The 56,616-nt window shown below is 61.0% G+C and carries 55 protein-coding genes and 3 pseudogenes (2 of these 58 running past the window's edge); 30 read left to right on the top strand and 28 right to left on the bottom strand.

Annotated features, from left to right (window positions below):
• Positions 1–905 carry the 5' portion of a heat-inducible transcriptional repressor HrcA gene (hrcA, locus tag NHAM_RS00760; RefSeq protein ID WP_011508759.1) on the bottom strand. 184 nt of this gene lie to the left of the window's left edge, so 905 of the gene's 1,089 nt are visible here — the first part of the coding sequence; its start codon is at positions 903–905; its stop codon lies off the left edge, out of view.
• Between the two features lie 180 nt (positions 906–1,085).
• Between hrcA and rph the strand changes: the two genes are divergently transcribed.
• The 3 genes from rph to hemW all read left to right on the top strand — a co-directional run bounded on the left by rph (position 1,086) and on the right by hemW (position 3,730).
• Positions 1,086–1,799 (top strand): ribonuclease PH, encoded by a 714-nt coding sequence (rph, locus tag NHAM_RS00755; protein WP_011508758.1) that lies wholly within the window; start codon positions 1,086–1,088, stop codon positions 1,797–1,799.
• Between the two features lie 148 nt (positions 1,800–1,947).
• Positions 1,948–2,583, top strand: a complete 636-nt coding sequence (rdgB, locus tag NHAM_RS00750; RefSeq protein WP_011508757.1) for an RdgB/HAM1 family non-canonical purine NTP pyrophosphatase — start codon at positions 1,948–1,950, stop codon at positions 2,581–2,583.
• The gene (gene hemW / locus NHAM_RS00745) at positions 2,570–3,730 is read left to right on the top strand and encodes a radical SAM family heme chaperone HemW (RefSeq protein WP_011508756.1); all 1,161 of its coding nucleotides are present in this window, start codon (positions 2,570–2,572) and stop codon (positions 3,728–3,730) included. Before rdgB ends, hemW begins: the two co-directional genes overlap by 14 nt.
• A gap of 15 nt (positions 3,731–3,745) precedes the next feature.
• On the opposite strand, the gene NHAM_RS00740 is transcribed toward hemW, so the two are convergent.
• Positions 3,746–4,957, bottom strand: coding sequence for a penicillin-binding protein activator (locus tag NHAM_RS00740; RefSeq protein WP_011508755.1), 1,212 nt, complete (start codon positions 4,955–4,957; stop codon positions 3,746–3,748).
• Between the two features lie 288 nt (positions 4,958–5,245).
• Here NHAM_RS00740 and rsmI point away from each other — a divergent pair, with 288 nt between their 5' ends.
• The 8 genes and pseudogenes from rsmI to NHAM_RS27865 all read left to right on the top strand — a co-directional run bounded on the left by rsmI (position 5,246) and on the right by NHAM_RS27865 (position 12,983).
• Positions 5,246–6,190 carry a 16S rRNA (cytidine(1402)-2'-O)-methyltransferase gene (gene rsmI / locus NHAM_RS00735; RefSeq protein ID WP_011508754.1) on the top strand — a complete coding sequence of 315 codons (945 nt, stop codon included), beginning with the start codon at positions 5,246–5,248 and terminating at the stop codon, positions 6,188–6,190.
• Entirely contained in the window at positions 6,187–6,594 is a 408-nt protein-coding gene (locus NHAM_RS00730) for a YraN family protein (protein ID WP_011508753.1), read from the top strand. The genes rsmI and NHAM_RS00730 overlap by 4 nt, the downstream gene beginning before the upstream one ends.
• Positions 6,595–6,643: 49 nt before the next feature.
• Positions 6,644–7,585 carry a glutathione synthase gene (gene gshB, locus NHAM_RS00725; protein ID WP_011508752.1) on the top strand — a complete coding sequence of 314 codons (942 nt, stop codon included), beginning with the start codon at positions 6,644–6,646 and terminating at the stop codon, positions 7,583–7,585.
• A 99-nt stretch (positions 7,586–7,684) separates the two neighbouring features.
• A pseudogene (locus NHAM_RS00720) lies at positions 7,685–8,326 on the top strand (magnesium chelatase domain-containing protein); the annotation flags it as partial.
• Between the two features lie 57 nt (positions 8,327–8,383).
• Positions 8,384–10,066, top strand: a complete 1,683-nt coding sequence (locus NHAM_RS00715) for a recombinase family protein (protein WP_245269966.1) — start codon at positions 8,384–8,386, stop codon at positions 10,064–10,066.
• Between the two features lie 162 nt (positions 10,067–10,228).
• Positions 10,229–11,131: a DUF5677 domain-containing protein gene (locus NHAM_RS27405; RefSeq protein ID WP_011508749.1), complete on the top strand. Its 903-nt coding sequence runs from the start codon at positions 10,229–10,231 to the stop codon at positions 11,129–11,131.
• A gap of 57 nt (positions 11,132–11,188) precedes the next feature.
• Complete coding sequence (locus NHAM_RS00705; protein ID WP_011508748.1) at positions 11,189–11,776, top strand: hypothetical protein; 588 nt, start codon at positions 11,189–11,191, stop codon at positions 11,774–11,776.
• Between the two features lie 10 nt (positions 11,777–11,786).
• A complete protein-coding gene (locus NHAM_RS27865; protein ID WP_011508747.1) occupies positions 11,787–12,983 on the top strand; it encodes a hypothetical protein in 1,197 nt (398 codons plus the stop codon).
• A 105-nt stretch (positions 12,984–13,088) separates the two neighbouring features.
• On the opposite strand, the gene NHAM_RS26285 is transcribed toward NHAM_RS27865, so the two are convergent.
• From NHAM_RS26285 to NHAM_RS26270, 4 genes are all read right to left on the bottom strand, one after another.
• Positions 13,089–13,409 carry a hypothetical protein gene (locus tag NHAM_RS26285; protein ID WP_157043489.1) on the bottom strand — a complete coding sequence of 107 codons (321 nt, stop codon included), beginning with the start codon at positions 13,407–13,409 and terminating at the stop codon, positions 13,089–13,091.
• A 459-nt stretch (positions 13,410–13,868) separates the two neighbouring features.
• Entirely contained in the window at positions 13,869–14,219 is a 351-nt protein-coding gene (locus NHAM_RS26280) for a hypothetical protein (RefSeq protein WP_157043488.1), read from the bottom strand.
• Positions 14,220–14,582: 363 nt separating this feature from the next.
• The gene (locus NHAM_RS26275) at positions 14,583–14,771 is read right to left on the bottom strand and encodes a hypothetical protein (protein ID WP_157043487.1); all 189 of its coding nucleotides are present in this window, start codon (positions 14,769–14,771) and stop codon (positions 14,583–14,585) included.
• A gap of 583 nt (positions 14,772–15,354) precedes the next feature.
• Positions 15,355–15,522, bottom strand: coding sequence for a hypothetical protein (locus NHAM_RS26270; RefSeq protein WP_157043486.1), 168 nt, complete (start codon positions 15,520–15,522; stop codon positions 15,355–15,357).
• Between the two features lie 337 nt (positions 15,523–15,859).
• On the opposite strand from NHAM_RS26270, the gene NHAM_RS29175 reads away from it, so the two are divergent.
• The 5 genes and pseudogenes from NHAM_RS29175 (at position 15,860) to NHAM_RS00670 (ending at position 19,297) form a co-directional block, all read left to right on the top strand.
• A complete protein-coding gene (locus NHAM_RS29175; protein WP_011508744.1) occupies positions 15,860–16,222 on the top strand; it encodes a plasmid mobilization protein in 363 nt (120 codons plus the stop codon).
• Positions 16,219–16,602, top strand: a pseudogene (locus tag NHAM_RS29170) (relaxase/mobilization nuclease domain-containing protein); the annotation flags it as partial. The gene NHAM_RS29175 and the pseudogene NHAM_RS29170, both read left to right, overlap by 4 nt.
• A 204-nt stretch (positions 16,603–16,806) precedes the next feature.
• The gene (locus tag NHAM_RS00680) at positions 16,807–18,513 is read left to right on the top strand and encodes an LPD7 domain-containing protein (RefSeq protein ID WP_245269964.1); all 1,707 of its coding nucleotides are present in this window, start codon (positions 16,807–16,809) and stop codon (positions 18,511–18,513) included.
• Positions 18,513–18,851, top strand: coding sequence for a hypothetical protein (locus NHAM_RS00675; RefSeq protein WP_011508742.1), 339 nt, complete (start codon positions 18,513–18,515; stop codon positions 18,849–18,851). Before NHAM_RS00680 ends, NHAM_RS00675 begins: the two co-directional genes overlap by 1 nt.
• Positions 18,848–19,297, top strand: a complete 450-nt coding sequence (locus NHAM_RS00670; protein ID WP_011508741.1) for a hypothetical protein — start codon at positions 18,848–18,850, stop codon at positions 19,295–19,297. The genes NHAM_RS00675 and NHAM_RS00670 overlap by 4 nt, the downstream gene beginning before the upstream one ends.
• Positions 19,298–19,775: 478 nt before the next feature.
• Here NHAM_RS00670 and NHAM_RS23800 read toward each other — a convergent pair whose 3' ends face one another.
• From NHAM_RS23800 to NHAM_RS00655, 4 genes are all read right to left on the bottom strand, one after another.
• Complete coding sequence (locus NHAM_RS23800) at positions 19,776–20,378, bottom strand: hypothetical protein (RefSeq protein WP_049769272.1); 603 nt, start codon at positions 20,376–20,378, stop codon at positions 19,776–19,778.
• 26 nt (positions 20,379–20,404) lie between these two features.
• Positions 20,405–21,031 carry a hypothetical protein gene (locus NHAM_RS26265; RefSeq protein ID WP_157043485.1) on the bottom strand — a complete coding sequence of 209 codons (627 nt, stop codon included), beginning with the start codon at positions 21,029–21,031 and terminating at the stop codon, positions 20,405–20,407.
• 199 nt (positions 21,032–21,230) lie between these two features.
• A complete protein-coding gene (locus NHAM_RS00660) occupies positions 21,231–22,262 on the bottom strand; it encodes an IS110 family transposase (protein WP_011508717.1) in 1,032 nt (343 codons plus the stop codon).
• Positions 22,263–22,296: 34 nt separating this feature from the next.
• Positions 22,297–22,878, bottom strand: a complete 582-nt coding sequence (locus tag NHAM_RS00655; RefSeq protein ID WP_041357514.1) for a hypothetical protein — start codon at positions 22,876–22,878, stop codon at positions 22,297–22,299.
• A gap of 310 nt (positions 22,879–23,188) precedes the next feature.
• Here NHAM_RS00655 and NHAM_RS00650 point away from each other — a divergent pair.
• Positions 23,189–24,097 (top strand): annotated as a pseudogene (locus NHAM_RS00650) (YifB family Mg chelatase-like AAA ATPase); the annotation flags it as partial.
• A gap of 348 nt (positions 24,098–24,445) precedes the next feature.
• Complete coding sequence (locus NHAM_RS00645) at positions 24,446–26,701, top strand: ATP-binding protein (RefSeq protein ID WP_041358554.1); 2,256 nt, start codon at positions 24,446–24,448, stop codon at positions 26,699–26,701.
• Between the two features lie 65 nt (positions 26,702–26,766).
• On the opposite strand, the gene coaA is transcribed toward NHAM_RS00645, so the two are convergent.
• From coaA to hisB, 7 genes are all read right to left on the bottom strand, one after another.
• A complete protein-coding gene (gene coaA / locus NHAM_RS00640; protein WP_011508736.1) occupies positions 26,767–27,723 on the bottom strand; it encodes a type I pantothenate kinase in 957 nt (318 codons plus the stop codon).
• 14 nt (positions 27,724–27,737) lie between these two features.
• The gene (locus tag NHAM_RS00635) at positions 27,738–28,061 is read right to left on the bottom strand and encodes a phosphoribosyl-ATP diphosphatase (RefSeq protein ID WP_011508735.1); all 324 of its coding nucleotides are present in this window, start codon (positions 28,059–28,061) and stop codon (positions 27,738–27,740) included.
• An 81-nt stretch (positions 28,062–28,142) separates the two neighbouring features.
• The gene (gene hisF / locus NHAM_RS00630) at positions 28,143–28,919 is read right to left on the bottom strand and encodes an imidazole glycerol phosphate synthase subunit HisF (protein ID WP_011508734.1); all 777 of its coding nucleotides are present in this window, start codon (positions 28,917–28,919) and stop codon (positions 28,143–28,145) included.
• 15 nt (positions 28,920–28,934) lie between these two features.
• Positions 28,935–29,684: a 1-(5-phosphoribosyl)-5-[(5-phosphoribosylamino)methylideneamino]imidazole-4-carboxamide isomerase gene (hisA, locus tag NHAM_RS00625; RefSeq protein WP_198136976.1), complete on the bottom strand. Its 750-nt coding sequence runs from the start codon at positions 29,682–29,684 to the stop codon at positions 28,935–28,937.
• Positions 29,672–30,322: an imidazole glycerol phosphate synthase subunit HisH gene (gene hisH / locus NHAM_RS00620; RefSeq protein ID WP_011508732.1), complete on the bottom strand. Its 651-nt coding sequence runs from the start codon at positions 30,320–30,322 to the stop codon at positions 29,672–29,674. Before hisH ends, hisA begins: the two co-directional genes overlap by 13 nt.
• A complete protein-coding gene (locus NHAM_RS00615) occupies positions 30,319–30,834 on the bottom strand; it encodes a DUF2628 domain-containing protein (RefSeq protein WP_011508731.1) in 516 nt (171 codons plus the stop codon). Before NHAM_RS00615 ends, hisH begins: the two co-directional genes overlap by 4 nt.
• 26 nt (positions 30,835–30,860) lie before the next feature.
• The gene (gene hisB / locus NHAM_RS00610; RefSeq protein WP_011508730.1) at positions 30,861–31,454 is read right to left on the bottom strand and encodes an imidazoleglycerol-phosphate dehydratase HisB; all 594 of its coding nucleotides are present in this window, start codon (positions 31,452–31,454) and stop codon (positions 30,861–30,863) included.
• Positions 31,455–31,722: 268 nt separating this feature from the next.
• Here hisB and hslV point away from each other — a divergent pair, with 268 nt between their 5' ends.
• Together hslV and hslU are read left to right on the top strand one after the other, a co-directional pair.
• Positions 31,723–32,277: an ATP-dependent protease subunit HslV gene (hslV, locus tag NHAM_RS00605; RefSeq protein ID WP_011508729.1), complete on the top strand. Its 555-nt coding sequence runs from the start codon at positions 31,723–31,725 to the stop codon at positions 32,275–32,277.
• A gap of 82 nt (positions 32,278–32,359) precedes the next feature.
• Positions 32,360–33,661 (top strand): ATP-dependent protease ATPase subunit HslU, encoded by a 1,302-nt coding sequence (gene hslU, locus NHAM_RS00600; protein ID WP_011508728.1) that lies wholly within the window; start codon positions 32,360–32,362, stop codon positions 33,659–33,661.
• A 115-nt stretch (positions 33,662–33,776) separates the two neighbouring features.
• Here the strand turns inward: hslU and NHAM_RS00595 are convergent, their stop codons facing one another.
• The 3 genes from NHAM_RS00595 to NHAM_RS00585 are packed head-to-tail and all read right to left on the bottom strand — an operon-like array spanning position 33,777 to position 36,581.
• Complete coding sequence (locus tag NHAM_RS00595) at positions 33,777–34,367, bottom strand: Smr/MutS family protein (protein ID WP_011508727.1); 591 nt, start codon at positions 34,365–34,367, stop codon at positions 33,777–33,779.
• Positions 34,364–35,953, bottom strand: a complete 1,590-nt coding sequence (gene mltA / locus NHAM_RS00590; protein WP_081434924.1) for a murein transglycosylase A — start codon at positions 35,951–35,953, stop codon at positions 34,364–34,366. The genes NHAM_RS00595 and mltA overlap by 4 nt, the downstream gene beginning before the upstream one ends.
• Positions 35,877–36,581 carry a Tim44/TimA family putative adaptor protein gene (locus tag NHAM_RS00585; protein ID WP_011508725.1) on the bottom strand — a complete coding sequence of 235 codons (705 nt, stop codon included), beginning with the start codon at positions 36,579–36,581 and terminating at the stop codon, positions 35,877–35,879. Before NHAM_RS00585 ends, mltA begins: the two co-directional genes overlap by 77 nt.
• A 452-nt stretch (positions 36,582–37,033) precedes the next feature.
• Here NHAM_RS00585 and secB point away from each other — a divergent pair, with 452 nt between their 5' ends.
• Positions 37,034–37,513 carry a protein-export chaperone SecB gene (gene secB / locus NHAM_RS00580; RefSeq protein WP_011508724.1) on the top strand — a complete coding sequence of 160 codons (480 nt, stop codon included), beginning with the start codon at positions 37,034–37,036 and terminating at the stop codon, positions 37,511–37,513.
• Between the two features lie 99 nt (positions 37,514–37,612).
• On the opposite strand, the gene dnaQ is transcribed toward secB, so the two are convergent.
• The 4 genes from dnaQ to NHAM_RS00560 are packed head-to-tail and all read right to left on the bottom strand — an operon-like array spanning position 37,613 to position 40,431.
• Positions 37,613–38,332 (bottom strand): DNA polymerase III subunit epsilon, encoded by a 720-nt coding sequence (dnaQ, locus tag NHAM_RS00575; RefSeq protein ID WP_011508723.1) that lies wholly within the window; start codon positions 38,330–38,332, stop codon positions 37,613–37,615.
• Between the two features lie 22 nt (positions 38,333–38,354).
• Complete coding sequence (gene coaE / locus NHAM_RS00570; RefSeq protein WP_011508722.1) at positions 38,355–38,954, bottom strand: dephospho-CoA kinase; 600 nt, start codon at positions 38,952–38,954, stop codon at positions 38,355–38,357.
• 16 nt (positions 38,955–38,970) lie between these two features.
• Complete coding sequence (locus tag NHAM_RS00565; protein ID WP_011508721.1) at positions 38,971–39,579, bottom strand: Maf family protein; 609 nt, start codon at positions 39,577–39,579, stop codon at positions 38,971–38,973.
• 9 nt (positions 39,580–39,588) lie between these two features.
• On the bottom strand, positions 39,589–40,431 hold the full coding sequence (locus NHAM_RS00560; RefSeq protein WP_011508720.1) for a pyruvate, water dikinase regulatory protein: 843 nt from the start codon (positions 40,429–40,431) through the stop codon (positions 39,589–39,591).
• A 462-nt stretch (positions 40,432–40,893) separates the two neighbouring features.
• On the opposite strand from NHAM_RS00560, the gene hemJ reads away from it, so the two are divergent.
• Complete coding sequence (hemJ, locus tag NHAM_RS00555; protein WP_011508719.1) at positions 40,894–41,313, top strand: protoporphyrinogen oxidase HemJ; 420 nt, start codon at positions 40,894–40,896, stop codon at positions 41,311–41,313.
• A 202-nt stretch (positions 41,314–41,515) separates the two neighbouring features.
• Here hemJ and NHAM_RS00550 read toward each other — a convergent pair whose 3' ends face one another.
• Positions 41,516–42,739, bottom strand: a complete 1,224-nt coding sequence (locus NHAM_RS00550) for an IS256-like element ISNha9 family transposase (protein WP_011508718.1) — start codon at positions 42,737–42,739, stop codon at positions 41,516–41,518.
• Positions 42,740–43,017: 278 nt separating this feature from the next.
• Here NHAM_RS00550 and NHAM_RS00545 point away from each other — a divergent pair, with 278 nt between their 5' ends.
• Together NHAM_RS00545 and rho are read left to right on the top strand one after the other, a co-directional pair.
• Positions 43,018–44,049, top strand: coding sequence for an IS110 family transposase (locus NHAM_RS00545; protein ID WP_011508717.1), 1,032 nt, complete (start codon positions 43,018–43,020; stop codon positions 44,047–44,049).
• A 311-nt stretch (positions 44,050–44,360) separates the two neighbouring features.
• Positions 44,361–45,626: a transcription termination factor Rho gene (gene rho / locus NHAM_RS00540; RefSeq protein WP_011508716.1), complete on the top strand. Its 1,266-nt coding sequence runs from the start codon at positions 44,361–44,363 to the stop codon at positions 45,624–45,626.
• A 192-nt stretch (positions 45,627–45,818) separates the two neighbouring features.
• Here rho and NHAM_RS00535 read toward each other — a convergent pair whose 3' ends face one another.
• A complete protein-coding gene (locus tag NHAM_RS00535) occupies positions 45,819–47,867 on the bottom strand; it encodes a thioredoxin domain-containing protein (RefSeq protein WP_011508715.1) in 2,049 nt (682 codons plus the stop codon).
• 113 nt (positions 47,868–47,980) lie between these two features.
• Between NHAM_RS00535 and mnmE the strand changes: the two genes are divergently transcribed.
• The 6 genes from mnmE (at position 47,981) to NHAM_RS00505 (ending at position 54,919) form a co-directional block, all read left to right on the top strand.
• On the top strand, positions 47,981–49,354 hold the full coding sequence (gene mnmE, locus NHAM_RS00530) for a tRNA uridine-5-carboxymethylaminomethyl(34) synthesis GTPase MnmE (RefSeq protein WP_011508714.1): 1,374 nt from the start codon (positions 47,981–47,983) through the stop codon (positions 49,352–49,354).
• 173 nt (positions 49,355–49,527) lie between these two features.
• Positions 49,528–51,402, top strand: a complete 1,875-nt coding sequence (mnmG, locus tag NHAM_RS00525) for a tRNA uridine-5-carboxymethylaminomethyl(34) synthesis enzyme MnmG (protein ID WP_011508713.1) — start codon at positions 49,528–49,530, stop codon at positions 51,400–51,402.
• A gap of 561 nt (positions 51,403–51,963) precedes the next feature.
• Positions 51,964–52,662: a 16S rRNA (guanine(527)-N(7))-methyltransferase RsmG gene (rsmG, locus tag NHAM_RS00520; RefSeq protein ID WP_049769395.1), complete on the top strand. Its 699-nt coding sequence runs from the start codon at positions 51,964–51,966 to the stop codon at positions 52,660–52,662.
• Positions 52,659–53,519, top strand: coding sequence for a ParA family protein (locus NHAM_RS00515; protein ID WP_011508711.1), 861 nt, complete (start codon positions 52,659–52,661; stop codon positions 53,517–53,519). The genes rsmG and NHAM_RS00515 overlap by 4 nt, the downstream gene beginning before the upstream one ends.
• 179 nt (positions 53,520–53,698) lie before the next feature.
• Positions 53,699–54,583: a ParB/RepB/Spo0J family partition protein gene (locus NHAM_RS00510; RefSeq protein WP_011508710.1), complete on the top strand. Its 885-nt coding sequence runs from the start codon at positions 53,699–53,701 to the stop codon at positions 54,581–54,583.
• Between the two features lie 48 nt (positions 54,584–54,631).
• On the top strand, positions 54,632–54,919 hold the full coding sequence (locus NHAM_RS00505; RefSeq protein ID WP_011508709.1) for a GIY-YIG nuclease family protein: 288 nt from the start codon (positions 54,632–54,634) through the stop codon (positions 54,917–54,919).
• A 207-nt stretch (positions 54,920–55,126) separates the two neighbouring features.
• On the opposite strand, the gene holA is transcribed toward NHAM_RS00505, so the two are convergent.
• Both holA and lptE read right to left on the bottom strand, forming a co-directional pair.
• Positions 55,127–56,155 (bottom strand): DNA polymerase III subunit delta, encoded by a 1,029-nt coding sequence (gene holA / locus NHAM_RS00500; RefSeq protein ID WP_011508708.1) that lies wholly within the window; start codon positions 56,153–56,155, stop codon positions 55,127–55,129.
• 11 nt (positions 56,156–56,166) lie between these two features.
• Positions 56,167–56,616: the 3' portion of an LPS assembly lipoprotein LptE gene (gene lptE / locus NHAM_RS00495; protein WP_011508707.1), read on the bottom strand. It continues 135 nt past the right edge of the window; only the last 450 of its 585 coding nucleotides appear in the window; the start codon falls outside the window, past its right edge; it ends in the stop codon at positions 56,167–56,169.

Here is a 56,616-nt window from a genome sequence, read left to right as displayed (position 1 = left end):
ATGAAGATGCGGACGCCATCGGCGCGTTCGGCGCGGCCGAGTAAGTCGATCACGCCGCGTTTGGTTTCGAGGTCGTCGAACAGCAGCCGCACCCGCTCGAGATCCTCCAGCGCGTGCAGGTCCTCCAGCAGATTGGCGTGGCCGCGCACGATCAGTTGCCGATCGTCGCTGTCGCCGCCCGACCAGCTCGCAATCCCGGCCGCGATGACCTTCTGGGTGAGCTGATCGAGTTCCGCCTTGCTCTGCGTCAGCGCCGTCTCGAGCTCGAGGCGCGCCTCGGCGAGCGTCCGCCCGCGGATTCGCGCATTCAGGAAATTCGACGCTTCGGTCAGCGCCGATGCCGGGACGCCGGACGGCAGCGTCAGCACACGGTTCTCGACCTGTCCGTCTTCGGCAACGAGCACTACGAGCGCCTTCTCCGGCTCCAGCCTGACAAATTCGATATGCTTCAAGCGCACGTTGGATTTGGCCGTCAGAACCACCGCCGCGGCCCGGGTCAATCCCGACAGCCGTGTCAAGGCTTGGTCCAGCGCGGCCTCGACCGATTGCGCCTTGCCGACCGACGCGAGCTGGGTCTGGATCGACTGGCGCTCCGTCTCGGTCAGGTCGCCGACCTGCATCAAGGCATCGACAAAGAACCGCAGGCCGAACTCAGTCGGCAAGCGCCCGGCGGAGGTATGCGGCGCATAAATCAGCCCGAGCTGTTCGAGGTCCGACATCACATTGCGAACCGACGCCGGCGAGAGCGGCATCGTGATCAGGCGGGAAATGTTGCGCGAGCCCACGGGCTCACCCGTCGCAAGATAGCTCTCGACGATCTGACGAAAAATGTCGCGCGATCGCTCGTTCAGCTGGGCCAACCCGGTGTTCGGTGCAATCAGACCAATCGGATCGTGATGGACCAACGAAATCTCCCGCGCATGATTATGGTTACGCTTGACAACCAAGCCTAATTTGTCGCTCCGGCGCACCGGTTACAAGCAGCCTTTGCGGCAATCGCTGTTTCCAGCCCTTGCCGCTGCGGCTCCCCGCCCCTAAAAGCACCGCAAGACAACGATTTTCATGAAATGGCTGGAGGATTTCCCATGCGACCTAGCCGTCGTGCACCGGATGAACTGCGCGCCGTGTCGCTGGAACGTGGCGTCGTCAAATACGCCGAGGGTTCCTGCATGGTGAAATTCGGCGACACCCACGTGCTGGTGACCGCGACCCTGGAGGAGCGGCTGCCGCCGTGGCTCAAGGGCCAGGGCCGCGGCTGGGTCACGGCCGAATACGGAATGCTGCCGCGCGCCACGCTGGAGCGGACGCGGCGCGAGGCCTCCGCCGGCAAGCAGGGCGGCCGTACCGTCGAAATCCAGCGCCTGATCGGCCGCTCGTTGCGCGCCGCAGTCGACCTCGAGGCGCTGGGCGAGCGCCAGATCACGGTGGATTGCGATGTGATTCAGGCCGACGGCGGCACCCGCACCGCGTCGATCACCGGCGCGTGGGTCGCGCTGGCCGACTGCATCGGCTGGATGAAGGCCCGCAACATGATCAAGACCAGCGTGCTTCGCGACAACGTCGCGGCGGTCTCATGCGGCATCTACAACGGCACGCCCGTCCTCGATCTGGACTATGCGGAGGATTCAGAAGCCGACACCGACGCCAATTTCGTCATGACCGGCGACGGACGCATCATCGAGGTGCAGGGAACCGCCGAGAAGACACCGTTCTCGCAGGATGAATTTCTCGCGCTGCTGGCGCTCGCGAAAAAAGGGGTCGCGCGGCTGGTGGATTTGCAGAAAATGGCGGTGGCGTGATTCGTCCCGTGCGCGTTTTGCCCGCAGGACTCTCCTCCTATAGCGTTTTGACGCGAAGCGGGTACCGGTTCGCGTCAAAACGCGTCAAAACAAGAAGCTGGAGCCCGACTTTGATTCCACCAAAGTCGGAATGGCTCTAGGATCGGCCATGCATCGTCGAATCGCCGGCAAGCTCGTGATCGCCACCCACAATCCCGGCAAGCTCGCCGAGATGCGCGAGTTGCTCGCGCCGTACGGCATCGAGGCGGTCTCCGCAGGCGAACTCGGTCTCGGCGAGCCTGAGGAAACCGGCGACGATTTCCGCGCCAATGCCACGATCAAGGCCGTCGCCGCAGCCCGGAGCGCAAAGCTTCCAGCCTTTGCCGACGATTCCGGTCTGGTCGTCGATGCGCTCGACGGCGCACCGGGCATCTACTCCGCGCGCTGGGCCGGCGAGACCAAGGATTTTTCCGCAGCGATGACCCGGATCGAGCGGCTGTTGCAGGAGCGCGGCGCGACGACTGCGGAGAAGCGCAAGGCTCACTTCGTCTCGGCGCTGTGCGTCGCGTGGCCGGACGGCCATCTCGAGGAAGTCGAAGCGCGCGTGCACGGCACGCTGGTCTGGCCGCCGCGCGGCACGGCCGGGTTTGGCTATGATCCGGCGTTCCAGCCGGACGGGCACACGCGCACCTTCGGCGAGATGACCAGCATTGAGAAGCACGGGCTTCCACCGCGCGGCCTTGGCCTGTCGCATCGCGCCCGAGCGTTCGTGAAGCTGGCGGAGATGTCTCTTGACCAGCGCTGATCCGACCACTGCGTTCGGCGTCTACGTGCACTGGCCGTTTTGCCTGTCGAAATGCCCGTATTGCGATTTCAACAGTCATGTGCGCCACGCGCCGATCGATGAAGAGCGCTTTGTTCGCGCCTTCACACGCGAAATCGAGACCACCGCCGCCCGCTCGCCCGGCCGCGAAGTGTCCTCGATTTTCCTCGGCGGCGGTACGCCGTCATTAATGCAGCCGCAGACCGTCGGCGCCATCCTCGAGGCGATCGGAAAGAATTGGCGCGTCGCCGATAACGCCGAGATCACGCTGGAGGCTAATCCGACCAGCGTCGAGGCCACCCGGTTCCGCGGCTATCGCGCTGCGGGCGTCAATCGCGTCTCGCTCGGCGTGCAGGCGCTCGACGACGCTTCGCTAAAGGCACTTGGACGCCTGCACACCGCGCGCGAGGCGCTGGATGCGGTGGCGATCGCGCGCTCGGTCTTTGATCGTTATTCCTTCGATCTGATCTACGCGCGCCCCGATCAGACGCCGGCGATGTGGAGCGAGGAATTGCAGCGCGCGATCTCCGAAGCCGCAGAGCATCTGTCGCTCTATCAATTGACCATCGAACAAGGTACGCCGTTTTTCGGCCTGCACGCGGCCGGCAAACTCAAGACACCCGATGAGGCGATCTCGCGCGCTTTGTATGACGTCACGCAGGAGATCTGCGCGCGTCATGGCTTGCCCGCCTACGAGATTTCGAATCACGCGCGGCCCGGCGCGGAATGCCGGCACAACCTGGTTTACTGGCGCGGCCAGGAATATGCAGGCATCGGCCCCGGGGCACACGGTCGCCTCGACATCGACGGCGACAGGCATGCCATCGCCACCGAAAAGCGGCCCGAGGCCTGGCTCATGCGGGTCGAGGCTATTGGTAACGGGATCGTCGCCGACGATCTCCTGAATAGCGAAGAGCGTGCCGACGAGTTCCTGCTGATGGGACTGCGCTTGCGCGAGGGCATTGATCCGCAGCGCTATGCGGCACTGTCGGGCCGGCTCCTCGATCCGCGACGAATCGCAATCCTGCGCGAGGAAGGCGCGATCGCGATCAGCCCCGATGGCCGCTTGCGGGTCACGCAGGATGGCTTTCCCGTCCTTGACGCCGTGGTGGCTGATCTCGCCGCCTGATGTCGCGGCTGCATATCAGGCGCCGAAACTCTTTGGCGAGCCGGCGATCGGCTCGCCGCCGCCCGATGCGACACGCATGACGGCAAGGCCGCGCTGGTTGGTGCCGTCGGAACGGAATCGAAACAACCCGTCGATGCCGGCGAAGCCCGACGGATTGGTCAGCGTCTCCGCCGCGAAGCGCTGCGCACCCTGGGTTCGCGCAAGAGCCGCCACCAGTGCGACGGCATCATAAGCAAGGGTTGCCGTGCGCACCGGCTCACCGCCGTATTTGGCACGGTAGCGGCCTGCGAAGCTGCGGAAGCCGGAGGGGTCGGGAGCGGCATAGAGACCGCCTTGCAGCGCCGCGCTGGCGAATACGCGAGGATTGTCCCACAGCCCCGTTCCAAGAAGCTGGACATTGCGCAGATTGGCACCTGCCGCCGTGAGCGCGTCGGCAACCGAAACCACCGCATCGCCGTCATCGGCGATGAGCAGCGCATCAGCCGAGCGAAGCGACTGCGCCACCTTCCGCGCCGCGCCGGCACGATCGGCGCCATATTTCTCGAATGCGACGATGCGCCCGCCGCGCCGGCCGACCGTCTGCTTGAAGGCGGCTTCAACGACATTGCCATAGGCATTTTCGGGCACCATCGCGGCAAACGAGCGTTTTCCCGTGCTCACGGCATATTCGACGATCCGGTTCACGTCCGATTCAGGGAGAAAGCTCAGAAGATAGACGCCCCGGCCCGCAACGCTCGAATCGGTCGAGAACGCGATTACCGAAGTGCCGCGCGTCCGGGCCGCCTGAGCGACCGCCGGAACCGACGCTGCGAACAACGGACCGAGAATGACTTCTGCGCCTTCGTCAAGGGCCTGTTGCGCTCCCTGCTGCGCGCCTTGCGCCGAGCCGGCATCGTCCTTGATCAGCAGCTGGATGTTCGGGTTCTGAAACTCCGACAGTGCCATTTCAGCCGCATTCTTCATCGACTGCGCCGCAATGCTCGCATTGCCTGCAGCCGACAGCGGGAGAACCAGTCCGACCTTGACCTGGCCCGTTCCGATGGTAACGGCCTGCTGAGCCGGCCCGGACGGCGCCGGCTGCGAGGAAGAACCGGTCAGCGTTTGCTGGATACCCGAGCAGGCACCGAGCAAGGGCGCTCCAACGACAAAACCCAACACCGCTCGACGGGTCGCGCCCGGACGCTCAGGTTTCGGTTTGAACGGGTCCGTCATTCTTATCCTTGCCATGGACTCATCCGATGGGTCCCGAGCGTAATCTCCGAAGGGAATCAGGCATAGCGCTGACGAATAGTTAACCGAACAAAAGGATTGTGTCCGCCTCGACTTTAGCACCGTCCCCATCCTTGGGGGCCATGGAACCGGCTGACATCGCGCTGCAAAAACGTAAAGCAGGGTTCCCTTTTGCGCAATTCCGGCTTTGATGAGATCAAAGTACCACTCCAGCCTTTGTTTGACGTGTTTTCTTGACGCGAACCGGTACCCACTTCGCTCGAAAACGCTATAGAGTATCGCGGTATGCGCGCAAAATCCGCCTCTCTGAAACCGGACACCGAAACTCCCGGCATCCGAACCTTTTCCATCGCGGGTCATCAACTGGTTGCCCCCAGGGCCATGCCGGGTCTTCATCTGGTCGCCACGCCGATCGGCAACCTCGGTGACATCACCCTGCGCGCGTTGGAGACGCTTGCCGGCGTCGATATCATTGCCTGCGAGGACACCCGCATCACCCGTCGCCTGACCGACCGCTTCTCGATCACGGGTGTGCTCAAGCCTTACCACGACCATAACGCTTCGACGGCCCGGCCTAAGATCCTGGAGCAACTGGCGCAGGGCGCCTCCATCGCACTGGTCTCCGATGCCGGAACGCCTTTGATTTCCGATCCCGGCTTCAAGCTGGTGCGCGAGGTCTGCGCCGCCGGTCATCAGGTGATCGCGCTGCCGGGGCCATCGTCCGTGCTGGCCGCGCTCGCGGTGGCCGCGCTGCCGACGGACCGGTTTTTCTTTGAGGGATTTTTGCCCTCGAAGGAAACGGCGCGCCGCACACGCCTTGCCGAACTCGCGCAAATCGATGCCACGCTGGTCATGTTCGAGTCCGGCAACCGCATCCGAGACTCCTTGCGCGATCTCGCAGCCATCCTCGGAAATCGCGACGCCGCGATCTGCCGCGAACTGACGAAGCTGCACGAGGATATCCGCCGCGCGACCCTTGTGGAGCTCGCGCAAACCGCCGCGATGCTGGAAACGCGGGGCGAGTTTGTGCTGGTGGTCGGGCCACCCCCGGCAGGTGCAGGCATGATGTCATCCGCTGATCTGGATAATCTGCTGCTGGCCTCGCTTAAGGAAAACAGCGTAAAAGACAGTGTCGCTCGCGCGGTCGAAATCTCTTGCCGCCCGCGACGCGAAGTCTATGCCCGCGCACTTGAGCTCGCCGGACAAAATCGGGCCAAGGACGACAAATGACAGCGGGTAAAGGAGCCCCCCGGGGAGACGCAAGGATAGCGGCGCCCGAACGCGTCGCAGCCTTCCGCACCGGTCTTTCGGCAGAAAGCCGCGCCGCCGCCTATCTGATCGCCAAAGGCTATCGCATTCTGGCACGCCGGTTCCGCACCCCTCACGGCGAGATCGATATCGTGGCACGGCGGCGCCAGCTTCTCGCCTTCGTCGAAGTCAAGGCTCGCCGCAGCCTCGACGAGGCCGCCTATGCGGTGACGCCGCGACAACAGCAACGGATCATAGGCGCCGCCCAGGTCTGGCTGATGACGCATCCCGAGCATGCGGCTTTCGAGCTTCGTTTCGACGCTATGCTGATTGCGCCGCGACGTCTGCCGCGCCATCTGTTAGGTGCATTCGACGCCAGCACATAGCGCGAGGCGTTCAGGTGTCTTCGACTGAAATCAACCCCGGACAAGCACGATGAAATTGAAAATCGCCGTTCAGATGGACCCCATCGCGCGCATCAACGTCCGCGGCGATTCGACGTTTGCGCTCCTGCTGGAGGCGCAACGACGCGGCCACGCAGTCTCGTATTATACACCGGACAAGCTATCCCTGCGCGGCAAGGACCTGGTCGCGCCGGCTCAGTCGCTGACCGTGCGCGATCAGGACGGCGATCATTTTACGCTCGGCGAAGCAACGCGCGCGTATCTGGAATCCTTTGACGTCGTGTTGTTGCGGCAAGACCCGCCGTTCGATCTGGCCTACATCACGACGACCCACTTGCTCGAGCGCATTCATCCGAAGACGCTGGTGGTCAACGACCCCGCGAGCGTGCGAGATGCGCCGGAAAAGCTGTTCGTGATGGACTTTCCCGAGCTGATGCCGCCGACCCTGATTTCGCGCGATCTCGATGAGATCAGTTCGTTTCGTGCCGAGCACGGCGCGGTCGTGATGAAACCGCTGCATGGCTACGGCGGAGCCGCGGTCTTTCGCGTGATGCCCCAGGACATGAATTTCGGATCGCTGTTCGACATGTTCTCGGTGACGTTTCGCGAGCCGTGGGTGATCCAGCGCTTCCTGCCCGAGGTGAAACACGGCGACAAACGCATCATCCTCGTCGACGGCGAATTCGCCGGCGCCGTCAATCGCGTACCGGCCGCGGACGATCTGCGCTCCAACATGGTCCGTGGCGGCGCTGCGCAAGCAACCGACCTGACGCCCCGCGAGCGCGAGATTTGTGAGCGCATCGGTCCGGCGCTGCGCGAGCGCGGGCTGTTGTTTGTCGGCATCGACGTCATCGACGGCAATCTCACCGAGATCAACGTCACCTCGCCCACCGGTATCCGGGCGATCGCCGCCTTTGGAGGTCCGGACGTCGCCGCGAAAATCTGGGACCGGATCGAGGCGAAACGGTCGTAGCGGCCCCCAGCCGATGAAAATCCCGCGATTCCTGTTCCCTTAATGTTCTTGTGCTCGGGAAAGTTGTAAGTTAGTTTCGCTATGGCAGAGGGGGCGGCCATGGTTCAGCGAGTATCCACCGTCGCATTTGAGGGCATCGAGGGGCGCGTCGTCGACGTGCAGGTGCAGGTTGCGCCGGGTCTGCCCGCCTTCAACATCGTCGGCTTGCCGGACAAGGCGGTTTCCGAAGCCCGGGAGCGGGTGCGGGCCGCCCTGATCGCTTCAGGTCTTGCGCTGCCGGCCAGACGAATCACCGTCAACCTGGCGCCGGCGGACCTGCCTAAGGAAGGCAGTCACTACGACCTCCCGATTGCGCTCGGCCTGATGGCGGCGATCGGCGCCATTCCCTCCGACGCCTTGTCCGGATTTTCGGTGCTCGGCGAACTGGGCCTGGACGGTTCGATCGCGGCCGTCGCCGGCGTTCTTCCCGCCGCGATTAGCGCGAATGCGCGCGACGAGGGACTGATTTGCCCCGCCGCCTGCGGAGCGGAGGCGGCCTGGGCGAGCCCGGACATCCAGATCGTCGCCGCATGTTCGCTTATCCAGATCGCAAATCATTTCAAAGGGACTCAGGTTCTCTCCCGGCCGCAACCGCGGATTCATGAGCCGCAGGGAGCCCTTCTCGATCTCCGCGATATCAAGGGACAGGAGAGCGCCAAGCGTGCGCTCGAGATCGCCGCCGCCGGCGGGCATCATTTGCTGAGGTGATGCTACATTAACTTCTCCCGATTATCCGGTGAGGGGTTGAGGTGGCAGAAATTGAAAAAAGTTTACAGCTACATACGTTTTTCGACGCCTGAGCAGGCCAAGGGCGACAGCTTACGACGTCAGATCGACAACGCTCGCCAATGGTGCAGTGAACGCGGTTTGGTCATGGACGAATCCCTGCGTGACCTCGGCATTTCTGCCTACACGGGGACCAATCGGACGACGGGTGCGCTCCGCTCTTTCCTTGATCTCGTTGAGTCCGGAAAGATTCCTAAGGGCTCAATCTTGTTGGTCGAATCGCTGGATCGATTGAGCCGCGAAGCGGTCATTGATGCTGCCTCACGGCTTTTCGATTTGATCCGATCGGGCATCACGATCGTGACCCTTGTCGACGGCCAGGAATATAGCGCCGAGCGTCTTAATAATGATTGGTCACCTCTCATCGTTTCCATCGCTGTTATGGCCCGTGCGCACGAGGAATCTCGCACCAAAGGAAAGCGGGTCGGGGAGGCGTGGGCAAAGAAGAAACAGGCGGCGCGTGAGGAAGGCCGACCGCTGACGCGGCGGTGTCCCGCGTGGATTCAAATCGCCAATAAAAAATATGAAGTCATTCCGGAAAAGGCGCAGATCGTTCAGCGCATCTTTCGGATGGCTATCGAAGGCCATGGCAGCCGAACGATTCTCAAGGCCCTCAACTCCGACGGCATCCCCACCTTCATGGTTTCGAAGAAAAAGCAAAATAACGGCTGGCAGACGTCAAGCCTGCGACGTCTTCTGACGTCACGGACGGTCCTTGGCGAATATCAACCCCATGTCGGACGACACTGGGCCCGAAAACCCGAAGGCGACCCCGTCAAAGGTTTCTACCCTGCCATCATAGATGAAGCCACGTTCTGGCGCGCGCAATCCGCAATGGAGAGCCGTCGCGGACGGGGCGGGCGGAAGGGCGAAGGCGTCGCCCACTTGCTTCAAGGTCTGGCGAAATGCGGCGACTGCGGAAGCGCGATGCACATCATCAATAAGGGACCGCTTCCGAAGGGCGGGACCTATTTCGAATGTTCGGCCGCACGGCGCAAGTTCGAATGCTCCAACACCGAGCGATGGCGTGTCGACAGGATCGAGGCCCGGTTGTTGAAGGCTTTGACGTACATCGACGTCGACGCCGTTGTGTTCGGTGAGCAGCGCGACGAGGTGTCGGACAAAGTCGACATTTTGCAGGCCAAACTTGCAGATGCCGAGCAACGCCGAAAACGATTGATCGTCCTCGTTGAAAGCGGCGACGATGCCGCCGCCGAGCGTTTCCAGACCGTTGCGGCTGAGGTCAAACACATCAAGGGCGAGCTTACAAAGGCCACAAAGGAAGCCGCGAAAACAGCGGCAGACCCCGGCGTCAAAGCCGCACTGATAAATGCAATCGACCTTTCACAATTGATGACGGTCGTTGCTGATCGAACCCGTTACGAGTATCGCGTGAGGCTGGCGCACCAGATGCGAAAGCTCGTGCAGATCGTGGAATTTCACTCGCAGGAAGGTGCGACCGCCCGTCTTATCCCGCAACTGAATTTGCCACCCGGACGGGTCCCTTGGGCCGCTTATGGTTTTGAAACCCGATCATGGCTGATCTGGCTCAACAGCGACGATGTTCACGGCCTCGATTTCTTTGCTCCCGATCCGGAAATGATCGCGCAAGACACGCCAGCGCCGAACTTCGAACTTCGCGGACGTCGAGGCTGAAGGCCGAGCCGGACGCTATCGAGAACGCCCCTGCGAGGTGCCGTGAGCCCCCTGGAGGGGGCGGAGGCAAAACCCATTCATCCGGGGTGATGCGACTGCTATCCCGGAATGATAGATCCGATGGCGCTGGCGATCCGTCCGGTAGAATTATAGGATCGCCGCATGGCTGAGGAAAATGAAGCCCAAGCGCATCGTGCGCAGCTTTCCGAACATCACCGACTGGGCAGGAATCTGTTGCATGCTCAGACGCGTGCGATTGATGCGCTCATCCATGAACTTCATGCGCTCGACAGCGCCCGTGAGAACGAAGCAATCCGCGTGCCGCTTCTCATGCTTCAGGCGGTGGGCGTCTCAGTCCACAGCGTGCTCACGCTCACCCATCAACGCGACATGAGCATACGCGACTGCTTCGGCATAGCTAGATCAGCAGTCGAGACGGCGGTCAACGCGGCATTTATAGCGGTCTCAGGCGAACCGATGGCCAAAAGGGCAGTCCGACACATGCGCCAGAAAAGGTGGCGTGACCTCCGTCGCCAAGGACGTGTGGGCAAACATAACATTACGGTTTCGCGTGACATCGGCATCGAGATGGATCATCTGCCCGGGGTAAGAGAAGCCCTTGAGGAATTTACGAATAAGCGCGGTGAAGAGGTAAGATCCTGGACACCAGAGAATCTCGAGAGTCGCATCACCGTCATCTCAAACCGACACGGGCGTGCTGGTCTGTGCCTTGGGGCAGCATCCTTCTCCGTCTACCGACCGGCCTCCGAGCTCCTTCACGGCACCTATTACGGTGTGAATCTCTTTTGGCAGGGCAGTCGCGATGTTCCGGCGCGCGGGCAGGAGGAGTTTGACGAACTGTGGGTGACCGAGCATTTTGTCACCCTCCTGACCGCCTTGTTCTTCGCCGCGAGTGGTGCAATCGATGCCATCTCCGCCGTTCATATGCTCGCGGGCCATTCAGAACGACAAGATGATTTGTCGCGACAGCTGTCCGTACTTGTCGAAGAAATGGGTAAAAACGATCAAGATGATGAGCACGACTTCTGTACTGCGGAACTGTAACGCCTCGCGCCATCACCTCGTTGCCCCACCCGAACAACCCAAAACGAAAGCAAAAAATTGATCTATGAATATTCGGCGCAGAACCACGATTGGGATTTGACACTTCATGCCGCCGCCGAACTGATCAAGGCGGGCTTGATTGCAGACAAAAAGCCCAGAACTGGTACCCTATCGATGGGTTTTTCCTTCTTCACCGGAGGCATGGTTCTATCTTTCGCGGCGATCGAGAGCTTTTCGGCATCGGTCGCCTTCTCGATGCGGTCACACGAACGCTTCTCAGGATTCGACTTCCAACGTTATCGCAATGCACGGCGTTTCTGGGACAAGATGGAAATGCTGATGTCTGTGGCTGGCATTGAGATCGATAAGGGTAACGGCCTGTTCCAGTATATCGGGCAGATGCAAGAATGGCGCAATCTAGTGACACACGCATCGCCTTATGAAATCGAACCCACCGAAATCGATAATACGACGAGTGCTCCTGGCAAGTTACATGAGAAAAAATGGCGTCTTGAATACACGCGAATGGCTGACGCTGAGAACGCCAAGAAGTTCTATGGGACCGCTCTTAACTTTATCAATCTGGTCACAGAGCAGACCGGCATCGACCCGCGCGCATCAGCCAAATTTAGGCCAATGGCATAGATAACTTCCCATGCCGCATAAACTACACACCGAGCTTCCCTCTGAACTAGAACCCGTTCGCGAGGCTGCCTGCCGTGCCCTTGGTTCCGTGAAGCCGGCAACGGCAAGTACTCCAGCCGACAAAGATTTCCTTTTCGACGCCAAGCGGACTAACGCAGGCCGAAAATTGCCAGCCCAGCATCTGGTTTACTTCGTTTTGGTCGATCTTCTCGGCTATCGCGATTTAGGGAGATCTGAGAAACTGGCGTGGTCGATCCCGATCGATTTCAACGGACGCGCCTTTCTGATCGAGCACAGGAAATTTGGCGTCGGCGTCTTTGCGGCGGACCTCGACAGGGACGAGGCTGACGCACAGCAAATCGTCAATCACATCCACAAAGCTGTGAAAGCAGCGCGACCTTTCTTCGACTGGCTTGCCGCGAGGGCAATCGATGAATCCGCTATCAATGTGACCAACAAGAGCGCCTCGCTTTTTGACCGATTTGTATTCTTACGCGACGGCTATCACCTGAAAGCGGACGATGCCGAAGCCCGTAAAGACGAACGAATTGTCAAAACGGGTAAGTCAATAGATGGCGGGGAGTGGCAGACATTTTCCTTCCCTGCTTCTCGGCTTCGCACTGAGGCAAAATGGCTCGGCCTTGCTGCTATCGAGGCGTTCTTTAGTTGGACAGAACATGTCCTTATTCACGTCGGCATCCTGCGTGGTGTGTTAACGAGCGCAAATGAAGTTACGAGTGCCGCGGAAGCTAACTGGTCGACGAAGTTCAAACTGGCTTTCGACCTGGCGGACGAACATTCGAAAAAACTTTATGACGAGCTTCTCGTCGTGCGCAAAGAATTACGAAATTTTGCTGCACACGGCTCATTTGGAAAACTAGGAGAAGCGTTCCACTTTCACTCTTCCGCAGGCGCAGTACCTGTGTTGCTGCCAGACCCGATAGGGAGTCGTAAATTTACTCTCGGAGAACCCAGCCCTTACGACCTGCAACATGCGCTGCGGACGATCGAGAAATTCATCGTGCATCTGTGGGAAGGGCCTCGCGCTCCCGCCAGAATTTACATTCAAGAATATGAACTCCCGCTCATTCTGACAATGACGCACGACGGCACCTATCGAAGCGCGATGACCTCAATCGAGGAAATGACGTTGTTCGCCGACCACCTTTCCGGCCAAATCGACAGGGCCGGCGATATGGATTGGTAGGCTTCGCGGAATAGCAACAGAGTCTGAAAATATTGGTTTTCGCGATCATTCCGGAACACGACGATCATTACTTGATGGTTGCCATTCTCTTTCGGCGGATTTTTATCACGCAGCCGATCTTCCCGGAATTTTTCTTTCCTTATTTTGTCGCCGTTTTTCCGCGTTGAGACTACGGACGTCTCGTCGCGCGTTGCGCCGCGCGCCGATTGCTCTGACCATAAAAAGATAACCCCGGGTCTTCGCGGTCATCAGCCGCTCGCCGGGGTCATCTACGGAGCAATTCAGATGGTGGCGCCAGCCCTCGCATGTGTCAACGACAAGCCCGCAAAAACGTCTCTCCCGCGATTCCGTTTCGTCGACAACACGGAACGCCGTGCGTTCGGTCCCGCCGAACACATCCGCGCGGTTCATCCGCCGAATGCCCAAGGTACTCGCCTCCGCCGTGGGTTCGTGGTGTGGGGGCAAAAGGGGCGATGGACTGACGAAAAGGGGCGCGAGCGCGCATGGAAGACATGGTCCGATCCTGTTGGCGGGAATGCCGAGTGTGCGGCAGAAAAATTCATCGAGAACGGCAAGCATCGAACGGCGGACGATTTGTATTTCTCGATGCAGGCGTTCAAGCGGCCCAATTGCCGTAAGATTTGGAATCTTGCGGCAATCGGCTGTGCCTATGTCGATATTGATTACAAGGAAACACGGTGGAAAGGACGAGACCCGCGCGCGGTTCTAACCGCAGTCCTATTCGCCCTCGACGATGCCAGGATGCCGCCGCCTTGCTTCGTGATGGATTCCGGGAGTGGCTTGCATCTTGTCTGGCCTCATAACCTCGTGACGCCGAAGGCCCTTCCACGCTGGAATCTCATGCAGGATCGGATCGTGGAAACGTTAAAGCTGTTTGGCGCCGATCCCGCCGCGAAAGACGCGGCGCGAGTGCTGCGGCTTTCCGGAAGCTGGAATCCGAACGCGACCAGAAAGGACCCAGCGCGCGGCCTGGTTCATCTGATCTGGATTCAGGGTGATGAACTGGCAAAACCATATCGATACGATTTTGATGAGCTTGCCGACGAAATCTTGCCAATGACGAGAGCCGAAATCGTGTCCCTCCGCGCCGAGCGGGCGAAACGTCGGGCAGAATCGAAACCAAAGTCCCGGAAAGGCCGAAAGCCGGCCGCCCGACGCGACTCTGCAAGCTACGCCGAAGCCGTGCTCGAAGATCTTCATCGCCTGCGGCAGCACCGATACCGCTCTACGAGCGGACGTCTTCCAGCCGGACAGCGCGACAACTGGTTGTTCTGCGCCGCCATGGCGTTGTCGTGGATCACGCCGGCGCCTGCCTTGCAAAGGCAGATCGAGGCGATCGCCGAACAGGTTTCAAGCTGGCGCGGACGCGAAGCCCGGTCCCGGATGGGATCGATCATCAAGCGTGCGCAGGATGCGGCGGCTGGCAAGACGATTGAGTTCGACGGCAAGGAAGTCGACCCGCGTTATCGGATGAAAGCCGAAACAATCATCAAGTGGCTGGCGATCGAGGAAGCCGAGATGCGCGCGGCCGGCTTGCGCGTTTTGTTGAGCCCGGATGTGAGGCGCGAGCGGAAAACACTAGATGCGCGGGATCGCCGCAAAACGAACGGCGCGACGTCGCATGATGACAAGCGCACTACGCGCATCGAACTCGGCAAGCGCGCGACGTGGATGCACGTCCGGAGCGGGCTTACATATGCCGAGATCGCCGCCGAACTCGGAGTCTCGAAAGCAACGATCGGTAAGGCGATCGATGAGGCTCACCATGCATCCTTGCCGACGAGCGAAAACGCCTCAGGAATAAGGAGGGCCGCGATTCGTGCTGTATATGGTGGTATAACCCCCCCGAAGGGGGGTTTACCCGTACCGAGGGGTACGGGGTGCTTGCACCCCGCTCGGACAGAACCAGAAAAACAACCTACCACCTCCGGAGGTGGCACAGCCCCTCCACGCAAGAGGACCACCGCTGCCTCAGGCGGCGGAACGGGCGCGAAAGCGCGCAAGTCCGCGCAACGGTCTCAGGCGGGGCAACGAACGGGGGGAATGCGGAAGGTGGCATCAACATCCGCCCGGCACGGTCAGAGCGACGAGAGGCACGTTCCAGACGTTTCTATGGCCATTACGAATTGGGTGCCGCCTCGCTTCCTGCGACGAACTGGATGACGTCAACAACCGCGCAGCTGACCGCGACACGTCGCCGCGGATCAACGCTTGCGACTTTATCGAGTCCTTGGCGTCAAAGGATTGAATCCTTGCCGACGTCAAACGAGTCCCTTCGTCCTACTTTGCAGGCGTTTTCATCATTCCGGGAAGACCTGGACATTGCGCCATGACTTCGTTTTTGTTGCCGTCATCGCAAGTGAAAAATAGGAAATTGCAGATGCGAATTGATGACCTTCGCTTTGAATATAAGCCCGACATCTTCGGGTTCATTGCAGATCATTGCGGAATCGATCTCGTAATTCAGCCGCTCCGAGGCGGGTTCGCGGTTGAGATCGTGGACGGCATCGGCGTCCATCCGCTTGGTTCGTTTCCATCAGAGCGATGGGCGAAGGTCGCCGCCCTGAAAGCCGCCGAGAAAGTTTCCGGAAGGATCGATGGCAGCCGAAATGGCTAATAGTTGACACTATGTCGGGGATTCTCGTGGCCTTCGCGACGGATTGTCGTGTCATTCCCCGACGAATTCGCCAGATCGATCATGACACCCGTCGGCTTGTTTGAAGCCGCCGGCCGCCGCAGCCTTCTTGGGTAAGCTTGGGTAAGCCAGCAATGTGGGGTGCTACCGCAACCCCACGCTGGCGAAGGGGGCAAGCCCCCTGTCGAACCCCCAAGGGAAGCGCATAACGGATTGATCGGTGTCCGGAACGGAGAAGCGGCAGAAAACCACGACGACGACGCTCCGGCTGACGCCGGACGAGCGTGCTGCCGTCGTGGCGGCTGCCGCCGCCCAAGGTCTCGGGCCGTCATCGTTCGCCCGCGTCGTCACGCTCCGAGCGGCAGGCCGTGAGGCCGTGCCGTTCCGGAAACAGCGTGACGTCTTGACGGCTGCCGTCGCGCCGCTCCTGGGCGAAGCCGGCCGCATCGGATCAAACGTCAACCAGATGGCCAGGCATGCCCACATCGGCGGCCGCGTCGATCCTGCGGCGCTCGATGCGCTCCGGATCGAGGTGGAGGCGTTGACCCGTGCTGTGATGGCTTTGCGGGAGACCGCAGCATGATTATCACGACGGTCCGCCATGGTCGAACGAAGCGCGACACCAAGAACCTGCTCGCCCATCTCCGGAAGGAGATCGGCCAGACGTCGCGCGTCGTGAAGATCGGCAACGTGGCGTTGTCGAACGCCGACGACGTCGCGGTCTACATGGAGATGATGCGCGACGGATCCTTTGCCGACGTCGCGATGCACCACATCGCGATCTCTCCGGTGAAGCGCATGTCTCCGGAACAGATCGACGATGCCGTCCGCCGCATCCTCGTGGCCTTCGGCGCCGAGGATCATCCTTATGTGCTGTTCGAGCATGATGGAAAGGCACGGTCGGCAAAGGCGGTCGACCAGCATTTCCACGTCATGCTCGGTCACATCGGGCCGGACGGAAAGGCCCTCGATGACAGCGGCTCGTTCCGGAAGCTGGAAGCCGTCGCACGGTCGATCGAGGTCGACATCGGCGAGGACCTGACGCATTCCCGCAGGACCGCTGCGGTCGCCGCGGAATTGCGGGCGATGGGTCGAGATGACGTCGCCGACGCCTTGCAGGTTCCGGCGGAATTGCCGCGTGCGGCAATGTCGTCGACGACGCGCGCGATGGCTGCGCGTGCAGGCGTCGATCTCCCGGAAACACAGGCAGCGGTCCGCGCCGCCTGGACGGCTGCGGACAACGCCGTCGCTTTCCGATCGGCCCTTGCCGAACAAAGACTCGAGGTCCGCCCCGGAAAGAAAGCGGGCGTGTTCGTCGTCGCCGCCGGCGACGTCGAGATCGGCGCTCTTGATCGGATCGTCAGGATGAAACGCGGCGAGGTCGCCGCTCGAATGGAGAAAAATGAAAATGTCAGACCAGCAGAAGCCGCGAGGAAAGCCGAAGAACCCCGGCGAAGCGATTTACTTCGCAGCCCTGGACGCCAGAGAATTCTCGGAGAATCTTCAGCCCTTATTGCAGCTGCTCGACGATCCCGAGAACCAGGGGTCGAGTCCGATCGACGAGTTGAAGGGGGTTTTGACAGCCGTAATCGAGATTTTGGCCCATCAAAATCAAGCCCTCGCGCGCATCGAAACCATGTGCGCGAAAATCTCGACGTCGCCCGACTCCGCCGGGCCGACTTCCGCGCATTGAAGGCAGCGGCGGAAGCCATTGCAAGCGGACGTCCCGACCGCTCCTTGCATCGCCGCGTTGCAGAACGAGCCGCCGTCGCATCTTTCCGGTCTATCGACTTCGCAGACGTCGGGCCAATTGCGATGAAAATGGCCGCCGGCAGAATTCCGGATCAAAGTGATCTTGAAACGTTGAAGGAGGTTCGTATGAAGCTCTTGAAACCTGCTAGATCGCTCGATCTCAAAACCCGTTTGCTCGCGGACATTGCGCCGCGTGGTTTTGACGTCACTCAATTCAGCAACGACCTTCATATGGTGAAGGTCCCCAGCCCTGGCCGCGCGACAGCACGAGTGATGACGAGGGACGGTGGTTGGCTTGAATTCGACGTCAGAACCCGAAAGCCTATCCGGACATGGGGCAACACCGGCCGCGCTTCCGTCCTCGCACAGGCGCTTGCAAGACATCTTGGGACCGAAGTGCAGCACTTGGCGAAAACCGCTTCAGTTGGCGCAAACGCCGAGGCCCTTCACGTCGTAAAACTCAGCGAGGATAAGATTAAATCGCTAACGATGTGGTGGGCGGCCCGTGGTTATGTGGCCGTCCCGGCCAGCGACGGCTGCTGGGTCGACGCCGGACATGCGCGCATCCGCGATACCGGTGCCGAACTGGAAATTCATGGCGGCGTCACGGACGAAGCCGTCAACGCCGTTTTATTGAAAGCCCGTGACGCCTGGAAGGGCAACATTACGCTGGATGGTCACTGGACCCAAGCGGAGCAAGATCGGCTTTGGATCGCCGCGCAGCGGCAAGGAATCACGGTTGAGAATTGCCGACCGTCGCAGATGATCCAGACCGCTTGGCGTCGCGAGCAAGATGCCGGTGCGAAAAGCGTCAAAACAATTTCCGCCGTCAGGACAGAAATGGTGGACGCGCAAGACCTGCTCGCGGGAGCGATGGGCGACCGAAATGCAATCATTCGATTGCGCGGCAATCTGCAAGCATTTCTTGCGATCTATCTCGACGATGACCAGAGAAAAGAGCTTTCCGGAAGGACCGTTGCAGACGTCATCCCTCAACTGAATCGATTCCGCCAGATCGGCACCGCCGAGCTTGAAGCGTGGGAGAAACAGACCGGCCGCAAATTCACGCCGCCGAAGCCGGACGCCGAAAAGCGCGCCGACGAAAACAGATTGGAGATGTGATGATTTCGAAAGAAAAGGATTCTCAGGCGTCATTTGAGATGATCGCAAACGACTTGATCAACGTCGGGCGCCTTCGCTTTCAAGCGGAAGAAATGATGGCTTTGATGGATCGTCAACACGATGCCGCCAAAGACATGGGCTACTGGAGAGCGATGCGATATTTTGATCGTCGCGGCACGCAAATGTTTTACGTTGTCGAGTATCTCAATCGATGCCGGGCGCAAGCGGAGAAATGGGCTTTTGGGCAAAGCGATACTTTTGATGTCGAGGAGGCGCTCGACGATCTCAATTCTTTCGCATTTCCATTTCCCGAGGAAGATGATGAGTACGACTTATGACCGTCGCCCCGCACATCCTGCGCCGTTACGTCATCGACCGCGCTTCCGGAAGATCGCAACGGCATGAATGGGCTTTCTACGCGCCGGATATCGACGCGTGGATTCGAACCGATGAGACATCTGCCCGCCGTCACGAGCATCACAAGCGCATCCGCGTTGACGGTCGCCCATGGTGCGATGTCCTTGGCCATCGAGCCGACGTCCGCGACGACGAAGCGTTGCAAATTTTCTTCATGACGATGATCGATCCGGAAGACTGGCACCGTCTTGAGATCGCCGTCCGCAACCGTCCCAAGCGATGCCTACGTGAGTGGCGGGCATCCGGGAAACGGATCATGGCAGCCGTTGCCCCCGAAACGGCTGCGCCTGTTCCGGACACGCTGGGACCATTGGATGGGTGGCCCTCCGAACGCGGATCGGGCCAACGCAGCCTTTTGCCGCGATGATCGGCGAGGGCTTTTCAGCCGTGGGCAATCATCCACCCCAGACCAAAACCCCCCTCTAGAATCGCGTTTAAACCTGTACAATTTTGGGACACTTCGCGCGAAAGCCCGAAAATCGTTGCGTGGGCACCGCGATCGTTATTCCGGGGGATGGCTGCGGGCGATGACGTCGGCCGGGGTTTCCCGCCGCTTCTCCCCCAAACGATTCTCCGGACGGCACAGGCTGGGCCACGGGTCCCAGCCTTGGACGCCTCGCGGCGTCCACCATCCTCCCGAATAGTTTGTGGGCCCCGCGCGGCGGTGACGTCCGGAACGCGCGCGTGTCCCCTCCGCTGACCTATCGGTCGCGGTCCCGCCCCTGCGGGGACGGGACGGGGCGCAAGCGTATGCGCGCGTTCCCGACGTCAACCTCGGCCTATTCCAAATCTTGGTTCGGCGTTTGGCGGACGAATTGTCACCTCAATGACAGCGACTGCGTAATCTACCGTTGCCGCCACATCACTTTAGACTTCAGGTTCTGCCAGATGCCGAGGAAAGCGACTTCACTATCGGGCGCAATGGTCTTGTTCGAACGCTGTAAACCAAAGAAAATCCCGTTGGCTGGATTCGATGGCAATAAGGAATGACTATGTTCGGTGAGCTGAATGAAGCTTCCGTCTTGCCTTTCGACGCCCAACGTTCTGCTGGCATCATACCGATCAGATGATGCGTAGATATCCAAGCCTTCGGTGAAGGAATCGGAATCGTTGGCAATACCCACTCTCGTTCCGTACGCATACGCAATAAATTTTTCATTTCGGCACAGCCAGATCAAGAATTCTCTACGCTGAACATGGTCTAAAGGCAGGTCGGCTAGAATAATTACCGCTTGCCTGCCGTTGCTCGACACACCAGTGAAAGCTCGGGGAAGAGTGCCCTTAGGCGCAAGCGCCCTGTACCATTCCGAAAATTCATTCAACAAAATAAGGGCCAGATCATTCTGAGCGTCCGCTGGAATAGAAGTGCCCCTTTCTAACGCTACCGCTCGACCTCGGAGCCATGGCAACCATCCGAACAACACTAAGAGAAGGCCCCGGCGTTTCATCAGATGTCCTGTTTTCAAAAAAACGACTAATCGAGAAACCAATTTTTGCTCGCATACTTCAGACCGATATGCGGGCGTTCCCAGTACTGGGAAAACCAAATCCATCCGCGATCTACTGTTCTAGTGGGGATATATGCGAAATACGGACCTGTCCAAGCTGGATTGTCTCGCTGGAATCGTTCGGCATCCGAAAGTTCGTTACCAGAGATTTCACCTGAAGCAATTTTCCGACGTCTTTCAGACAATTCTTTTTCTCTCTTCGCGCGACCCGGATCTCTCTCGTTCCACCATTTCTCATTCTTTGTCTTGAGAGCATCGTGGCTCCAGTGCCATTCCCTCCACACCGATTTGCCATCAGGTGAGAGAACCTCCACAGAATTAACCGGGGTGGGAAGACTACTCAAAGCCTCCCCCAACAACCAATCAACTGCTTCAGACTGCGTCGCAAATTCTCTTGTCTCTGAGGGAGCGACAGTTAGGGACATGCCCTTAGGAATCACCCCAACAATTTTCGCGATGAACATTGCTTTCGGCGCTTTCGGTTTGGCATCTGTCGTCTGAGTGTGCTGAAGCTCCGCGTTCTGGCGCATATGTGGAACGGCCCGGTTAGCAAGGTATTCGTCGCATAAATCGCCGTCGGACGGTGCAGTCATATGTCCGGCCTAATTGGCGCGGTCCTTAACCGCTGGCCACGATGAGATCCGCGATACCGATCGCCTAATCAAATTCACGCGCTCGAAGGCGCAGTGCGTCAGACGGTCTGGTCGGCATCGAGGTATCGTCCCTCAGGTTCATCATGCTTTGGCACCTTGCCGCTTGATCCCAGCGCGAGACGCCGGAATTCCTTTTGTTCTATGCCCTCGTCATGATCGCGGGTGCTTGGTACGTGCCGCCTTTGACGAGAAGCGCCCAAATCGTGCGGGCGATCTTGTTGGCCAGCGCGACGGCTACGACCTTATATGGTCGCCGTGCCATCAGCGAGATGATCCACGAGGGCAGCTTTACGCCTCTGCGAGCTTGCTTCAGGATCGATGTCGCGCCAACGATCAGCAGCGTGCGCAACTGTTTATTTCCCTGTTTTGATATTCGGCCAAGCCGCTCCTTGCCGCCGCTGGAGTTAGCTCGCGGAGTAATTCCGATCCAGGCAGCAAGATCGCGGCCCGTTTTGAATACCGTGGGATCCTGAATTGTGGCTCGGACTGTCGCGGCGATGATCGGTCCGACGCCTGGGATGCTGGTCAGTCGCCAGGCGGTCTCATCTGCCTTCACTGTCGCGATGATCTTCGTATCGAGTTTCTCGATACGTGCCGTCAGCATCTCGATTTGCTCGGCCATCTCGAGGAGCGCTGCCCGAGCCGCGACTGGGAGACGCGTGTCCTCTGCGTCCCGCAGGACCAGGATGAGCTTCGCGATACTGGTCATGCCCGCGGCGGCGATGATGCCGAGCTCAGCCATATGAGCACGCATTGCATTCGCCGTCTGGCTCCGCTGACGGACGAATAGTTCACGGGTCCTCAGCACCATGCAGGCTGCCTGTTCGGCGGGGGTCTTGATGGGCACGAAGCGCATGGTGGGCCGCGATACTGCTTCGCAAATCGCCTCGGCATCAGCAGCGTCGGTCTTGCTTCGCTTGACGTAGGCCTTCACGTAGGTCGGCGGCATCATCCTGACCGTATGCCCGAGTTGCCCAATGGCATTCGCCCAGTAGTGCGAGCTTGCACACGCCTCGATCCCGACAAGGCACGGGTCGATAGCGCGGAAGAAGTCCAGCACCTGCGATCGCCGCAAGGCTCGGCGGACGACGATACTCCCGTCGTCGGCAATGCCGTGGACCTGAAATACCGACTTGGCCAAGTCTAAGCCGATCGTGATAATCTTCTCCATGGGAACGGTTCCTTTTGTTTCGTGGCGGTTCGCATCACCACGATAAGCACCTTCGGTGCCGCTTCGAAGGGCCGTTCCACACCATCAATATCTGATTCAATACGGCACGTTGTTGAAGAGTTTGGATCGTTTCATCATAGAGTCGCTGAAACGTGTCATCATTTGGAAGTAAAAAATTGACCAACGATTCCTGCTCGTCTTGGAGCGAGAACACCAGATCACGACCTGCCCGTAGCGTAGCAATGCAGGCGGATACATCGTTACGGCCGCCATATTTTGCGATGATGGCCATGCCGTCTTCATCCCCACTTGGAGCCGCCAAAACGTCAAACTCACCTCCGTGCGATTCAGCGCGCGTCATGAAACCCATGATAAAGTTTGCTTCATGTTGGAGCCGAAAGGGGCGTAAATAAAATCGTAGCTTTCGATCGAGGCTGACATTTTCGCCGTCCGGAAGCATGGTCATTTCGAGTACGCACACGATGGTGAGCGTTGCAATGCCGCCCGCAGAATCGATGTTCGGAAAGGAATAGGTGCGGCGGATATCTTGCTTGGCCGGACCAGCAAACTCGCCATCTTTGTCGTCCGTTTTCCAGTCTGTCCAAGAAACCGACATCTTGCATACCCAGGTCTGAGAACACGAAATTCGGCGCCGCATACCCCTGCGACGAGCGCAATTTTGAGAATCGTAATGCTATACTCTACCAACACCCAACCGCCGAAACTTTCACTGGAAGACGCGCGGAGAATTGCCCCGTCTGAGCTCCGTTTGTCTCCTCCGCCGACCTATCGGTCGCGGTCCCGCCCCTGCGGCGACGGGACGGGGAACATGCTTATGCGCGCGTTTCCTTCGTCAACCCGCAGCCTGTCGCCTACGTTTCGTAAGTGTCTGTTTTTGTTGCAATATTCTTTTGAAATTAATGTAGCATCACTTGCTGATGATCGGCTCCCCCGGCAGCGGCAAATCGATGCTCGCAGCGCGCCTGCCCTCGATCCTTCCACCGCTGTCGCCGGCCGAACTGCTGGAAGTGTCGATGATCGCCTCCGTGGCCGGCGAAATCGACGGCGGGGCGCTCACCTCGCGCCGGCCGTTTCGCGCGCCGCATCATTCCGCCAGCATGGCGGCGCTGACGGGCGGGGGCACGCGCGCCAAGCCCGGTGAAATCTCGCTGGCGCATAACGGCGTGCTGTTTCTCGACGAATTGCCGGAGTTCGATCCGCGGGTTCTCGATTCGCTCCGGCAGCCGCTTGAGAACGGCGAGATCGCGGTCTCCCGTGCCAACCATCGCGTCACCTATCCCGCGCGTTTCATGCTGGTGGCGGCGATGAATCCATGCCGCTGCGGCCACGCCTACGAACCCGGCTATGCCTGCAAACGCGGCCGCAATGACCGCTGCACAGCAGATTACCAGACACGCATTTCCGGACCTCTCATGGATCGAATCGATCTGCGAATCGAGGTGCCGGCCGTCACCGCCTCCGACCTTATTCTGCCGCCCTCGTCGGAAGGGTCGTCCGAAGTCGGCGCCCGTGTTGCCGCGGCACGCGACATCCAGGCGGAGCGCTATGCCGCGCTCGGACTCCCGAATGTCCGCACCAACGCCGAGGCCCCGGCCGCCGCGCTGGAAGACATCGCGCAGCCGGATGCACAGGGGCTGAAGCTGCTCCGCGACGCCGCGGAAAGCATGCGCCTGTCGGCGCGCGGCTATCACCGGGTGCTCCGCGTCGCCCGCACGCTCGCGGACCTCGACGGCGCTGACAAGATCGGCCGGTTGCACCTCGCTGAAGCTCTCTCCTATCGCGCGCTCGCGGACGACATCAAACGCGCCGCCTGATCGCGGCTTGCTTCCATGACGCTGGTCGTCAACCCGAGGGTAACGACTTCTCTTTAGACTTTGCCAACCATAAGCCGCGTGACGCGGGCGAGAATATTCGCGATCGAGGACGCGGCCGCGCTTGTCGTGGATGCGCACCGCACGCCGATCCGCCTCGCGGCAGCGTGTCTGTGCTCCTTAAGACATCGTTAACCCTGTTCGCAGCAGACAAGATTTGGCCTCGGTCCTCAAGCACTTCGCAATGTCGTCCCCCCATGCTGACGGGCGCGATGCGCACGCTCTTGCCGGCGGCATTCCGCCCTCCGGCAGAAAAATGCTGAGCGCGAGACGAACTCGGGGTGGTCGATGATGGCGCGATTGTTCTGGATCAGGGCCCGTCTGCGCCGATTGATCCGACGACATCCCCGGCTGCATCTAGCTTTTCGGACCGTCACGACTTTCTCGATCGCGTTCGGGGGCGCCTACGGCTTCGTTTCCGGAAGCAGAAGTGCCGATTACGACCCGAACGCCTTTGCAATCGGCGTGAGCTTCCTGTTCGCGCTGGCGTGTGTCGCGTTAGCGATCCTGAGCATGCGCTTGCGCTGGATGCGCAGAAAGCTTCGCAAGATCTCCCTTCACAATGAAACGCTCGCGGACCGGAATTGGGAGTTGAAGGAAGCGGAGGAACGAGCACGTAGCCTCTTCGAATCGCAAGACGATCTGATCGTTCTGCGCAACGCGGACGGTCTTATCACCTCGGTCAACGACGCATATTGTGTTCTGGCTCAGCGATCGCGGGCGGATTTGCTCGGCAGCCGGTTCGCGCTCCCCGTTCTTGAGCAGGGTGAGAGCGCGATTGAATCGAACGGCACGCGCATCCACGATCAACGCGTCGAAACCGCGCTCGGTCCGCGCTGGATTGCGTGGCGCGAAGGCCTCGTGCGGATCGACGCCAACCATCCGGCGGAACTGCAATGCGTCGGCCGCGATGTCACCAACCGAACCGAGACCGAGTACGCGCTCGGTGAAGCACGAGATCACGCGAACGCGGCCAACCGGGCCAAATCGCGCTTCCTGGCGATGACCTCGCACGAGATTCGTACGCCGCTGAACGGCATTATCGGCATGAGCGGATTGTTGCTCGACACCTCGCTCACACCCGAACAGACGACATACGTCAAGGCGGTCAAGGCGTCCGGCGACGCACTGCTGTCGCTGATCGAGGAATTGCTCGACTATTCCAGGATCGAAGCCGGCAAGATCGACCTTGAAAGCCGTCCTTTCATCCTGTCCGACCTGATCGAGGACATTACCGAACTGCTGGCGCCGCGTGCGCAGGCGCGGCAACTCGAAATCGCCGCCTATATCGACGAGCAGTTGCCGATCGAGGTGATCGGAGACGCCACACGATTGCGCCAGATCCTGCTCAATCTTGCGGGAAATGCCATCAAGTTTACGCCGTCCGGCGGCGTCGCGCTGATCGTCGAGCCCGGTACCGAGCCGGGAACCATCCGTTTCATGGTTCAGGACACTGGCATCGGCATTACGCCGGACGCGCAGGCGCGGGTTTTCCGTGAGTTCGAACAAGCCGACGAACAAATAGCGCGCAACTACGGCGGAACGGGATTGGGATTGAGTATCAGCGATCGCATCGTCAAGCGGATGGGCGGACGCATCACGCTCGAGAGCAAACCGGGTGCCGGTTCGACATTCGAGGTGTCGATACCCCTCCCCGCTCACGACAGCCCACCTGAGCGAAAGCGCTTCTCCACGCCGGATCTGACAGGACACCCGATCATGCTGGTGGCCCCCCAAACCATCGAGGCGTCGCTGCTTGCCCGGCGGCTGGAGCGATGGGGCGCCGAGACCTGCACGATATCGGACATCGCTGTTGCCCACGCCCTGCTTCCGGGGCGGCCGTGGCACACCGTGCTCGTCGATCATGCCATGGGCGCGGAGGATGTCTGGCGGCTCGGTCAGACCGCATGCCGGCACGCGGCGCGGCGGATCGTCATGGTCACGCCGTCGACTCGGCATGACCTTCAGACCCCCGGCGCGGGGGCGTTTACCGGCTACCTGGTCAAGCCTCTGCGAACCGCGTCGATCGCGGCGCGATTGGCGGCGACGGCCGACGGCCCGACCGCGCTCCGGGCAACCGAAGGCCGGCATGATTGCAATACTCTCGAAGAGTCCGAGGCGCCGACCACGGCGCCCACGCAAAGCCTTTCGATCCTCGTGGCGGAGGACAATGAGATCAACGCGTTATTGATACGCTCGCTCCTGACCCGCCTTGGACACGACGTGATCCTCGCCGCAAACGGCGAGAAAGCACTTGAATCATGGGTCGCCGCCGGAACAGCGGGTGCGCCCTACGATCTCGTTTTGATGGACGTGCAGATGCCTAAACTCGACGGCGTCGAGACCACCAAGAGAATTCGCGAACGGGAAGCCGGCCAGCGCGGCAGCCGCACGACCATTCTGGCGCTGACGGCCAACGCGCTGCTTGACGATCGTTCTGCCTGCTTCGAGGCCGGCATGGATGGCTTTCTCGTTAAACCGCTCGATCGGGACAAACTGGCCGACGCGCTTGCGGGATTGATGGCGGCCCGTCACATCCCGGCCTGAGCGGATCGGCGCGTGCGGGCCCCACGATGAGCCGTTGAGGTCCGCATTAACGCAATAAGAACCTTTTAAAGCCGCCTTAGCGCGACCTGCTCGACGACATGGTCGGCTCCCTTTTTGAGAATCAGCGTCGCCCGCGGCCGTGTCGGCAGGATGTTGTCCTCGAGATTCGCGCGGTTGGTGCGTTCCCAGATTGCGATGGCCGTTGCGGTCGCCTCGTCGTCCGACAGCAGCGCGTAGCGGTGAAAGTAGGATCGCGGGTCGTGGAAGGCCGTATCCCGCAGGGCGAGGAAGCGCTTCACGTACCAGTCGCGCAGCACCGGTTCTTCGGCGTCGAGATAGACCGAGAAGTCGAAGAAGTCGGAAACAACCGGAACGGCCCTGCCGTCGCGCGGCAGCCGACCGGTCTGCAAAACGTTGACGCCTTCGACAATCAGGATATCGGGTTGACTGACCTCGATCCAGCTCTTGGGCACGATGTCATAGGTCAGATGCGAGTAAACCGGCGCGCGCACCGGCGCGCGGCCCGCCTTGATGTCGCTGAGAAACGCCAGCAGCATCGGCAGTTTGTAACTCTCCGGAAAACCTTTTTTCTGCATCAAGCCATGTCGCTCAAGCACCGCGTTCGGAAACAGAAAGCCGTCGGTGGTGATGAGATCGACCTTGGGGCCTGGAGACCACCGTGCGAGCAGCGCCTGCAGCACGCGGGCCGTGGTCGATTTTCCGACCGCAACGGAGCCGGCCACGCCGATGATATACGGCACCTTGCGATCCTGGATACCGAGAAACCTTCGCTGGGCGACAAAGAGCCGCTGCATCGACGCCACATAGATCGAGAGCAGTCTGGATAAAGGCAAATAAATCTCTTCGACCTCAGTGAGATCGAGGCGATCATGCATCGACCGCAATGCCGCGATTTCGTCCGCAGCCAGCGTCATCGGCATGTCGTCGCGTAACTTCGCCCACTCGGAACGGGAGAAAATCCGGTACGGATTATATTGCTGCTGTTCGGCTCGCAAATCCATCAAGCTCGCCCCGGCTACTCGCGATTGCGTGCAGCTTTCTCTTCGAGTCCCGACATCGTCGTGCGCTGCGCCAGGGCAAATTCGATATCCTCGAATGTCACGCCCCTAGCCTTCAACAGCACGAGGAAGTGAAACATCAGATCGGCGCCCTCGGCGATCAGATGATGCCGGTCATTCTCGATCGCTGCGATCACCGTCTCGACGGCTTCCTCGCCAAACTTCTTGGCGCAATGCCCGGAGCCCTTGTCGAGCAGCTTTCGCGTGTAGGACGCATCGCCGCCGGACGCAGCCCGAGCGTCGATGGTGGCGGCAAGATCATGGATCGTGAAACGCGGCATGCTACTGGTCTCGTCTTCCCGCTGGCCACACCTGTGAGCGCGATAAGTCCGAAGACTTACCACTTCCGCGATCGGGAGTCGTCAGGGATCGAGCCGCATCGGCAACCCGGCGCGGGCCATGTGGTCCTTGGCTTGGCGAATGGTAAATTCCCCGAAATGAAAGATCGATGCGGCGAGAACCGCCGTGGCATGGCCTTCGCGAATCCCGTCGACCAGGTGATCGAGATTGCCGACACCGCCGGACGCGATCACCGGCACGGAAACACTGTCGGCCACCAGCCGGGTCAGCGGCAGATCAAAACCCTGGCGGGTGCCGTCGCGATCCATCGAGGTCAGCAGGATTTCGCCGGCGCCGAGCGACACCACCTCCTGGGCATAGTCGATCGCATCGATGCCGGTGGATTTGCGGCCGCCATGGGTGAAGATTTCCCAGCGGTCCGAGCCGCCGGCCCTCGACACCCGCTTGGCGTCGATCGCGACCACGATGCACTGGTCGCCGAACTTTTCCGCGGCCTCCTTGACGAACTCACGCCGGCTGACCGCTGCGCTGTTGATCGAGACCTTGTCCGCACCGGAGCGAAGCAAGGTGCGGATGTCATCGATGGTGCGGACGCCGCCGCCCACGGTCACCGGCATGAAGCAGGCCTCCGCCGTGCGTCGGACCACATCGAGCATGATGCCACGATTTTCGTGCGTCGCGGTGATGTCAAGAAAGGTGAGCTCGTCGGCGCCGGCAGCATCGTATGCGACCGCCGCTTCCACCGGGTCGCCGGCATCGCGCAAGTCCACGAAGTTGACGCCCTTGACGACCCGGCCATCCTTTACATCAAGACAGGGTATGACACGGACCTTGAACATCGCGTCCCAATACCCTCAGGCCGCCGCGCGCGCGGCGCGGATCAGCGCCAGCGCCTCGGCCGGATCGAGCCGGCCGTCATAGAGCGCCCGTCCGGCAATGGCGCCCGCCAGCTTCTTCGCGCGCGGCGCGAGCAGCGCCTTCACATCCGCGATGGAGGCGAAGCCGCCGGACGCAATCACCGGAATTGAAATGCTGTCGGCGAGCGCGATAGTGGCGTCGAGGTTGAGCCCCTTCAGCAAGCCGTCGCGGGCGATATCGGTGAAGATGATCGCCGCGATGCCGGCGTCCTCGAACCGTCGCGCGATGTCGAGCGCGGTCACTTCCGACGTCTCGGCCCAGCCCTCGACCGCAACCTTGCCGTCACGCGCATCGAGACCGACCGCCACGCGCCCCGGAAACGCCTTGGCCGCTTCCTTGACCAGAACAGGATCGCGCACCGCCGCCGTGCCGATGATGACGCGCGTGATGCCTTTCTTGAGCCACGCCTCGACGGTCTTCAGGTCTCGAATGCCGCCGCCAAGCTGTACCGGCATGGCGACGTTTTTCAGCATCCGCTCCACCGCGTCCGCATTCACCGGCCTGCCGGCGAACGCCCCGTCAAGATCGACCACGTGGAGATATTCGAAGCCTTGCGACGCGAAGGCGCGCGCCTGTTCCGCGGGATCGAAATTGAACACCGTCGCGCGCGCCATGTCGCCCTGCTCGAGGCGAACGCACTGACCGTCCTTGAGGTCGATGGCGGGGAAAAGAATCACGGCTTCCACTTCAGGAAATTGGCGATCAGCGCCAGCCCGAACCGCTGACTCTTCTCGGGGTGGAACTGGGTGCCGATCGCGGTGTCCTTGCCGACGATCGCCGTCACCGGACCACCGTAGTCGGCCCGCGCGAGCACATCGCTCTCGTTGGCGGCGTTCAACTGATAGGAATGCACGAAATAGGCGTGACGGCCTTTCGGTCCCAACGGGAGACCCTCAAGCACCGGATGCTCCCGCACCGGATCGAGCGTATTCCAGCCCATATGCGGAATCTTCAGGCTCTCGTCGCGCGGCGAAATTTTTTCGACATCGCCCGCGATCCAGCCGAGCCCATCGGTCGTGACATGCTCCTTGCCCCGCGTCGCCATGAGCTGCATCCCGACGCAAATGCCCAAAAACGGGCGCGCCTTGTCGCGTACAACCTCCGTCAGGGCCTGGACCATGCCATCGAGCGCATCGAGGCCCCTGCGGCAATCGGCGAACGCGCCGACGCCGGGCAGCACCACGCGATCGGCCCGGAATACCACGTCGGGATCGCGGGTCACGACGATCTTTTCCATACCTTCCATGCCGCGCGCCGCGCACTCAAACGCCTTCGCGGCCGAATGAAGATTGCCGGAGCCATAGTCGATGATCGCAGCACTCACCGCGGAAACCCGGGTTGCGGGAACAGGCCGACAATGTCGCTCCGCGGCGTTGACGGCTGGCCCGGCCCGTTACGGGTCGGCGGCGGGGCGCCGCGATCGACGGTTGACGGGTCGAAGTTCACACCTCGCGTCATCGTCCAGCGATCGAAAAAACGCCGCTCGGCGGCCTCTTCGTCATCCGCGACCACGACATCGAACTGACGCCACTTGCCCCGCGACAACGTCCAGCGCCGCAAGCTCGCCGCTTCCAGTCCCATCAGGACCGCAATCAGCAACATGACGATGGATCGCATGCCGGAGCCGGCGTGCAGCAGCGTCAGCACGACTTCCAGCGCGATCGACAGGACCATGTATCCCGCGAACGCCAGCCAAAGCCGTTGATAAAGCAGCCACACCGGACCGAACACAAAGGCCCAAAACGAAAAGCCATCGCGAACGAACACGAATTTATCCGTGGTGCCGCGCACGTCCGTCCCGTCGACCGGTGGCGCATGGACTGTATAGACCGACATTGCACTCTCCGCCGACAACAGGACGGTCAGCCGCCGAGCTGACCCTTTGTTGATGGCACTTCGCCCGCAGCGCGCGGATCGATCGCCACCGCCGCACGAAGCGCCCGCGCCAGACCCTTGAAGCAGGATTCGGCGATATGATGGCTGTTCTCGCCATATAGGGTCTCAACGTGCAAAGTCACGCCCGCATTGACCGCAAAGGCATTGAACCATTCCCGCACCAGCTCCGTGTCGAATTCACCTATCTTGTCGCGTGGGAACTCGACCTTGAACACGAGCATCGGGCGCCCCGAAATGTCGATCACGACACGGGACAGCGTCTCGTCCATGGGCATATGGGCGCAGGCATAGCGGGTGATGCCGGCCATCGTGCCGAGCGCCTGCTTCACCGCCTGGCCCAGCGCGATACCGACATCTTCCGTGGTGTGGTGATAATCGACGTGGAGGTCGCCGTCGGCCTTGACCATGATGTCGATACGCGAATGGCGGGCAAGCAGATCCAGCATGTGGTCAAAAAAGCCGATGCCGGTCGCAACGCTGGACACACCGGAGCCATCGAGATTTACCGCGACCTCGATGTCGGTTTCCTTGGTTTTGCGCTTGATGGTCGCCGTGCGCATGAAAAAGGGCTCTCCACGTCGCGCATGATCCGCCAAAGTGTGAGCGGTTGGCGATAAGATCATGCGCCATTTAACGATCCGGAGCGCAGCCTGACCGCGCCCGGTAAAACCAGGCTCTTTTAACAGGCTCACGCCTCCTTCGCTACTGCGGGATGATGCACTTTGGCGATGTTCTTCGGACTATGGTGGCCGGAATCCGCGTAAATCGAACGCCGATTGCAACGCCGCGCCGCAACGCCTAAATCTGGCGGATCATGAAGGGGTTCAGATGCAAGCATCACAGCCGGAGGTGTGGCACGGCACCACGATCCTGACCGTCCGCAAGGGCGGCAAGGTCGTTATTGGCGGAGACGGCCAGGTCTCGATCGGACAGACCGTCATCAAATCCAACGCGAAGAAGGTCCGGAAGCTCGGAAAAGGCGACGTGATCGGCGGGTTCGCCGGCGCCACCGCCGATGCCTTCACCCTGTTCGAACGGCTGGAGAGCAAACTCGAGCAGTACCCCGGCCAGCTCACCCGCGCCGCGGTCGAACTCGCCAAGGACTGGCGCACCGACCGCTATCTGCGGCGGCTCGAAGCCATGATGCTCGTCGCAGACAAGGACGTGTCGCTGGTCCTGACCGGCACCGGGGACGTTCTGGAGCCGGAGGCCGGCGTGATGGCGATCGGCTCCGGCGGAAACTACGCGCTTTCCGCCGCGCGGGCGTTGATCGATTCCGACAAGGATGCGGAAACGATTGTCCGCCGCTCACTCGATATCGCCGCCGACATCTGCGTTTATACCAACCGAAACCTGACGATCGAGACGTTGTCCACGGATTGAGCGATGCCGGACTGTGCATTCCGCTCGCACGCGAACGACCCGATTGCTTGTTCCCACCACGATTCAACCTATCTTCGAGATCATGACGCACTTCTCCCCTCGCGAAATCGTTTCCGAACTCGACCGTTTCATCGTCGGCCAGACCGACGCCAAGCGCGCCGTCTCCATCGCCTTGCGCAATCGCTGGCGGCGCCAGCAGTTGACCGGATCGATGCGCGAGGAGGTGCTGCCGAAGAACATCCTGATGATCGGCCCGACCGGCGTCGGCAAGACGGAGATCGCGCGACGGCTGGCAAAGCTTGCCAACGCGCCCTTCATCAAGGTTGAGGCCACGAAGTTCACCGAAGTGGGATACGTCGGACGCGACGTCGAACAGATCGTCCGCGATCTGGTGGAGGTCGCGATCGGCCAGACCCGCGAGCGCAAGCGCAAGGACGTACAGGCGCGCGCGCAGCTTGCCGCGGAGGAGCGCGTTCTCGATGCCCTGGTCGGCGCCAATGCGAGCGCCGCAACGCGCGATTCCTTTCGCAGGAAGCTGCGGGCCGGCGACCTCAACGACAAGGAAATCGAGATCGAGACGCAATCGTCCGGCGGCGCACCGATGTTCGAGATTCCGGGCATGCCCGGAGCGCAGGTCGGCGCGATCTCGATCGGCGATATTTTCGGCAAGATGGGCGGTCGGACCAAGACCCGCCGGCTGACCGTTGTCGACTCCTATGAAATCCTGGTCAACGAGGAATCCGACAAGCTGCTCGACAGCGATCAGCTCACGCAGGAAGCGATCGCGGCCGTCGAGAACAACGGCATCGTGTTTCTCGACGAGATCGACAAGATCTGCGTGCGTGACGGCCGCAGCGGCGGCGACGTGTCGCGCGAAGGCGTGCAGCGCGACCTGCTGCCGCTGATCGAGGGAACGACGGTCTCCACCAAACACGGTGCGGTGAAAACAGACCATATCCTGTTCATCGCGTCAGGGGCGTTTCACATTGCCAAGCCGTCGGATCTGCTGCCCGAATTGCAGGGCCGGCTGCCGATCCGCGTCGAACTGGACGCTCTGACGCGCAACGACATGCGGCGCATCCTGACCGAACCCGAGGCCTCCCTCATCAAGCAGTACGTCGCATTGATGCAGACCGAGGGCGTCACGCTCGACATCACCGACGATGCCATCGATGCGCTGGCGGATATCGCGGTCGCGGTGAACTCGACGGTCGAGAACATCGGTGCGCGACGGTTACAGACCGTCATGGAACGCGTGCTCGACGACATTTCATTCTCGGCCCCCGATCGCAACGGCGAAACGGTTCGTATCGACGCCGGATATGTCCAGAAGCATATCGGCGACCTCGCCAAGAACGCTGACCTGAGCCGGTTTATTCTTTGAGAGCGCAGCTGAGCACCTGGAGCATGATCCCGAAGTGGAAACCGGTTTTCGGATAAGATCATGCTCAAACAAAAGGATAAGGTTAGAGTCTGATTCAACGCAGGTGAAACAGACTCTAACGGCGCCGCCGCACACGCACATAAAGCGCGCCTTCGCCGCCGTGGCCGATATGGGCCTGTTCGAATCCCACCACGAGCGTGCGAAACTCGGGAAGCCCGAGCCATTCCGGGACCTGCTGGCGCAGGATGCCGCGGCTGGGGTCGAGACCAGCCGCCCGGCCCTTGCCGGTGATGACGAGGACAAACCGCAGGCCGTCGCCGCTGGCGCGCAGCAGAAAGTTGTGCAGCGCCCGATGGGCGCGGGCCTGCGTCATGCCGTGCAGATCGATCCGCGCCTCGATATCCTGTTTGCCACGTGACAATCGCGCGCGCTCGCGCCGGCTGAGCAGCGTCAATGGCGGCGGTACCGGTCTTGAAGGTTTGAGGTTCGCTGGCGCGACTGCAACGGCTTTCGCTGCCGCTTCGCGGGCCGGGTCGGGCGCGCCGGACAAAGCCCCTTCCAGCGACGTCCAGAGCCGGGCCGTTTTCCGCAGCGGCTTTGCTTGTTTCGCGACGCTTTCCCATAATTCGCGCTCTTCGCCGGTCAACGCACGCCGACGCCGCGACGGCGCTGGCAGATCCGATATTCGAGGGGGCAACCGTTTCATCGTGGGTTACGACGTCGCTCATGACGATGGTGGCGGCGATGATAGTGACGTCGCGCTTGATGGGGACCGGGCATCACTTCGGGCCGAACTGCCGGGAGCGGAACGGCTTCTGGCGGCGCAGCTTTCGCCGCGGACACGAGAGCAGCCCTGGCCGGCTGGCCCGCCGGGACGACCGCGGACGGTGCAGACTGCTGTGGGGCGACCTTGGGATCGTCCGGCTTCTGGTTCTTCTTCTGCGGAAACAGTTTTGCGATCCTTGCCGACGGCCGGGTTTCCGGAAGCGGCATGGTTCTGCCGCGGGCGACGGGATCGAGGCTGTTCGGAACCAGCATCACGAACTGCATATTGTGCCGCAGGCGGCCCGACACGCGCCCCGCTTCCGGACCTGCGCCGAAGTAAAGGTCCGCGCGGGCCGGACCAAGAATCGCCGAGCCGGTATCCTGCGCGATCATCAGTCGATGGAACGGCGTTTTCGCCTGCTCGGATTCGATCGGCAATTCGCCTTCGATGAAGAATGGCGTGCCGTAGACATGTAGCGATTTATCGACCGCGATCGACCGGCCCGGCGCCAGCGGCACGCCCTGTGCACCGACCGCCTCGTCGTTGTCCGAAAGCTTCACCTCGCGGAAGAAGACATATGACCGGTTCTGGCGGCGCAGCTCGATAGCGCCATCCGGGTTCTCATTCATCCACTGCCTGATGCGTTGCATCGACATCTGATCTTTCGGGACGATGTTGCGCTCGATCAGGATACGACCGACCGCGGTATAGGGATATCCGTTATAGGAATCGTAGTTGATGCGTATGGTCGAGCCATCCTCGAGCCGAACTCGCGCGGAGCCTTGGATTTGCGTGAAGAGCAGATCGGTCTGGCTCTTGAGCCAGCAGATTTCGAGGCCGCGGCCCGCGATCGCGCCATCCTCGATTTCAGCGCGATCATAGTAGGGCACCAGCTTTCGGCGGCCGATCTTGCGATACACCGGCCCGCTGTTCGGCAGGCTCGGTGCGCCCTGCGTGAACCCCCGGACGAAAAGATTCGAGGGACGCCGATAAACCGGCACGGTGTAGGTATCCGTCCTGGTGCGCGATCCGTCGATGATCGGCTCGTAATAGCCGGTGACAAAGCCGTCGGTTTCGCCGAGACGTGAAATTCGCACCGCCCGGAAACGGGTTTCGAAGAAGGCGCGGGCTTTGGCATCGTCCGATATAGCCGCCATCTTCGCGACGCGGCACGGCTCTCGCAATGATGTGCCGAGCGCCTTCTGGCCGACGGCCGAGATCCGTCGTGCGGTGACCGCACGGCAGCTCGCGCGAAAAGCCTTGAATGCATCAAGATGATTGTCGTCGTTCCAGCCGGCGATCTCGGCCCATGAGACCGGTATATATTGGCCGCCCGCGATCTCGAGCGGCCAGGCCGGACGATGACGGGTGTCATGAGCTTCGACCGCGACAGGCACAAGCGCGGCGGCCACGCAAAATCCGACGGCGCACCTTTTCAACCGATAAAGGTCAGTCGGTGCTGCCGGTGCCAACCAGTTTCCAGTTCGGATCGCGCGAAGGGATATCGCGGGCAAACGTCCAAACATCGGTGATATCGGAAATCTTCTCAGGATTTCCGTCGACGATTGCTCCGGTCTTGTCGCGGGTCATCGAAATCATCTGCGAAATGAAACGAACGGTCAATTGCTCCGCACTATCCCTCAATTCCGCACCGATCAACTCGACCTTGTCGATTGAGACAAATCGCGTTTCCGTTTTCTGTTCGAGTTTCTCCCGATCCTTGATGGCGGCATCAAAGCTTTCATAGACGTCCGACGACAGAAGATCCTTCAAAGTCCGGCGATCCCCGTTGGCGAATGCCAGTACGATCATCTCATAGGCACTACGTGCGCCGCTGATGAAATGCTTCGGATCGAAGGACGAATCATGAGCCGCAATGGCATCGAGTCCGAGGGCGAGGGGCGTGCCGGGCTCGGCCAGATTTTTCCAGCGATCGGGGGTGGACGCCGCATCGGCCGTGGGCGCCGACGACGCCTGATCGATCACGGGACCTGCCATCGGGACAACGTTCTTGTCCTGCGTACCATGCAGGACTTCCCGCGTAGCACGGTCGTAAGGCGGACGCTCACTTCCTGTGCGCTGTCCTAGGACGCTGCGCAGACGCAGGAAGATAAAAACCGCCAGCGCCAGGAAAATGATGGTGTAAATATCCACGTCGTCTTCACTTTCTGATCGGTCTGGATCTCGTCCAGCGTGGGCCACAGGTTCGCGTCAGACAGCCCTGTTCCTGTAGAGGTAGGTACGAAACCCGGTCCAGCCAAGGGCGCCTGGCTCGACGAACGGGATCAAGGAGCGGTCTCATTGACTGCCAGCTTCGGCAAATAATAGCGCGTTTCCGATCAAAGGGGAAATTCAGATTGCAGGGAGAAAACGCGTTCCCCTCAACAGTTTGAGCCACTGGGCAGCGCAAAAGGCGGCGGTTTCCGAATATCCGAGGCTACGCGAGACCGCGGCGCCGGCCGAGGGACCCGAGACTGCCCGGCGCGTCCGCCGTCCTTGTGGACAGCGGCAGGCTTATGATAGCCACTCGCCCCGACGCGGCACTTTGCCCCCTCGAGCAGGCGCATCATCACAGGCCTCGCTTGAACGTTCCAGGAGAGACATCCATGACCAACGGCAACGGCACACCTCCCGAGGGAGCCCCTTCACCCCAGCTGAATGTGCTGGCGCAGTACACCAAGGACCTCTCTTTCGAGAATCCCAATGCACCGTCTTCGCTCGCCCCTCAGCAGAAGCCGCCGTCGATCAGTGTTCAGATCAACGTTAACGCCAACAATGTGGCGCAGGACGAATTCGAAGTGACGCTTACGGTCGAGGGCAAGGCCGAACATAACGACAAGCTGATGTTTCGCTTCGAACTGGCCTATGCGGGCCTGTTCCGGATCGTCAACGTCCCGCAGGAAAACCTGCCCCCGCTGGTCATGATCGAGTGCCCGCGGCTTCTGTTCCCGTTCGCTCGCGAGATTATTGCGACGGCGGTTCGCGACGGCGGATTTCCACCACTGATGCTGGATCCGGTCGACTTCGTAGGCATGTTTCGGCAAAATATGGAACGGCAGGCTGCGGTGCAACAAAAGCCGAGCTAGAGCGTTTTCGCTTCTGATGGAATCAGAAGCGAGGCTCTATGATTTTGATTTGACGCGTTTTCTTCACGCGAACCGGTGCCCACTTCGCTCGAAAACGCTCTAATCTGAAACGGCCTGCTTCAAAGCCTCGGTCCCGGCGAATTCCTTCCAGATCGCCTTCTCGCCGAGCGTGGCGACAAAGTCCCGATGTGCGATGCGGTCGGCATCGGTCACGCGCGGCGCAAGAGGCACAGTTCGCTGACGTCTTGGCATATCCAGCGTCCCGCCGGTTCGACGGGACGCGGTTTCCGCCAGGATCAGTTGCGGCTGCCGCGCACCGATCAGATCGATATAGACTTCCGCAAGCAGTTCGGCGTCGAGCAACGCGCCGTGTTTGGTGCGGCGGGAGTTGTCAATGGCATAGCGCGAGCAGAGATCGTCAAGCCGGTTCGACACGCCTGGGTGCTTCCGCCGCGCCAGCAGGAGCGTATCCACCAACCGGTCGCGTCCGATCGTCCGCATTTTGAGGCGATCGAGTTCCGCATTGATGAAGCTGATATCGAAAGATGCATTGTGGATCACCAGCGGCGCGTCACCAATAAATTCCAGAAAATCATCCACGATATGCGTAAATAGCGGTTTCTCGGCAAGGAACTCACTCGACAGGCCGTGCACCGCAAACGCTTCCTGCGGCATATCGCGTTCCGGATTGATGTAGCGGTGAAATGTCTGCCCCGTCGGCATGCGATTGAAGATTTCAACGCACCCGATCTCAACCACGCGATCGCCGCGCAGCGGGTCCAGTCCGGTGGTTTCAATATCGAGGACGATTTCGCGCATGGATTACCGCTGAACTTGAGAATCAGAGCCGTCGCCGCGGCATTTTAGCAGCCTCGGCCAGGATTTCCCTGATTCGCGCGCGCACGTGATCAAGACCGTGCGAGGTATCCACTACGAAATCCGCCCGCTTGCGCTTTTCAGCGTCCGGCAACTGCCGGGCCAGGATTGCGTCCAGCTTTTCGTCCGTCATGTTGCCCCGAGCCAGAATGCGCTCGCGTTGCACTTCCGGCGTCGTGGAAACGACGACGACCGCATCGACACGCTTTTCGCCGCCGGTTTCAAACAGCAGCGGCACGTCCACCACCGCCACCGCCGCGCCGGACTGCTCCGCCTGGTCGAGAAACGCCTGACGGTAGGCGTGTAACATCGGATGCACGATCTGCTCGAGTCGCTTCATCGCCGCGGCGTCGTGCACGACCTTTGCCGACAACTTTTCGCGGTCGACTTTGCCGTTGACAGTGGTTCCGGGAAACGCGGCCTCGATGGCCGGAGCCGCTTCTCCTTCATAAATTTTGTGAACGGTCGCGTCTGCATCGTAAACCGGAACCCCGGCTTCCGAAAAAAGCTCAGCGGTGGTCGATTTTCCCATTCCGATCGATCCGGTCAGCCCAAGCACCAGCATGTCCGAACTTCCGATATCACAGTGACAGCAACCCCTGACTGCGCAAAAAAGCAAGCAGCGGCAATAACGGCAAGCCAAGAATGGAAAAATGGTCGCCTTCGACCCGACTGAACAGATGGACGCCCAGGTTTTCAAGCTGATAGGCGCCGACGCTGGCCGTGACCTCATCTCCAGCCGCGTTCAGATAGGCCTCGATCGTGTCCTCGCTCAGTTCCCGCATCGTCATGCGGGCGACCGATACATATTCAAACAGCTGCCTGCCGTCGCGCACGATCGCGACAGCGGCGTGCAGCGCGTGAGTCCGGCCGGACAGCGCACGCAGATGTTCAGCCGCCCCCACGCGTCCGTCCGGTTTGTTGAACAGACGGCCATCGCATTCGAGCGTCTGATCCGCCCCGATGACGTAGCGGCCGGGCGAGCGCAACGAAACGTAACGAGCTTTTTCGCAAGCCAGGCGAACGGCGATCTCAGCGCCGGAGGTCAGGCCACAGCTCCGCTGAATCGCTCGCTCGTCGATCGCGGCCGGAATTGCCTCGAATGACAGGCCGGCATTGGCGAGCAAGGCCTGACGCACCCGGCTTTGCGATGCCAGGATCAGGGGTTTTGGTTCGCGCCAGACCGCCATCGCCGGTGCTTACTCAGGCTGCCGCTGCCGTTGCCGGTCGGCAAACAGCTTCATGATCGCCGCGGCGGTCTCCTCGATCGACCGGCGCGTCACGTCCAGTTGGACCCAGTCGTGCTTTGCGCTCAGACGGCGGGCATAGGTCACCTCATCGGCAACCGATTGACGATCAATATAGGTGTCATTGCCGGCCCTCGTCCCAATGCTCAACAGCCGGTTCTGGCGGACCTGAATGAGACGCTCGGGCGCGGCATGAAGGCTGACGACCAGGGGCGTCCTCAACGATTCGAGTTGACGCGGAATCGCGATGCCGGGCACCAGCGGCACGTTCGCGGTACGGATGCCGCGGTTGGCAAGGTAGATCGACGTTGGCGTTTTCGACGTGCGCGATACGCCGACCAGAACGACATCCGCCTCCTCCAGGCCTTCGACGTGCTGTCCGTCGTCATGCATCATGGTGTAGTTCAAGGCGTCGATGCGCCTGAAATAGTCCGCGTTCAGGGTGTGTTGCGCGCCGACGCGGCCGATCGTGGCAGCACCGAGATAGGCCTGAAACAACTGCATCACGGGGCCGATAATCGAAAGGCTGGGGCTGTTGATCTCCTGGCACTTGGCCTCGAGGCGCTCCACCAGATCCTTTTCCAGAAGCGTGAACAGAACGATTCCCGGTTCTTCCTCGATTTCCGCGAGAACGCGGTCGAGTTGCTTCTGGCTACGGACCAGCGGGTAGACGTGTTCGACTGGCGTGACATTAGCATATTGGGCGACCACCGCGCGCGACACTGTGATCAGCGTTTCGCCGGTCGAATCGGACACCAGATGAAGATGAAAATTGCTGCCGGTGATGGGCGCCATGACCCCTGTATACCCTGTGTATCGCTGTGGAGTTTGAGCCGCGATACCGCTGATCCCGCGAGGGCCTTGGGATAACCGGGATTTTTCTTCACAGGTCTCGCGAATGGAAAACTCCACCAAACGCCACCGATGATAATGAGGTCGTGTGGACTTGTCTCTTGATAATCATGTGCGAATGACAGGTAAGTATTTGAGGTAGCGATGGTCTTTGGATTTGTCGCTGAATGCCATGGACTCTCGGGCAATGTGAGCAAGCGTTTGAAAAAACGAGGACAGTATTGCGCCGGCGCAATTCACCGTCACTTAAACTCAAACTTAAGAATCTAAAAATTTACTTTAAGCAGAGAGTCGCTTGCGGATATCGCCCCGATCGGGTCTCTATCCATCACGAGGGCAACGCTGACGCGGGTCAGACGTTCCAGCAGATCGACGATGGCCGGAATACCCTGAGCGAGACGACCGATGTACGAATGGATCAAAGCGTTTCATGTGATTGCCGTCATTTCCTGGATGGCGGGGATGCTCTACCTGCCAAGGCTGTTCGTTTATCACTGCGATGCAGAGGTTGGCTCGAAGCAATCCGAGACGTTCAAGGTTATGGAACGGCGGCTCTTCAAGGCGATCATCAATCCCGCGATGATGGTGGCCTGGGGGCTCGGGCTTTATATGATGTGGGCGCACCATTGGTATTCGGTGGGCTGGTTTCAAGGAAAGCTGGCGCTCGTGATCCTGATGTCCGCCATTCACGGATATTTCGCCCGCCGCGTACGGGATTTCGCCGCCGACCGGAATGTGATGAGTCAAAGATTCTATCGTATTATCAATGAGGTAGTGACAGTACTGATGGTCGGTATCGTTATTCTGGTTATCGTCAAGCCTTAAGGCCGCGCAGGCCGGACGCCTTGATGACAGGTATCCGTTGTGGCCGTCGGCGAGCCGTTTGAGGGCGGCGGCGGCGCCAAGGAGACGACCAGTTCGCTCCTCCTTGCGCGAAGGCGGTCGATTTTCTATATTGCAGACATCCCACCCCAAGCAGGCGGATGGGGACTGTCAGGAATTTCGTGTGCGGGCGAGCGGTTGAACATTACGCCGCCATGGCTTTGATGAAGCGCTCGCCGAAGATGACGGCGAACTGGGCCTTGGCCATGGTCCACTCACGAGGCGGCATTTTCCACTCTTTCTCCGATCGGTTCAAGATCAGATAGAGCAGCTTGGTTGCCGCGTCGTCGCTGGGGAAGTGGCCTCTGGCCCTGACAGCCCGCCGGAGTTTCGAGTTCAGCGCTTCTATTGAGTTTGTTGTGTAGACGATCCGACGCACCTCGTCAGGGAAGGCAAAGAACGGGATGACCTCGCCCCAGGCGCGCCGCCAGCTCTGGCCGATGGCGGGGTAGCGCTGGCCCCAGGGGCCGGCCTCGAACGCCGCCAGCGCCTTTTCGGCAGCATCGGCATCGACGGCGCGGTAGATGTCCTTGAGCGCTGTCGCCAGCCCCTTGCGGTCTTTCCAGGACACGAAGTCCATGGAGTTGCGCAGCAGGTGGACGATGCACGTCTGGACGACCGCCTCCGGGAACACAGCGGTGATCGCATCGGGGAAGCCCTTCAGGCCATCAACGACGGCCAGCAGGATATCATCGACGCCGCGGTTCTTGAGCTCGTTCATCACCCGCAGCCAGAATTTGGCGCCTTCGTTCTGCTCGAGCCACAGGCCGAGCACCTCCTTGGCGCCGTCGGCGCGGACCCCCAGCGCGATGTGGATGGCCTTGTTGCGGACCATCCCTTCGTCGCGGATCTTGACCCGGATCGCATCGAAGAAGATCAGCGGATAAACCGGATCGAGTGGTCTTTGCTGCCAGGTGGCGACTTCGTCGAGAACGGCGTCCGTCACCGTTGAGATCAGGTCCGGCGACACCTCGATACCGTACAGATCGCGCAGGTGCCCGGTGATCTCCCGGGTGCTCATGCCGCGCGCATACATGGACACGATCTTGTCGTCGAAGCCGGGAAAACGGCGCTGATACTTGGCAATCAACTGCGGATCGAAACTCGACTGGCGATCGCGCGGTATGTCGATCTCCAGCTTGCCGGTCTCCGTCGTCACGGTCTTGCGGCCGTAGCCGTTACGCGTATTGCCAGCGTCTTCGCCGCTCGCCAGATGATGGTCCATCTCCGCGTTTAGCGCGCGCTCGGTCAGAGCCTTCTTGAGCGAATCCAGCAGGCCGCCCTGTTCGAAGGCTGCACTGGCTGCGCCTCCCGCCAGAAGCTGGTCGAGAAGATCATTTGGTATCGCAGGGTCTTTGCGTCGGGCCATAGTGGGAATCCTTTTTACCCATTATGCACGCCCGCACACGAAATTCCTGACAGTGTCGGCGGATGTGGTCGCATTCCGGTTTTCTTATTGAACCGGCCGCCACGTCAGGTTTGAAGCCTTTCCGCGCCTTCCTCGCTCGAGGTTTTTACGGTCAGGATCTGCGGACTTGCCTTCAGCCGTCCGCATCGTCATGATGGTGTGGAACGGCCCTTCGAAGCGGCACCGAAGGTGCTTATCGTGGTGATGCGAACCGCCACGAAACAAAAGGAACCGTTCCCATGGAGAAGATTATCACGATCGGCTTAGACTTGGCCAAGTCGGTATTTCAGGTCCACGGCATTGCCGACGACGGGAGTATCGTCGTCCGCCGAGCCTTGCGGCGATCGCAGGTGCTGGACTTCTTCCGCGCTATCGACCCGTGCCTTGTCGGGATCGAGGCGTGTGCAAGCTCGCACTACTGGGCGAATGCCATTGGGCAACTCGGGCATACGGTCAGGATGATGCCGCCGACCTACGTGAAGGCCTACGTCAAGCGAAGCAAGACCGACGCTGCTGATGCCGAGGCGATTTGCGAAGCAGTATCGCGGCCCACCATGCGCTTCGTGCCCATCAAGACCCCCGCCGAACAGGCAGCCTGCATGGTGCTGAGGACCCGTGAACTATTCGTCCGTCAGCGGAGCCAGACGGCGAATGCAATGCGTGCTCATATGGCTGAGCTCGGCATCATCGCCGCCGCGGGCATGACCAGTATCGCGAAGCTCATCCTGGTCCTGCGGGACGCAGAGGACACGCGTCTCCCAGTCGCGGCTCGGGCAGCGCTCCTCGAGATGGCCGAGCAAATCGAGATGCTGACGGCACGTATCGAGAAACTCGATACGAAGATCATCGCGACAGTGAAGGCAGATGAGACCGCCTGGCGACTGACCAGCATCCCAGGCGTCGGACCGATCATCGCCGCGACAGTCCGAGCCACAATTCAGGATCCCACGGTATTCAAAACGGGCCGCGATCTTGCTGCCTGGATCGGAATTACTCCGCGAGCTAACTCCAGCGGCGGCAAGGAGCGGCTTGGCCGAATATCAAAACAGGGAAATAAACAGTTGCGCACGCTGCTGATCGTTGGCGCGACATCGATCCTGAAGCAAGCTCGCAGAGGCGTAAAGCTGCCCTCGTGGATCATCTCGCTGATGGCACGGCGACCATATAAGGTCGTAGCCGTCGCGCTGGCCAACAAGATCGCCCGCACGATTTGGGCGCTTCTCGTCAAAGGCGGCACGTACCAAGCACCCGCGATCATGACGAGGGCATAGAACAAAAGGAATTCCGGCGTCTCGCGCTGGGATCAAGCGGCAAGGTGCCAAAGCATGATGAACCTGAGGGACGATACCTCGATGCCGACCAGACCGTCTGACGCACTGCGCCTTCGAGCGCGTGAATTTGATTAGGCGATCGGTATCGCGGATCTCATCGTGGCCAGCGGTTAAGGACCGCGCCAATTAGGCCGGACATATGACTGCACCGTCCGACGGCGATTTATGCGACGAATACCTTGCTAACCGGGCCGTTCCACATATGAACCTATCTGGCAATCCTCCTCAAGCACTCCACAGGACCATCCCAAATGCGGGAAATGAAACTTCAAGACCTCAAGGCCAAGACGCCAGCCGAACTCGTCTCGTTTGCGGAAGAGCTTGGGGTCGAAAATGCCAGCACCATGCGCAAGCAGGAGCTGATGTTTGCCATTCTCAAGCAGCTCGCCATCCAGGAAATCGATATCATCGGCGAAGGCGTCGTCGAGGTTCTCTCCGACGGCTTCGGATTCCTGCGCTCGCCGGACGCCAACTATCTGCCGGGTCCGGACGATATCTACGTTTCGCCATCGCAGATTCGCCGCTTCGGCCTACGAACCGGAGATACCATCGAAGGTCACATTCGCAGCCCCAAGGAAGGCGAGCGTTACTTCGCGCTGTTGAAGGTCAACACACTCAATTTCGAGGACCCCGAGAAGTCCAAGCACAAGGTCAATTTCGACAACCTGACGCCGCTGTTCCCCGATCAGCGGTTCCGGCTCGAGCTGGAGGACTCGACACGCAAGGATCTGTCGGCGCGCGTCATCGATATCGTTGCTCCAATCGGCAAGGGCCAGCGTGCGCTGATCGTGGCGCCGCCGCGCACCGGCAAGACCGTGCTGATGCAGAATATCGCGCACTCCATCACGGCCAATCATCCGGAGTGTTATCTGATCGTACTTCTGATCGACGAACGCCCGGAGGAAGTCACCGACATGCAGCGCTCGGTGAAGGGCGAGGTCGTGTCCTCGACTTTCGACGAGCCGGCCGTGCGCCATGTTCAGGTCGCCGAGATGGTGATCGAAAAGGCCAAGCGCCTGGTCGAGCACGGTCGCGACGTCGTTATCCTGCTGGATTCGATCACGCGTCTGGGCCGCGCTTACAACACCGTGGTGCCGTCCTCCGGCAAGGTGCTGACCGGCGGCGTCGATGCCAACGCCTTGCAGCGGCCGAAGCGTTTCTTCGGTGCCGCGCGCAATATCGAGGAAGGCGGGTCGCTGACCATCATCGCCACCGCGCTGGTCGATACCGGCAGCCGCATGGACGAAGTGATCTTCGAAGAGTTCAAGGGCACCGGCAATTCCGAGCTCATCCTCGACCGCAAGGTCTCCGACAAGCGCACCTTCCCGGCGATCGACATCTCGCGCTCGGGCACGCGCAAGGAAGAGCTCATCACCGATCCGCAACTGCTCAAGAAGATGTACGTGCTGCGCCGGATTCTCAATCCGATGGGCACGATGGATGCCATCGACTTCCTGCTCGACAAATTGCGCAACACCAAGAACAACGCGGAATTCTTCGAGTCGATGAACACCTGATTCTGCCGTTGTTTTTGTCGTCATGGCCGGGCATAGCCGTTCGAAGAACGGCGTCGCTTCGCTCGCCTATGGCCCCGGCCATCGACGTCTTTGACCAGGCGTGTCACTTTAAGACGTGGATGCCCGCGACGAGCGCGGGCATGACGCGTTTTTGACCACCGATGGTTATAGGTCCCTGCTTTCCGTCTGCTGCTATGCAGAGGTTCGCTGCATCACCAGATCGACAAGCGCCTGCGGCGTCGTTACCGGCAACGAGCAACTTTGATTGCGGCACACGAACGCTGCCGCGCCTTGCACGGAATCGGCCTTGGCGCGCGCCGGATGTTCGGCCGGCAGCGCATCGCCACGCGATACATGAAGCACGATGCTCGTGGCGTGCGGCAGCGCGCGCGCGGCGGCGAGCAGCGCTTCGGCTTGTGCACCCTCGCCGACCACGACGATTTCCGCACCGGTCAGACGGAGGTCGAGCGCACTCAGTAGCGCCAGATGGCCAAAGCCGTTCTCGGCCGCGCGGGACAGCAGCGCGCCGAACAGGGCGTCGATCCGGTCGCGCCACTTCGAATCGCCGGTCAGCGCCGCGAGGCGCACCAGGTTTTGCGCAATCAGTCCGTTATAGTTCGGGATGGCATCGTCGATTGTCGAGTGCGGCCGCACGATCAGCCCCTCCGCGTCGTCGGCCGTGAGATAATAGCCGCCGTGCTCGACGTCGGCGTAATGGGTGTCAAGGGTGGCCTGCCAGCGCAGCGCCTGCTCCAGATACGCGGTGTCGCCGGTCGCCTCACTCAACGCGAGCGCGGCGCGGACCATCGCGGCATAGTCGCAAGCCAGCGCCGGCACCAGCAGCCGGCCCTCGCGCCAGGAATGGCCGAGCCGGTCGCCGCGCGTCATTGTCTTCCGGATGAACTCGAAGGCCGTGCGGGCGGTTTCCAGCCAGTCCGGCAAGCCGAAGGCGCAGGCTCCGTGGACGAGTGCCGCGATCATCAAGCCGTTCCAGTCGGCGAGAACCTTGTCGTCGAGTCCCGGACGGACGCGGCCTGCGCGGCGCGCCAGCAGTTTCGCGCGCAGCGTCCGCATGTGGGCGCCGTCATCGCTGACGAGATCAGAACTCTTCAGACGATTGGGAATGTTGCGGCCTTCGAAATTGCCGTTTGCGGTGATGTCATATCGCGCGGCAAAATCGGCGGCGTCGGTAGCGCCGAGCACCTCTTCGATCTCGCTCAGCGACCAGACATAGAACTTGCCCTCCTTGCCTTCGGAGTCGGCGTCGAGTGAGGAGGCAAAGCCGCCCTCGCCCGTCAGCATTTCCCGGAGCAGCCAAGCGACGGTCTCGATCGCGCGTTCGCGGTACAGCGGGTTTTTGCTGCGCGCGTAGTCGAGCGCGAGCAGATCGAGAATCTGCGCGTTGTCGTAAAGCATCTTCTCGAAGTGCGGCACCAGCCATCTGTCGTCGACCGAATAGCGCGCGTAGCCGCCGCCGAGGTGATCGTAGATGCCGCCCTGGCTCATCTGCGTCAGGGTCAGCGTGGTAGCTGCGTAGAAACGGTCGCTTCCGGTGCGCGCGCCGGCGCGCCAGAGAAATTCCAGCACGGAGCATTGCGGAAACTTCGGCGCGCCGTGTAGGCCGCCGTTGACCGGATCGGTTGAACGCGCGATGGAGACGGCCGCGGTGTTGAGTTCGGCGACGCCGAGGTTCGCCGGACTTCCCACTTTAGCGCGCTCGGAGAGCCGTGCGATCACCGCATCGCGGTTCAGCGTGACCCTCTCGGGTTTGTCGTGAAAAACCCGCGCCACTGACTGCAACACATCGGTAAATGCCGGGCGGCCGAAGTCTGGCAGCTTCGGAAAATATGTGCCGCCCCAGAACGGCGATCCGTCGGGCGACAGGAACATCGTCAGCGGCCAGCCGCCCTGCTCGCCGAGAAGATGCAGCGCGTTCATGTAGATCTGATCGATATCCGGCCGCTCCTCGCGATCGACCTTGATACAGACGAACAGTTCGTTCATCACCGCGGCGACTTCGTCGTCCTCAAAGCTTTCGTGCGCCATGACATGGCACCAGTGACAGGCGGCGTAGCCGATTGACAGCAGGATCGGACGGTTGGTCCGCTGCGCCTCGGCGAGCGCCGCGGGTCCCCACGGCCACCAGTCGACGGGATTGTGCTGGTGCTGCAGCAGATAGGGGCTCGTTTCCGCAGCCAAGCGATTCGCGGGACGGCCCGAGCCTGTAGCGGCGTGATTCATATCGAGGCGTCCTTCTGTGAATATGCGATAACGGAAAGCTCGCGGCGCAAAGGTTTGCCGCTGTCGTTCTGAATTTTCCGTCTGTCGTCGAAAGCCGGACAAGACAATAAGCAATGCATCCGCGAGAGCAAACGATCTTCGCCTTGTCGTCGGGCCGGCCGCCATCGGCGATCGCGGTCGTGCGAGTCTCGGGCGCGGAGGCCGGCACCGCACTTCAAGAAATCGCAGGCGCAATTCCCGTCGTGCGCACGGCGAAGCGGGTCTTGCTGCGCGACCTGCTCGGAGAAGCCATTGATGATGCAATTGTTTTGTGGTTCGCCGGACCTGCGAGCGCGACCGGCGAAGATGTCGCGGAGTTTCACGTTCACGGCAGCCGCGCGGTGCTGAATGCCTTGTTCGCGGCGTTGTCGTCGATCGACCATGTGAGACCTGCTGAGCCGGGAGAATTTACGCGGCGTGCGTTCGAGAACGGCAAGATCGATCTCACCGAGGCCGAAGGGCTCGACGATCTCATCCATGCCGACACCGACCGGCAGCGCCGGCAAGCGCTGCGGCAATTGCAGGGACTGCTTGGTGATCGCGCGAGGGAGTGGCGCAGGGAGTTGATCGAGGCGTCGGCCTTGATCGAGGCCGGAATCGATTTCGCCGATGAAGGCGATGTGCCGGACGATCTGCTGAAGCCCGCGATGGAGAAGATCGCGCGGCTCCGTCGCGAGATTGAAGAAACCCTTGCGGCATCGGCACAAAGCGAACGGCTGCGCGACGGCATGACGGTCGCGATCGCAGGCCCGCCGAACGCCGGCAAGTCGACACTACTCAATCGTCTCGCGCGTCGCGAGGCGGCGATCGTGTCGCCGTATGCCGGAACCACGCGCGATGTCATCGAAGTGCATCTCGATCTCGACGGTTATCCGGTGACGCTGATCGATACCGCGGGCATTCGCGAGACCGACGATCCAGTCGAGCAGGAGGGCGTGCGGCGCGCGCGCGATCGGGCCGCGTCGGCGGATCTGGTGCTGTGGCTTGCGGATGATGACAATGGCGTCGGTCCGTCGCAAACGATCGGCGAGGGCGGTGTGCCGCTCTGGCTGGTGCGCAACAAAATTGATGTTTCGGGCGCGGAAAGCGATGGGGCGAACCCGAGGCAGCTTGAGGCGAAACCGGGTCAGGGTATTTTGCCGCGGCATTTCTGGATTTCTGCGTCGCGCGGCGATGGCGTCGATGAGTTGGTGGCGGCGCTGACGGCGTTTTCGGACGGTTGGTTCGGTTCGGGCGAAACCGCTGTGATCACCCGTTTGCGGCACCGCAACATATTGCAGGATGCTGCAGCATCGCTTGCGAAGGCTGAGGCGTTGATCGGACAGGGCGACGAACTGGTGGCGGAAGAGATCAGAATTGCGGTTCGATTGATCGGGCGTCTGCTCGGGCGCGTCGATATCGATGATATTCTTGATTCACTCTTTCACGATTTTTGTATAGGTAAGTAATAGCTATATGATTCATTACTTGTGAGGCCCATCGTTTCGTCGTTAAGGTTGTTTCACGTGAAACATTGCTGAGCGAGATGGGGCCACGAGCGCTCTTTTCTTTCGCACAAACTCAAGCTTTCGGATCGGGCGGGTCTGCGATAGAAGTCGCGCCGGATATCGCGAAAAAACCAATGACAGCATCATTCGACGTCATCGTAATCGGGGGTGGCCACGCCGGCTGCGAGGCCGCGACCGCCGCTGCGCGAATGGGCGCACGGACAGCGCTCGTGACCCATCGGCTTTCAACCGTCGGCGCGATGTCCTGCAATCCGGCGATCGGCGGGCTCGGCAAGGGCCATCTGGTCCGCGAAATCGATGCGCTGGACGGGTTGATGGGTCGCGTGGCCGATGCCGCAGGCATCCAGTTCCGGATGCTCAATCGCCGCAAGGGCCCGGCGGTCCGTGGTCCGCGCGCCCAGGAAGACCGCAAGCTTTACGCCGCCGCGATGCAGGCCGAGATTCGCGAGGCCGCGAATCTGGTGGTGATCGAAGGCGAGGCGGACGACCTCATCGTTGCCGACGGCAGGATCGCCGGCATTCGCCTGATCGACAGCCGTGCGTTCAAGACCGGCGCGGTCGTCGTCACCACCGGCACCTTTCTGCGCGGCCTGATCCATCTCGGCGAAAAGAGCTGGCCCGCGGGGCGGGTCGACGAAGCGCCGGCGCTCGGCCTGTCTGTGTCTTTCGAGCGCATCGGCTTCACGCTTGGCCGGCTCAAGACCGGGACGCCGCCGCGGCTCGACGGCGCCACCATCGACTGGGCCGCGGTTGAAATGCAGCCGGGCGACGATCCACCGGAGCCGTTTTCGGTGATGACCAGCCGAATCACCACGCCGCAGATCCGGTGCGGCATCACCCGCACCATGCCGGCGACTCACGAGGTGATTCGGGCCAATGTGCATCGTTCGCCGATATATTCCGGCCAGATCAGGAGTTCGGGACCGCGCTATTGCCCGTCGCTTGAGGACAAGGTGGTCCGCTTCGGCGATCGCGACGGGCACCAGATCTTTCTGGAGCCGGAAGGACTCGACGACACCACGGTTTATCCGAATGGCATCTCGACCTCGTTGCCGGAGGAGGTGCAGCTCGCGATCCTGGCGACCATCCCCGGCCTGACGAAAGTCAGGATGATCCGGCCGGGCTATGCCATCGAATACGATCATGTCGACCCCCGCGAACTCGATCCGACCTTGCAGACCAGGCGGCTGCCCGGACTGTTCCTGGCCGGTCAGATCAACGGGACCACCGGTTATGAAGAGGCTGCGGCGCAGGGGCTTGTCGCCGGCCTGAACGCGGCATTGGCCGCGGGCGGCGGCGATCCGGTCGTGTTCGACCGCGCCGACGGTTATCTCGGCGTGATGATCGATGACCTCGTGACCCGCGGGATCACCGAACCCTATCGGATGTTCACCTCGCGCGCCGAATACCGGCTGACGCTGCGCGCCGACAACGCCGATCAGCGGCTGACGGACAAGGGCATTGCAATGGGCTGCGTCGGGGCAGGGCGCGCGGTCCATCATCGGGCCAAAATGGCGGCCTTGAGCGCGGCGAAGGCCTTGGCGACGTCGCTGTCTGTCACGCCGAACGAGGCGGCCAGATATGGCCTGTCGCTCAACCGCGACGGCCATCGGCGGTCGGCGTTCGAGCTTTTGGCCTATCCGGAGATCGGGTGGGGCGAGGTGGCCGCGATCTGGCCGGAACTGTCGGCCATCGATCCGGGAGTCGCCGTGCATCTGGAGATCGATGCCAAATACGATGTCTATCTGAAGCGCCAGACCGCTGATGTCGAAGCGTTTCGTCGTGACGAAAGCCTCGTGCTCGCCGATGTCGATTATGATGCCGTGCCGGGGCTGTCCAATGAGGCGAGGGCCAGGCTCGAACGCGCCCGGCCCCGGACCGTCGGGCAGGCGGGTCGCCTCGACGGCATCACCCCGGCGGCGCTCGGGATTCTGGCGGCCTATTTGCGCCGCGAGGCGCGGAAGAAAACGGCCACAGCATCGGCCTAGAGACTTTCAGTCCGTCGGCGATGTTTCACGTGAAACAGATATTCACGCCTCGCGCTTGGAATCGATCGATCTCCGAACGAAGTTGGCCCAACCGCGCTAAGAGCAAGGAGTGTTGGTGTGAATCGCTCACGCGTCATGTTCGGCCATAGCCATTCGAAAAACGGCTTCCGCTCGCCTGTGCCCGGCCGTCCAGGTCGTTGGTCGATCCGCGTTTCGAGACGTGGATGCCGGTATTATAAAGTCGGGCATGACGATTGGATTAACCGTTATCCCATGATGCATCAATCCGTATGGAGATCGCCCTCCGGATTGGAGACGCCCGTGTTTCACGTGAAACAATTTCCACGACCTTGAGCATGATCGCCGGGTCTGACCTGTCTATCCATCGTCAAAAGCTGGAGGTCTGGATCACGTCCGGGCATGAAGGTCATTTGATAAGGGTGAGCCATTATAGGGCTGGCCGGGGTCCGTCGGCCAATGGCCGACTGGCAAAAAGCGCATGGGCGATTGCAAAGAGATGTGGCCGGGAATCGCACGGTCCCGTATGCTGGCGCTGACGCCATGACAAGACCTCGACAGGCTCAATCACCTCTTTCGGCCGCCGACAAGGCGGCCGCGCTGGCGCTGACGCCTGTTTCACGTGAAACCGAGGCGCGGCTGGATGCCTACGTCGATCTGCTGGTTCAATGGCAGACAAAAACCAATCTGATCGCATCCTCGACGTTGCCGCAGCTTTGGACCCGCCATATTGCGGATTCGCTTCAGCTTCTTGCGCTGGCGCCGCAGGCGAAACGCTGGGCCGACTTCGGCAGCGGCGGCGGCTTTCCCGGCGTGGTGCTGGCCTGCGCCCTGGCCGACGTCGAAGGTGCACGAATCGATCTGGTCGAGCGCAACGCCAAGAAGGCGGCATTTCTTCGCGAAGCCGTCCGGATCACCGGGACGCCGGGTGTCATTCACCCGATGGATATCGGGGATTATGTGGACAGGTTGGACGGCCGGATCGATTGTGTCACCGCGCGCGCGCTGGCGCCTCTACAAGTGCTGCTCGGCTTCGCCGAACCTCTGGTGAAGCAGGGCGCCAAGGCGTTGCTGCTCAAGGGTCAAGATGTAGAAGCTGAATTGACGGAAGCCACTAAATATTGGAATATTGAGCCTCGCCTTCATTCCAGCCGCACCGGCGGACAAGGCTGGATCGTCGAACTCGATCGCATCGAGCGGCGCGACCGTCCCCCGACCAAGCAAGCATGGCGTCGTGCATGACGGTAATTGATGAGATTTATCAATATGATGGCAAGGATGCGGGGTCCCCCGCCGGCCATCCCCGGATCATTTCGCTCGCCAACCAGAAGGGCGGCGTCGGCAAGACCACGACCGCGATCAATCTCGGCACCGCGCTGGCGGCGATCGGCGAACGCGTCCTGATCGTCGATCTCGATCCGCAAGGCAACGCCTCCACCGGCCTCGGAATCGACCGCCGCGATCGCAACGTCTCCACCTACGATGTGCTGATCGGCGAAGCGCCGCTGCGTGACGCCGTGGTGCCGACCGCGGTGCCGCGTCTGCACATCGCGGCATCGACCATGGACCTCTCCGGTCTCGAACTCGAGCTCGGCACCACCAAGGATCGCGCCTTCCGTCTGCGCGATGCGATCGCCGCGCTCAACGGCAACGCGGCCGACCACAGCGATTATACCTATGTGCTGATCGACTGTCCGCCGTCGCTCAACCTGCTCACCGTCAACGCGATGGCGGCGTCGGACGCGATCCTGGTGCCGCTGCAATGCGAATTCTTCGCGCTCGAAGGCCTGTCGCAACTCTTGCAGACGGTTGAGCAGGTGCGCTCCACGCTCAATCCGAATCTGTCGATCCACGGCATCGTGCTGACCATGTTCGACTCGCGCAACAACCTGTCGAACCAGGTGGTCGCCGACGTGCGCCAGTTCATGGGCTCAAAGGTCTACGACACCATGATCCCGCGCAACGTGCGCATTTCGGAAGCGCCGTCCTACGGCAAGCCGGTCTTGGTCTACGATCTCAAATGCAGCGGCAGCGAGGCCTATCTGAAACTCGCGACCGAGGTGATCCAGCGCGAGCGCGAGCTGCGCACGACGCATTAGGGAAACATCGACCGTCACCCCGTCATTGCGAGCGAAGCGAAGCAATCCAGAAATCACCAAAGAGAAAACTGGATTGCTTCGTCGCAAGAGCTCCTCGCAATGACGGACATGGCGATCCAAGATCGTCAATTTCGATTGTTTTATCCGGAGTACTGCGCGTGAATCCAAGGGAGCTGGCGATGGCCGACGAAGCGCGTTCGCGACTGGGCCGCGGTCTTGCAAGTCTGATCGGTGATGTCGGCGGCGAGGCCGCCCATACTGAGCGTCCGCGCGCGCAGCGCAAGGTGCCGATCGAATTTTTGAAACCCAATCCGCGCAATCCGCGTCGGGCGTTTTCCGATGTCGAGCTCGGCGAGTTGTCCGACTCCATCAAGCAGCATGGCGTGATCCAGCCGATCGTGGTGCGTCCGGTGAAGGGCGCGCAGGATCGCTTCGAGATCATCGCCGGCGAGCGGCGCTGGCGCGCGGCGCAGTCGGCGGGGCTGCACGAGGTTCCGATCGTGCCGGTGGATGTCACCGATAACGTCGCGCTCGAGATCGCGATCATCGAGAACGTGCAGCGCGAAAATCTCAACGCGATGGAAGAAGCGCAGGGCTATCACGCGCTCGCCAGTGAATTCAAACGCACTCAGGACGATATCGCAAAAATCGTCGGCAAGAGCCGCAGCCATGTCGCCAACATGATGCGGCTGACGAAACTGCCGGACGATGTGCAGGCGCTGATCGCCTCCGGCGAGCTGTCGGCGGGCCATGCGCGCGCGCTGATCGGCGTGCCCGATCCGTCCATGGCGGCGAAGCGGATCGTCGCCGAAGGTCTCAACGTGCGGCAGGCCGAGGCGCTCGCGCACGAGGAGGGCGTACCGGAGCGCAAGCTGCAGAAGGCGCGCGCGGACAAGGTGCTGAAGGATCCGGATACGCTGGCGCTGGAAAAGCGCGTCAGCGATGCGCTCGGCCTCGCGGTGACGGTCGATCACAAAAATCCCGGCGGCGTCGTGCATATCCGCTATCGCGACCTCGATCAGCTCGACGCGATCTTGAAAAGGCTGGATTCGAAGGGGTCTTAGCCTCCCTGCTCGTCATTGCGAGCGAAGCGAAGCAATCCAGGCTGCAGTATGAAACAGCCGTGCGTTTATATTGTAGCGAGCAAGCGCAATGGCACGCTTTACACCGGCGTCACGGCGAATTTGCAGCGTCGCATTTTCGAACATCGAGAAAGTTTGGTTGCTGGCTTTTCAAAGAAATACGGGTGCAAAATTCTCGTTTGGTACGAGGCGCATGAGACCATGACCGACGCAATTACACGCGAGAAGCAGATAAAGGCCGGTAGCCGTGTGAAGAAGCTTGCGTTGATTGAAGGTCTCAATCCCGAGTGGAACGATCTCTTCGAAACGCTTTTCTAGAGCGTTTTCGAGCGAAGTGGGCACCGGTTCGCGTGAAGAAAACGCGTCAATTCAAAATCATAGAGCCTCGCTTCTGATTCCATCAGAAGCGAGGCTCTAAAGCAGGATGTGGCTGAATCACCATCATTGCGAGGTGCGTATGCGACGAAGCAATCTAGCTTTTTCTTGTGTCCCTGGATTGCTTCGCTTCGCTCGCAATGACGACCGTCATCCCCTTCTCCGCGCGTTCACCGCGATCGACATCAGCGCGCGCTGTGCAATCACGGGCGCCAGCACCGTCTGCTTGCGCGCCTCCAGGGCGGCAACCGCAAGCTGATCCATCACCTGGAGCAGCCGCGCGGCGCTGAAGTTGCGCAGCGCCGTTTCCACCGCTGTCTTGCGCGAAAAGTGCAGCCGCGGAAATCCGCTCTCGGCGGCCGATGAGGCCGACGCGCCGCCTTCCATCGCCAGCGCCGCCTTGTGCAGGGCGGCGACCTGACGTTGCGCGGCCAGAATGACGAGGCCCGGATAGGTGCCGGCGACCATGGCCTTGGCGAATTCGGTTTCGACCACGGCCGGCTGTCCGGCGAACGCAGCGTCGACGATGGGATCGAGCTTGAAGTCGGATGCGTCGGAGACGACAGCCATCACGTCGTCCAGTGCGATCTCGCGCTGTCCATGAGCATAAAGCGCGATCTTGCGCAGTTCGTTGCGCGAGGCCTGACGGTCGCCGCCGAGCAAAGACATCAGCGTGGCGCGGGCGTCGGGTGCGATCTTCAGGTTCGAGAGCCGCAACTCGTCGTCGATCAACCGCGCCAGATCGCGTTCGGTGTCGGGATAGCAGGCGATCGCCACCGCGTTCTTCGCGCGCTCGCAGGCCTTGCGCAGCGGCGCTTCGGGCCGCAGCTCGCCGGCCTCGATCACGATCCGGCAATCCTGGATCGCGGAGTCCGCCAGCGTTTCGATACCGCCAGCAAAATTGCGCGTGCCGGCCTTGACGCGAATGGCGCGGCGGCCGCCGAACAGCGGCACCGTCATCGCCTCATCGACAAGACGCGACGGCTCAGTAGCGAGATCGTCGCCGTCGAGCCGCACCAGCGAAAACGGATCGCTGGGATCGTCGACGGCCGAGGCCATCAGGGCGTCGGCGCGCTCGCGCACCAGGCCGGCATCGGGGCCGTAAAGCAGGATGATCGGGCGTCCGGGATCGGGCCGGGCGAGAAAGCTGTCGACGTCTTTTCCGCGCAGCGCGACCATTCACTGGGCGATCAGGTGCCGGCGTAGAAGAACGATGCCAGCCGCGTGTTGATGTTATCGGCGATTTCCTGCGCGGCGCGGTCTTCGGCGTCACGATAGGCGCGCGCGCGGGCGAAACGCTGGAGCTGGCCGGGAATGTCGTAGGAGGTGCGGGCGAAGGTGCTCGCGCTCAGGACGGTCTTGCCGGTTGCAACCTCGATCAACTGGTAGCTCGCGTCGATGCCGTAGCTCTCGTTGGAGGGCAGGGCGGTGCGAGGATCGAGCATCAGCGACGAGCGGCTGGTCGTGAAGCGGATCTTGAGCTGGTGCGTTGGTGGCGCGCCGGTGGCGCCGCCGTAAAGCTTGAACGCGAGCGCGTTGCGAATGGCGACCCCGATCCGGGCATCCCGGGACGCGTTGGGTTTGTCGACCGGCAGCAACTCCACGCCCATCAGCTTGTCGCGAAGGGCCGGGCTGCCGTC

It is taken from the genome of Nitrobacter hamburgensis X14, from assembly GCF_000013885.1.
GTDB lineage: Bacteria > Pseudomonadota > Alphaproteobacteria > Rhizobiales > Xanthobacteraceae > Nitrobacter > Nitrobacter hamburgensis.
This window is presented reverse-complemented; position numbering and strand designations above follow the sequence as displayed.

Coding starts and splice junctions, on each gene's coding strand:
- NHAM_RS00670 (WP_011508741.1), top strand. CDS start 18,848: ATGACCGTCGCCCCGCACATCCTGCGCCGTTACGTCATCGACCGCGCT.
- hemJ (WP_011508719.1), top strand. CDS start 40,894: ATGTACGAATGGATCAAAGCGTTTCATGTGATTGCCGTCATTTCCTGG.
- holA (WP_011508708.1), bottom strand. CDS start 56,155: ATGGTCGCGCTGCGCGGAAAAGACGTCGACAGCTTTCTCGCCCGGCCC.
- rho (WP_011508716.1), top strand. CDS start 44,361: ATGCGGGAAATGAAACTTCAAGACCTCAAGGCCAAGACGCCAGCCGAA.
- NHAM_RS00595 (WP_011508727.1), bottom strand. CDS start 34,367: ATGAAACGGTTGCCCCCTCGAATATCGGATCTGCCAGCGCCGTCGCGG.
- dnaQ (WP_011508723.1), bottom strand. CDS start 38,332: ATGCGCGAAATCGTCCTCGATATTGAAACCACCGGACTGGACCCGCTG.
- NHAM_RS00545 (WP_011508717.1), top strand. CDS start 43,018: ATGGAGAAGATTATCACGATCGGCTTAGACTTGGCCAAGTCGGTATTT.
- NHAM_RS00560 (WP_011508720.1), bottom strand. CDS start 40,431: ATGGCGCCCATCACCGGCAGCAATTTTCATCTTCATCTGGTGTCCGAT.
- NHAM_RS00730 (WP_011508753.1), top strand. CDS start 6,187: ATGACAGCGGGTAAAGGAGCCCCCCGGGGAGACGCAAGGATAGCGGCG.
- rph (WP_011508758.1), top strand. CDS start 1,086: ATGCGACCTAGCCGTCGTGCACCGGATGAACTGCGCGCCGTGTCGCTG.
- secB (WP_011508724.1), top strand. CDS start 37,034: ATGACCAACGGCAACGGCACACCTCCCGAGGGAGCCCCTTCACCCCAG.
- NHAM_RS00660 (WP_011508717.1), bottom strand. CDS start 22,262: ATGGAGAAGATTATCACGATCGGCTTAGACTTGGCCAAGTCGGTATTT.
- NHAM_RS00680 (WP_245269964.1), top strand. CDS start 16,807: ATGGCTGCGCGTGCAGGCGTCGATCTCCCGGAAACACAGGCAGCGGTC.
- NHAM_RS26265 (WP_157043485.1), bottom strand. CDS start 21,031: ATGACTGCACCGTCCGACGGCGATTTATGCGACGAATACCTTGCTAAC.
- NHAM_RS26270 (WP_157043486.1), bottom strand. CDS start 15,522: ATGGACGCCGATGCCGTCCACGATCTCAACCGCGAACCCGCCTCGGAG.
- hisB (WP_011508730.1), bottom strand. CDS start 31,454: ATGCGCACGGCGACCATCAAGCGCAAAACCAAGGAAACCGACATCGAG.
- NHAM_RS27405 (WP_011508749.1), top strand. CDS start 10,229: ATGGCTGAGGAAAATGAAGCCCAAGCGCATCGTGCGCAGCTTTCCGAA.
- NHAM_RS27865 (WP_011508747.1), top strand. CDS start 11,787: ATGCCGCATAAACTACACACCGAGCTTCCCTCTGAACTAGAACCCGTT.
- hslV (WP_011508729.1), top strand. CDS start 31,723: ATGCAAGCATCACAGCCGGAGGTGTGGCACGGCACCACGATCCTGACC.
- NHAM_RS00565 (WP_011508721.1), bottom strand. CDS start 39,579: ATGGCGGTCTGGCGCGAACCAAAACCCCTGATCCTGGCATCGCAAAGC.
- gshB (WP_011508752.1), top strand. CDS start 6,644: ATGAAATTGAAAATCGCCGTTCAGATGGACCCCATCGCGCGCATCAAC.
- NHAM_RS26275 (WP_157043487.1), bottom strand. CDS start 14,771: ATGGTGAGCCTCATCGATCGCCTTACCGATCGTTGCTTTCGAGACTCC.
- mltA (WP_081434924.1), bottom strand. CDS start 35,953: ATGTTTGGACGTTTGCCCGCGATATCCCTTCGCGCGATCCGAACTGGA.
- mnmG (WP_011508713.1), top strand. CDS start 49,528: ATGACAGCATCATTCGACGTCATCGTAATCGGGGGTGGCCACGCCGGC.
- hslU (WP_011508728.1), top strand. CDS start 32,360: ATGACGCACTTCTCCCCTCGCGAAATCGTTTCCGAACTCGACCGTTTC.
- NHAM_RS00635 (WP_011508735.1), bottom strand. CDS start 28,061: ATGCCGCGTTTCACGATCCATGATCTTGCCGCCACCATCGACGCTCGG.
- NHAM_RS00535 (WP_011508715.1), bottom strand. CDS start 47,867: ATGAATCACGCCGCTACAGGCTCGGGCCGTCCCGCGAATCGCTTGGCT.
- hisF (WP_011508734.1), bottom strand. CDS start 28,919: ATGTTCAAGGTCCGTGTCATACCCTGTCTTGATGTAAAGGATGGCCGG.
- coaA (WP_011508736.1), bottom strand. CDS start 27,723: ATGGATTTGCGAGCCGAACAGCAGCAATATAATCCGTACCGGATTTTC.
- NHAM_RS00675 (WP_011508742.1), top strand. CDS start 18,513: ATGATTTCGAAAGAAAAGGATTCTCAGGCGTCATTTGAGATGATCGCA.
- NHAM_RS00550 (WP_011508718.1), bottom strand. CDS start 42,739: ATGGCCCGACGCAAAGACCCTGCGATACCAAATGATCTTCTCGACCAG.
- coaE (WP_011508722.1), bottom strand. CDS start 38,954: ATGCTGGTGCTTGGGCTGACCGGATCGATCGGAATGGGAAAATCGACC.
- NHAM_RS00740 (WP_011508755.1), bottom strand. CDS start 4,957: ATGGCAAGGATAAGAATGACGGACCCGTTCAAACCGAAACCTGAGCGT.
- rsmG (WP_049769395.1), top strand. CDS start 51,964: ATGACAAGACCTCGACAGGCTCAATCACCTCTTTCGGCCGCCGACAAG.
- rsmI (WP_011508754.1), top strand. CDS start 5,246: ATGCGCGCAAAATCCGCCTCTCTGAAACCGGACACCGAAACTCCCGGC.
- NHAM_RS00615 (WP_011508731.1), bottom strand. CDS start 30,834: ATGTCGGTCTATACAGTCCATGCGCCACCGGTCGACGGGACGGACGTG.
- NHAM_RS23800 (WP_049769272.1), bottom strand. CDS start 20,378: ATGAAACGCCGGGGCCTTCTCTTAGTGTTGTTCGGATGGTTGCCATGG.
- NHAM_RS00655 (WP_041357514.1), bottom strand. CDS start 22,878: ATGTCGGTTTCTTGGACAGACTGGAAAACGGACGACAAAGATGGCGAG.
- mnmE (WP_011508714.1), top strand. CDS start 47,981: ATGCATCCGCGAGAGCAAACGATCTTCGCCTTGTCGTCGGGCCGGCCG.
- NHAM_RS00510 (WP_011508710.1), top strand. CDS start 53,699: ATGGCCGACGAAGCGCGTTCGCGACTGGGCCGCGGTCTTGCAAGTCTG.
- NHAM_RS00515 (WP_011508711.1), top strand. CDS start 52,659: ATGACGGTAATTGATGAGATTTATCAATATGATGGCAAGGATGCGGGG.
- NHAM_RS00645 (WP_041358554.1), top strand. CDS start 24,446: ATGGCGCGATTGTTCTGGATCAGGGCCCGTCTGCGCCGATTGATCCGA.
- NHAM_RS00505 (WP_011508709.1), top strand. CDS start 54,632: ATGAAACAGCCGTGCGTTTATATTGTAGCGAGCAAGCGCAATGGCACG.
- rdgB (WP_011508757.1), top strand. CDS start 1,948: ATGCATCGTCGAATCGCCGGCAAGCTCGTGATCGCCACCCACAATCCC.